This window comes from Klebsiella sp. K-3, assembly GCF_051207495.1.
GTDB lineage: Bacteria > Pseudomonadota > Gammaproteobacteria > Enterobacterales > Enterobacteriaceae > Klebsiella > Klebsiella aerogenes.
Genome location: NZ_JBPNXF010000005.1, coordinates 111,643 through 169,313 on the forward strand (window position 1 = coordinate 111,643; position 57,671 = coordinate 169,313).

At 54.5% G+C, this 57,671-nt stretch carries 54 protein-coding genes and 1 other annotated feature (2 of these 55 only partly in view); of the genes, 43 read left to right on the forward strand and 11 right to left on the reverse strand.

Going from position 1 to position 57,671, the window contains the following annotated elements; genetic code table 11:
- Window positions 1–498: the final stretch of a DNA repair protein RadA gene (gene radA / locus ACSEMK_RS09350; protein ID WP_015368375.1), read on the forward strand. The gene continues 885 nt to the left of window position 1, outside the view; 498 of the gene's 1,383 nt are visible here — the last part of the coding sequence; its start codon lies off the left edge, out of view; it ends in the stop codon at window positions 496–498.
- Window positions 499–565: 67 nt separating this feature from the next.
- Window positions 566–1,798 (forward strand): multifunctional transcriptional regulator/nicotinamide-nucleotide adenylyltransferase/ribosylnicotinamide kinase NadR, encoded by a 1,233-nt coding sequence (nadR, locus tag ACSEMK_RS09355; RefSeq protein WP_020079664.1) that lies wholly within the window; start codon window positions 566–568, stop codon window positions 1,796–1,798.
- A 93-nt stretch (window positions 1,799–1,891) separates the two neighbouring features.
- Here nadR and ettA read toward each other — a convergent pair whose 3' ends face one another.
- Window positions 1,892–3,559 carry an energy-dependent translational throttle protein EttA gene (gene ettA, locus ACSEMK_RS09360; RefSeq protein WP_113374553.1) on the reverse strand — a complete coding sequence of 556 codons (1,668 nt, stop codon included), beginning with the start codon at window positions 3,557–3,559 and terminating at the stop codon, window positions 1,892–1,894.
- A 219-nt stretch (window positions 3,560–3,778) separates the two neighbouring features.
- On the opposite strand from ettA, the gene sltY reads away from it, so the two are divergent.
- Together sltY and trpR are read left to right on the forward strand one after the other, a co-directional pair.
- The gene (sltY, locus tag ACSEMK_RS09365; RefSeq protein ID WP_087858210.1) at window positions 3,779–5,716 is read left to right on the forward strand and encodes a murein transglycosylase; all 1,938 of its coding nucleotides are present in this window, start codon (window positions 3,779–3,781) and stop codon (window positions 5,714–5,716) included.
- Between the two features lie 87 nt (window positions 5,717–5,803).
- Window positions 5,804–6,130 (forward strand): trp operon repressor, encoded by a 327-nt coding sequence (gene trpR, locus ACSEMK_RS09370; protein WP_015368371.1) that lies wholly within the window; start codon window positions 5,804–5,806, stop codon window positions 6,128–6,130.
- Here the strand turns inward: trpR and yjjX are convergent.
- The gene (gene yjjX / locus ACSEMK_RS09375; protein WP_113374555.1) at window positions 6,117–6,632 is read right to left on the reverse strand and encodes an inosine/xanthosine triphosphatase; all 516 of its coding nucleotides are present in this window, start codon (window positions 6,630–6,632) and stop codon (window positions 6,117–6,119) included. The two genes, trpR and yjjX, sit on opposite strands and share 14 nt — an antisense overlap.
- Before the next feature lie 113 nt (window positions 6,633–6,745).
- On the opposite strand from yjjX, the gene gpmB reads away from it, so the two are divergent.
- On the forward strand, window positions 6,746–7,393 hold the full coding sequence (gpmB, locus tag ACSEMK_RS09380; protein ID WP_015368369.1) for a 2,3-diphosphoglycerate-dependent phosphoglycerate mutase GpmB: 648 nt from the start codon (window positions 6,746–6,748) through the stop codon (window positions 7,391–7,393).
- Here gpmB and robA read toward each other — a convergent pair.
- Window positions 7,390–8,259, reverse strand: a complete 870-nt coding sequence (gene robA, locus ACSEMK_RS09385) for an MDR efflux pump AcrAB transcriptional activator RobA (RefSeq protein ID WP_087858208.1) — start codon at window positions 8,257–8,259, stop codon at window positions 7,390–7,392. The two genes, gpmB and robA, sit on opposite strands and share 4 nt — an antisense overlap.
- Window positions 8,260–8,467: 208 nt before the next feature.
- On the opposite strand from robA, the gene creA reads away from it, so the two are divergent.
- The 4 genes from creA to creD all read left to right on the forward strand — a co-directional run bounded on the left by creA (window position 8,468) and on the right by creD (window position 12,485).
- Entirely contained in the window at window positions 8,468–8,941 is a 474-nt protein-coding gene (gene creA / locus ACSEMK_RS09390) for a protein CreA (protein ID WP_045378970.1), read from the forward strand.
- Between the two features lie 12 nt (window positions 8,942–8,953).
- A complete protein-coding gene (gene creB, locus ACSEMK_RS09395; protein WP_113374556.1) occupies window positions 8,954–9,643 on the forward strand; it encodes a two-component system response regulator CreB in 690 nt (229 codons plus the stop codon).
- The gene (creC, locus tag ACSEMK_RS09400) at window positions 9,643–11,067 is read left to right on the forward strand and encodes a two-component system sensor histidine kinase CreC (RefSeq protein WP_213795013.1); all 1,425 of its coding nucleotides are present in this window, start codon (window positions 9,643–9,645) and stop codon (window positions 11,065–11,067) included. Before creB ends, creC begins: the two co-directional genes overlap by 1 nt.
- A 62-nt stretch (window positions 11,068–11,129) precedes the next feature.
- Complete coding sequence (creD, locus tag ACSEMK_RS09405) at window positions 11,130–12,485, forward strand: cell envelope integrity protein CreD (RefSeq protein WP_430914813.1); 1,356 nt, start codon at window positions 11,130–11,132, stop codon at window positions 12,483–12,485.
- A gap of 64 nt (window positions 12,486–12,549) precedes the next feature.
- Here creD and arcA read toward each other — a convergent pair whose 3' ends face one another.
- Window positions 12,550–13,266 (reverse strand): two-component system response regulator ArcA, encoded by a 717-nt coding sequence (gene arcA, locus ACSEMK_RS09410; RefSeq protein ID WP_435336402.1) that lies wholly within the window; start codon window positions 13,264–13,266, stop codon window positions 12,550–12,552.
- Window positions 13,267–13,361: 95 nt separating this feature from the next.
- On the opposite strand from arcA, the gene yjjY reads away from it, so the two are divergent.
- The 7 genes from yjjY (at window position 13,362) to ACSEMK_RS09445 (ending at window position 20,117) form a co-directional block, all read left to right on the forward strand.
- Window positions 13,362–13,502, forward strand: a complete 141-nt coding sequence (yjjY, locus tag ACSEMK_RS09415; RefSeq protein ID WP_001541509.1) for a protein YjjY — start codon at window positions 13,362–13,364, stop codon at window positions 13,500–13,502.
- Window positions 13,503–13,897: 395 nt separating this feature from the next.
- Window positions 13,898–14,584 carry a tRNA/rRNA methyltransferase gene (locus ACSEMK_RS09420; protein ID WP_213317877.1) on the forward strand — a complete coding sequence of 229 codons (687 nt, stop codon included), beginning with the start codon at window positions 13,898–13,900 and terminating at the stop codon, window positions 14,582–14,584.
- Between the two features lie 210 nt (window positions 14,585–14,794).
- Window positions 14,795–14,863 (forward strand): thr operon leader peptide, encoded by a 69-nt coding sequence (gene thrL / locus ACSEMK_RS09425; protein WP_004222578.1) that lies wholly within the window; start codon window positions 14,795–14,797, stop codon window positions 14,861–14,863.
- Window positions 14,802–14,920: a sequence feature (Thr leader region), on the forward strand. (Overlaps the previous gene by 62 nt.)
- A 25-nt stretch (window positions 14,921–14,945) precedes the next feature.
- Window positions 14,946–17,408, forward strand: a complete 2,463-nt coding sequence (gene thrA / locus ACSEMK_RS09430) for a bifunctional aspartate kinase/homoserine dehydrogenase I (protein WP_087858203.1) — start codon at window positions 14,946–14,948, stop codon at window positions 17,406–17,408.
- Between the two features lies 1 nt (window position 17,409).
- Complete coding sequence (gene thrB / locus ACSEMK_RS09435) at window positions 17,410–18,339, forward strand: homoserine kinase (protein WP_020079659.1); 930 nt, start codon at window positions 17,410–17,412, stop codon at window positions 18,337–18,339.
- 3 nt (window positions 18,340–18,342) lie between these two features.
- The gene (thrC, locus tag ACSEMK_RS09440) at window positions 18,343–19,623 is read left to right on the forward strand and encodes a threonine synthase (protein WP_113374560.1); all 1,281 of its coding nucleotides are present in this window, start codon (window positions 18,343–18,345) and stop codon (window positions 19,621–19,623) included.
- Window positions 19,624–19,817: 194 nt separating this feature from the next.
- Window positions 19,818–20,117, forward strand: a complete 300-nt coding sequence (locus ACSEMK_RS09445; protein ID WP_087858200.1) for a DUF2502 domain-containing protein — start codon at window positions 19,818–19,820, stop codon at window positions 20,115–20,117.
- Window positions 20,118–20,156: 39 nt separating this feature from the next.
- Here the strand turns inward: ACSEMK_RS09445 and yaaA are convergent, their stop codons facing one another.
- Together yaaA and ACSEMK_RS09455 are read right to left on the reverse strand one after the other, a co-directional pair.
- Window positions 20,157–20,930, reverse strand: a complete 774-nt coding sequence (gene yaaA, locus ACSEMK_RS09450; RefSeq protein ID WP_430914814.1) for a peroxide stress protein YaaA — start codon at window positions 20,928–20,930, stop codon at window positions 20,157–20,159.
- A gap of 77 nt (window positions 20,931–21,007) precedes the next feature.
- Window positions 21,008–22,438, reverse strand: a complete 1,431-nt coding sequence (locus ACSEMK_RS09455) for an alanine/glycine:cation symporter family protein (RefSeq protein WP_308958253.1) — start codon at window positions 22,436–22,438, stop codon at window positions 21,008–21,010.
- A gap of 202 nt (window positions 22,439–22,640) precedes the next feature.
- On the opposite strand from ACSEMK_RS09455, the gene tal reads away from it, so the two are divergent.
- The 3 genes from tal (at window position 22,641) to ACSEMK_RS09470 (ending at window position 25,710) form a co-directional block, all read left to right on the forward strand.
- A complete protein-coding gene (gene tal, locus ACSEMK_RS09460; protein ID WP_015368356.1) occupies window positions 22,641–23,594 on the forward strand; it encodes a transaldolase in 954 nt (317 codons plus the stop codon).
- A gap of 110 nt (window positions 23,595–23,704) precedes the next feature.
- Entirely contained in the window at window positions 23,705–24,292 is a 588-nt protein-coding gene (gene mog / locus ACSEMK_RS09465; protein ID WP_047078005.1) for a molybdopterin adenylyltransferase, read from the forward strand.
- Window positions 24,293–24,405: 113 nt separating this feature from the next.
- Entirely contained in the window at window positions 24,406–25,710 is a 1,305-nt protein-coding gene (locus tag ACSEMK_RS09470) for an MFS transporter (protein WP_032709847.1), read from the forward strand.
- Between the two features lie 40 nt (window positions 25,711–25,750).
- Here the strand turns inward: ACSEMK_RS09470 and satP are convergent, their stop codons facing one another.
- Window positions 25,751–26,317, reverse strand: a complete 567-nt coding sequence (satP, locus tag ACSEMK_RS09475) for an acetate uptake transporter (RefSeq protein WP_045395854.1) — start codon at window positions 26,315–26,317, stop codon at window positions 25,751–25,753.
- Between the two features lie 442 nt (window positions 26,318–26,759).
- On the opposite strand from satP, the gene dnaK reads away from it, so the two are divergent.
- The 4 genes from dnaK to ACSEMK_RS09495 all read left to right on the forward strand — a co-directional run bounded on the left by dnaK (window position 26,760) and on the right by ACSEMK_RS09495 (window position 31,477).
- A complete protein-coding gene (gene dnaK, locus ACSEMK_RS09480; protein ID WP_045395850.1) occupies window positions 26,760–28,676 on the forward strand; it encodes a molecular chaperone DnaK in 1,917 nt (638 codons plus the stop codon).
- Window positions 28,677–28,763: 87 nt separating this feature from the next.
- Window positions 28,764–29,894, forward strand: a complete 1,131-nt coding sequence (gene dnaJ, locus ACSEMK_RS09485; RefSeq protein WP_047078004.1) for a molecular chaperone DnaJ — start codon at window positions 28,764–28,766, stop codon at window positions 29,892–29,894.
- Window positions 29,895–30,062: 168 nt separating this feature from the next.
- On the forward strand, window positions 30,063–31,007 hold the full coding sequence (locus ACSEMK_RS09490; protein ID WP_087858196.1) for a LysR family transcriptional regulator: 945 nt from the start codon (window positions 30,063–30,065) through the stop codon (window positions 31,005–31,007).
- Between the two features lie 125 nt (window positions 31,008–31,132).
- Window positions 31,133–31,477, forward strand: coding sequence for a phage holin family protein (locus ACSEMK_RS09495; RefSeq protein WP_087858195.1), 345 nt, complete (start codon window positions 31,133–31,135; stop codon window positions 31,475–31,477).
- Window positions 31,478–31,537: 60 nt separating this feature from the next.
- Here ACSEMK_RS09495 and ACSEMK_RS09500 read toward each other — a convergent pair whose 3' ends face one another.
- Window positions 31,538–32,071 carry a glycoside hydrolase family 108 protein gene (locus ACSEMK_RS09500; RefSeq protein WP_087858194.1) on the reverse strand — a complete coding sequence of 178 codons (534 nt, stop codon included), beginning with the start codon at window positions 32,069–32,071 and terminating at the stop codon, window positions 31,538–31,540.
- A gap of 15 nt (window positions 32,072–32,086) precedes the next feature.
- A complete protein-coding gene (locus ACSEMK_RS09505) occupies window positions 32,087–32,530 on the reverse strand; it encodes a winged helix-turn-helix domain-containing protein (protein ID WP_087858193.1) in 444 nt (147 codons plus the stop codon).
- Window positions 32,531–32,920: 390 nt separating this feature from the next.
- On the opposite strand from ACSEMK_RS09505, the gene ACSEMK_RS09510 reads away from it, so the two are divergent.
- From ACSEMK_RS09510 to nhaR, 14 genes are all read left to right on the forward strand, one after another.
- Entirely contained in the window at window positions 32,921–35,032 is a 2,112-nt protein-coding gene (locus ACSEMK_RS09510; protein WP_435336408.1) for a glycosyl hydrolase family 18 protein, read from the forward strand.
- A gap of 90 nt (window positions 35,033–35,122) precedes the next feature.
- The gene (locus ACSEMK_RS09515; RefSeq protein ID WP_435336409.1) at window positions 35,123–38,206 is read left to right on the forward strand and encodes a chitinase; all 3,084 of its coding nucleotides are present in this window, start codon (window positions 35,123–35,125) and stop codon (window positions 38,204–38,206) included.
- A gap of 319 nt (window positions 38,207–38,525) precedes the next feature.
- Window positions 38,526–39,218, forward strand: coding sequence for a winged helix-turn-helix transcriptional regulator (locus ACSEMK_RS09520; RefSeq protein ID WP_087858190.1), 693 nt, complete (start codon window positions 38,526–38,528; stop codon window positions 39,216–39,218).
- 316 nt (window positions 39,219–39,534) lie between these two features.
- On the forward strand, window positions 39,535–40,077 hold the full coding sequence (locus ACSEMK_RS09525; RefSeq protein WP_087858189.1) for a fimbrial protein BcfA: 543 nt from the start codon (window positions 39,535–39,537) through the stop codon (window positions 40,075–40,077).
- A 71-nt stretch (window positions 40,078–40,148) separates the two neighbouring features.
- Window positions 40,149–40,835, forward strand: a complete 687-nt coding sequence (locus tag ACSEMK_RS09530; RefSeq protein ID WP_435336410.1) for a fimbria/pilus periplasmic chaperone — start codon at window positions 40,149–40,151, stop codon at window positions 40,833–40,835.
- A gap of 7 nt (window positions 40,836–40,842) precedes the next feature.
- A complete protein-coding gene (locus ACSEMK_RS09535; protein WP_430914859.1) occupies window positions 40,843–43,446 on the forward strand; it encodes a fimbrial biogenesis usher protein in 2,604 nt (867 codons plus the stop codon).
- Entirely contained in the window at window positions 43,447–44,454 is a 1,008-nt protein-coding gene (locus ACSEMK_RS09540) for a fimbrial protein BcfD (protein WP_430914817.1), read from the forward strand.
- A complete protein-coding gene (locus ACSEMK_RS09545) occupies window positions 44,454–44,990 on the forward strand; it encodes a fimbrial protein BcfE (protein ID WP_087858186.1) in 537 nt (178 codons plus the stop codon). The genes ACSEMK_RS09540 and ACSEMK_RS09545 overlap by 1 nt, the downstream gene beginning before the upstream one ends.
- Before the next feature lie 10 nt (window positions 44,991–45,000).
- Window positions 45,001–45,519: a fimbrial protein BcfF gene (locus ACSEMK_RS09550; protein ID WP_113374579.1), complete on the forward strand. Its 519-nt coding sequence runs from the start codon at window positions 45,001–45,003 to the stop codon at window positions 45,517–45,519.
- Window positions 45,512–46,213 carry a pili/flagellar-assembly chaperone gene (locus ACSEMK_RS09555; protein ID WP_411325747.1) on the forward strand — a complete coding sequence of 234 codons (702 nt, stop codon included), beginning with the start codon at window positions 45,512–45,514 and terminating at the stop codon, window positions 46,211–46,213. Before ACSEMK_RS09550 ends, ACSEMK_RS09555 begins: the two co-directional genes overlap by 8 nt.
- 55 nt (window positions 46,214–46,268) lie before the next feature.
- A complete protein-coding gene (locus tag ACSEMK_RS09560; protein WP_213317887.1) occupies window positions 46,269–47,108 on the forward strand; it encodes a DsbA family protein in 840 nt (279 codons plus the stop codon).
- Window positions 47,109–47,168: 60 nt separating this feature from the next.
- Window positions 47,169–47,459, forward strand: coding sequence for a hypothetical protein (locus ACSEMK_RS09565; RefSeq protein WP_087858183.1), 291 nt, complete (start codon window positions 47,169–47,171; stop codon window positions 47,457–47,459).
- Between the two features lie 121 nt (window positions 47,460–47,580).
- Entirely contained in the window at window positions 47,581–48,756 is a 1,176-nt protein-coding gene (gene nhaA / locus ACSEMK_RS09570) for a Na+/H+ antiporter NhaA (protein WP_087858182.1), read from the forward strand.
- A 50-nt stretch (window positions 48,757–48,806) separates the two neighbouring features.
- Window positions 48,807–49,706: a transcriptional activator NhaR gene (gene nhaR / locus ACSEMK_RS09575; protein WP_045395806.1), complete on the forward strand. Its 900-nt coding sequence runs from the start codon at window positions 48,807–48,809 to the stop codon at window positions 49,704–49,706.
- Between the two features lie 72 nt (window positions 49,707–49,778).
- Here the strand turns inward: nhaR and rpsT are convergent, their stop codons facing one another.
- A complete protein-coding gene (gene rpsT / locus ACSEMK_RS09580; RefSeq protein WP_001518655.1) occupies window positions 49,779–50,042 on the reverse strand; it encodes a 30S ribosomal protein S20 in 264 nt (87 codons plus the stop codon).
- Window positions 50,043–50,372: 330 nt separating this feature from the next.
- Between rpsT and ribF the strand changes: the two genes are divergently transcribed.
- From ribF to rihC, 6 genes are all read left to right on the forward strand, one after another.
- Window positions 50,373–51,311 (forward strand): bifunctional riboflavin kinase/FAD synthetase, encoded by a 939-nt coding sequence (ribF, locus tag ACSEMK_RS09585; protein ID WP_087858180.1) that lies wholly within the window; start codon window positions 50,373–50,375, stop codon window positions 51,309–51,311.
- A 45-nt stretch (window positions 51,312–51,356) separates the two neighbouring features.
- On the forward strand, window positions 51,357–54,173 hold the full coding sequence (gene ileS / locus ACSEMK_RS09590; protein WP_087858179.1) for an isoleucine--tRNA ligase: 2,817 nt from the start codon (window positions 51,357–51,359) through the stop codon (window positions 54,171–54,173).
- Window positions 54,173–54,670, forward strand: a complete 498-nt coding sequence (lspA, locus tag ACSEMK_RS09595) for a signal peptidase II (RefSeq protein ID WP_087858178.1) — start codon at window positions 54,173–54,175, stop codon at window positions 54,668–54,670. The genes ileS and lspA overlap by 1 nt, the downstream gene beginning before the upstream one ends.
- Window positions 54,671–54,794: 124 nt before the next feature.
- Window positions 54,795–55,244 (forward strand): FKBP-type peptidyl-prolyl cis-trans isomerase, encoded by a 450-nt coding sequence (gene fkpB / locus ACSEMK_RS09600; RefSeq protein WP_047043962.1) that lies wholly within the window; start codon window positions 54,795–54,797, stop codon window positions 55,242–55,244.
- A 1-nt stretch (window position 55,245) separates the two neighbouring features.
- On the forward strand, window positions 55,246–56,196 hold the full coding sequence (ispH, locus tag ACSEMK_RS09605; protein WP_015368325.1) for a 4-hydroxy-3-methylbut-2-enyl diphosphate reductase: 951 nt from the start codon (window positions 55,246–55,248) through the stop codon (window positions 56,194–56,196).
- Between the two features lie 67 nt (window positions 56,197–56,263).
- Window positions 56,264–57,178: a ribonucleoside hydrolase RihC gene (rihC, locus tag ACSEMK_RS09610; protein ID WP_087858177.1), complete on the forward strand. Its 915-nt coding sequence runs from the start codon at window positions 56,264–56,266 to the stop codon at window positions 57,176–57,178.
- A gap of 3 nt (window positions 57,179–57,181) precedes the next feature.
- On the opposite strand, the gene ACSEMK_RS09615 is transcribed toward rihC, so the two are convergent.
- Window positions 57,182–57,671: the 3' portion of a LysR family transcriptional regulator gene (locus ACSEMK_RS09615; RefSeq protein WP_087858176.1), read on the reverse strand. It continues 449 nt past the right edge of the window; only the last 490 of its 939 coding nucleotides appear in the window; its start codon lies off the right edge, out of view; its stop codon occupies window positions 57,182–57,184.

The window sequence follows — 57,671 nt, forward strand, 5'->3', positions numbered from 1 at the left end:
TCCGGCAGCTCGGTCATGGTGGTATGGGAAGGCACCCGCCCGCTGCTGGTTGAGATCCAGGCATTGGTCGATCACTCAATGATGTCTAATCCGCGTCGCGTAGCGGTAGGCCTGGAACAGAACCGTCTGGCGATCCTGCTGGCGGTGCTGCACCGCCATGGCGGCCTGCAGATGGCCGATCAGGACGTCTTCGTTAACGTGGTTGGCGGGGTTAAGGTCACTGAAACCAGCGCCGATCTGGCGCTGCTGCTGGCGATGGTTTCGAGCCTGCGCGATCGCCCGTTGCCGCAGGATCTGGTGGTCTTTGGCGAAGTCGGATTAGCCGGTGAAATTCGCCCGGTGCCAAGCGGCCAGGAACGTATTTCCGAGGCGGCGAAGCACGGGTTCCGTCGCGCCATCGTCCCGGCGGCCAATGTGCCCAAAAAAGCGCCGGAAGGGATGCAAATCTTTGGCGTGAAAAAACTGGCCGATGCGCTGAGCGTTTTTGACGACTTATAATGATACCCGTCATACTTCAGGGTATGACGGGTATCAAACCCGAGTTTGCAGGAGGCACGCATAAACTATGTCGTCATTCGACTATCTGAAAAACGCCATTAAGCAAAAGGGTTGTACGCTGCAGCAGGTGGCGGAAGCCAGCGGGATGACCAAAGGTTATCTCAGTCAGCTATTAAACGCGAAAATCAAAAGCCCGAGCGCCCAGAAGCTTGAAGCGTTACACCGCTTCCTCGGCCTTGAATTCCCGCGCAAACAGAAAAGCGTCGGGGTGGTTTTTGGTAAATTTTATCCGCTGCATACCGGGCATATCTACCTGATTCAGCGCGCCTGTAGCCAGGTCGATGAGCTTCATATCATCATGGGCTATGACGACACTCGCGACCGCGAGCTGTTCGAAGAGAGCGCCATGTCGCAACAGCCGACGGTTCCCGATCGTCTGCGCTGGCTGCTGCAAACCTTTAAATATCAAAAGAACATTCGCATCCACGCCTTCAACGAAGAAGGGATGGAGCCGTACCCGCACGGTTGGGACGTCTGGAGCCGCGGGATCCGCGCCTTCATGAGTGAAAAGGGAATCGAGCCAAACTGGATTTATACCTCAGAAGAGGCCGATGCGCCGCAGTATCTGGAACATCTGGGGATCGAAACCGTGCTTATCGATCCGAAGCGAACCTTCATGAGTATCAGCGGCGGCCAGATCCGCGAAAACCCGTTCCGCTATTGGGAATATATTCCGACTGAGGTCAAACCGTTCTTTGTGCGTACGGTGGCGATCCTCGGCGGCGAGTCGAGCGGTAAATCGACGCTGGTGAATAAGCTCGCCAATATCTTCAATACCACCAGCGCCTGGGAATATGGCCGCGATTACGTCTTTTCACACCTCGGCGGCGATGAAATGGCATTGCAGTATTCCGATTACGATAAAATCGCGCTGGGGCACGCACAGTACATTGATTTCGCGGTGAAATACGCCAATAAAGTGGCGTTTATCGATACTGACTTCGTCAGCACTCAGGCCTTCTGCCTGAAGTACGAAGGCCGCGAACATCCGTTCGTGCAGGCGTTAATCGATGAATACCGCTTTGATCTGGTGATCCTGCTGGAGAACAACACGCCGTGGGTGGCCGATGGGCTGCGTAGCCTCGGTAGTTCGGTAGATCGCAAAGAGTTTCAGACGCTGCTGGTATCGCTGTTGAAAGAAAACGACATTGAGTTCGTGCACGTGGAAGAGTCGGACTACGACGCCCGGTTCCTGCGCTGCGTTGAGCTGGTGAAGCAGCTGATGGGCGAGCAGGGGTAGAGGCTCTGCGGGCTGTAGCCCTCACCCCAACCCTCTCCCAATGGGAGAGGGAGCAAACACTAAAAAAGGCAACTTGCGTTGCCTTTTTGTATTTTATTTTGAGATACGTTTGTACTTGATACGCTTCGGTTCCAGCGCATCGGCGCCGAGGGTGCGTTTCTTGTACTCTTCGTACTCGGTAAAGTTACCTTCGAAGAACTCAACCTTACCTTCATCCTGGTAATCAAGAATGTGGGTCGCGATACGGTCAAGGAACCAACGGTCGTGCGAGATAACCATGGCGCAGCCCGGGAACTCCAGCAGGGCGTTTTCTAGCGCGCGCAGGGTTTCGATATCCAGGTCGTTGGTTGGTTCATCGAGCAGCAGTACGTTACCGCCGACCTGCAGCAGCTTCGCCAGGTGCAGACGCCCACGCTCACCGCCGGACAGCTCGCCAACGCGTTTGCCCTGGTCGACGCCTTTGAAGTTAAAGCGGCCAACGTAGGCGCGGCTCGGCATCTCGGTGTTGCCGATCTTCATGATATCCAGGCCGCCGGACACTTCTTCCCAAACGGTCTTGCTGTTGTCCATCGCGTCGCGGAACTGATCGACGGAAGCCAGTTTAACGGTTTCACCCAGCGTGATGGTGCCGGAATCAGGCTGTTCCTGGCCTGACATCATGCGGAACAGGGTGGATTTACCCGCGCCGTTCGGACCGATGATACCAACGATAGCGCCTTTCGGTACGGAGAAGCTCAGATCGTCAATCAGTACGCGGTCGCCGTAAGATTTGCGCAGATTGCTGACTTCCAGAACTTTATCGCCCAGACGCGCTCCTGGCGGAATGAACAGTTCGTTGGTCTCGTTACGTTTCTGGTATTCGACGTTGTTAAGCTCTTCAAAGCGCGCCAGACGGGCTTTGCCTTTAGACTGACGGCCTTTCGCGCCCTGACGAACCCACTCGAGTTCTTTCTCGATAGATTTGCGGCGTGCTGCTTCCTGAGAAGCTTCCTGCGCCAGACGCTGATCTTTTTGCTCCAGCCAGGAGGAGTAGTTGCCTTCCCACGGAATACCTTCACCGCGGTCAAGTTCGAGGATCCAACCAGCGACGTTATCGAGGAAGTAACGGTCGTGGGTAATCGCCACCACGGTGCCTTCGAAATCGTGCAGGAAGCGTTCCAGCCAGGCGACGGATTCGGCGTCGAGGTGGTTAGTCGGTTCGTCGAGCAGCAGCATGTCTGGTTTTTCCAGCAGCAGGCGGCATAGCGCGACGCGGCGGCGTTCACCACCGGAAAGAGTGGCGATTTTCGCATCCCAGTCCGGCAGGCGCAGGGCATCGGCCGCACGCTCCAGCTGTACGTTCAGGTTATGGCCGTCGTGCGCCTGGATGATCTCTTCGAACTTGCCCTGTTGCGCGGCAAGCTTATCGAAGTCGGCATCCGGCTCGGCGTATTTGGCATAAACTTCGTCCAGGCCTTTCAGCGCGTTAACCACTTCGGCGACCGCTTCTTCAACGGATTCGCGCACGGTGTGCTCCGGATTCAGCTGCGGCTCCTGCGGCAGGTAGCCAATTTTGATACCGGGCTGCGGGCGCGCTTCACCTTCGATCTCGGTGTCGATACCGGCCATGATGCGCAGCAGGGTAGATTTACCGGCGCCGTTCAGACCGAGAACACCGATTTTCGCGCCAGGGAAGAAACTGAGGGAGATATTTTTCAAAATATGACGTTTCGGCGGAACCACTTTGCCGACACGATGCATGGTATAAACGAATTGAGCCACGTTGGACTTCGCCTCTTTCTATTCTGATAGATAGTTCAAAGGCGAAGTGTAGCCTTTTTCGCGCGGTAATCCCAGCGAGGCGACAGGATTCACAGAAGCGTAAAAAAATGTTCAGGACATGGCATGTTTTCAGTTGTCTGATTAGCATAACTAAGCAATACCTGATTTTTTTGAAGCGGCACGATGCCGCGGTGATGCACCAAACTAGAGGAAGAGCTTGTGGAAAAAGCCAAAACTACGGCATGGCGTCTTCTGGCTGCCGGCGTGAGTCTGCTGACGCTAAGCCAGCTGGCACATGCGGATTCACTGGATGAACAGCGCAGCCGCTATGCTCAAATTAAACAAGCGTGGGACAACCGCCAGATGGATGTCGTCAATCAGTTGATGCCTACGCTCAGCAGCTATCCGCTGTATCCCTACCTGCAATATCGACAAATCACCGATGACCTGATGAACCAGCCGCCGCTGGTGGTCACTAATTTCATTGCGGCGAATCCGACGCTACCGGCGGCGCGTTCGTTGAAATCCCGCTTTGTTAATGAGCTGGCGCGGCGCACCGACTGGCGCGGCTTGCTGGCGTTCAGCCCGGATAAACCGACGACAACCGAAGCGCAGTGTAACTACTACTACGCCAAACTTAGCGTCGGCCAATCGCAGGAAGCCTGGAGCGGGGCGAAAGAGCTGTGGCTGACCGGCAAGAGCCAGCCAAATGCCTGCGATCCGCTGTTCAGCGCGTGGCGCGATTCCGGGCAGCAGGATCCGCTGGCCTATCTCGAACGAATCCGCCTGGCGATGAAGGCCGGTAATACCAGCCTGGTCCGCGTGCTTGCTCAACAGATGCCCTCAAACTATCAGAGCATCGCTTCGGCGGTGGTGGCGTTAGCCAACGATCCCAATAGCGTGATGACCTTTGCCCGTACCACCGGGGCCACTGACTTTACCCGCCAGATGGCGGCGGTCGCTTTTGCCAGCGTCGCGCGTCAGGATGTGGAAAATGCCCGTCTGATGATCCCGTCGCTGGTGCAGGCGCAGCAGTTGAATGAGGATCAAACCCAGGAGCTGCGCGATATTGTCGCCTGGCGCCTGATGGGCACCGATGTGACCGAAGCGCAGGCGGAGTGGCGCGATGACGCAATCATGCGTTCACAATCGACTTCGCTGGTGGAACGCCGGGTTCGTATGGCGCTGGGTAGCGGCGATCGTCATGGGCTGAACACCTGGCTGGCGCGTCTGCCGATGGAGGCGAAAGAGAAAGACGAGTGGCGCTACTGGCAGGCGGATCTGCTGCTGGAGCGCGGACGCGATGACGAAGCGAAAACGATCCTGCATTCGCTGATGCAGCAACGCGGCTTCTATCCGATGGTTGCCGCTCAACGTCTGGGCGAAGAGTACACCTTCCGCATTGATAAAGCCTCCGGCACTATCGACCCGGCTCTGGCCTCCGGCCCTGAGATGGCGCGCGTTCGCGAGCTGATGTACTGGAACATGGACAACACCGCGCGCAGCGAATGGGCGAATCTGGTAAGCAGCCGGACCAAATCGCAGCAGGCGCAGCTGGCGCGTTACGCTTTTGATCAACACTGGTGGGATCTCAGCGTACAGGCGACGATCGCCGGTAAATTGTGGGATCAGCTGGAAGAGCGCTTCCCGCTGGCGTACAACGATCTATTCGCGCGTTACATTAGCGGCAAAGATATTCCGCAGAGCTACGCGATGGCGATTGCGCGTCAGGAGAGCGCCTGGAACCCGAAAGTGCGTTCACCGGTCGGCGCCAGCGGCTTGATGCAGATTATGCCAGGCACCGCGACGCATACCGTTAGCATGTTCAGCATTCCTGGTTATAGCAGCCCATCGCAACTGCTGGATCCGGAAACCAATATCAACATCGGTACCAGCTACCTGCAGTACGTCTACCAGCAGTTTGGTAATAACCGTATTTACGCTTCCGCCGCCTATAACGCCGGGCCAGGACGCGTACGCACCTGGCAGGGCAATAGCGCCGGGCGCATCGATGCGGTGGCATTTATCGAGAGTATTCCGTTCTCGGAAACCCGCGGGTACGTAAAAAACGTCCTCTCTTACGATGCCTATTACCGCTACTTTATGGGCAAGCAGGATAACTTGCTGAGCGACGCCGAATGGCAACAGCGTTACTGATCGTCCGGAAGTATGTTATTCTTTGTACTCGTTGAAGAGTACATTCGACGGGCAGCCTGGCTGCCCGTCTCAACATGGCGACGTAACATGACCCAACAATCTCCCTATTCAGCGGCCGTGGCCGAACAACGTCATCAGGAGTGGCTGCGCTTCGTGGCGTTGTTGCAGCAGGCCTACGCCGAGGATCTTCACCTGCCGTTACTGCAGCTGATGCTGACGCCCGACGAGCGCGAAGCGCTGGGTACCCGGGTGCGCATTATTGAAGAGCTGCTGCGCGGCGAGATGAGCCAGCGCGAACTGAAAAACGAACTCGGCGCCGGTATCGCTACGATTACTCGCGGCTCAAATAGCCTGAAATCGGCGCCGGTAGAGCTACGGCAGTGGCTGGAACAGACGCTGCTTAACGATAAATAGCGTTATGGAATGGGCTTAGCGCCAGCACTACCGCCTGATGGTAAACGCTGCTGCGCGTCAGTTTACCGCCGGTAAAGACGCCGATAGCGCCCTCTTTGCGGCCGATCTGGTCGATCCCGGTATGCTGCGACATGACCGGCCCCAGCGCTTCCCCGGCGCGAACCTGCGCAAGGATCGCCTCCGGCAGCGGCAGGGTTGCCGAGCGCGCTTCGCCGCGCTGCTGGCGGCTCTCAATCACTACCCAACTGAAGGTGCTGCCTTCATCGATCCCGGCTTCTATCGCCACCCAAAAATCAGCCTCCGGCTGCGCGAGCCTGGCATTAGCGACGCGATTTCGTGCGCCAGCCCGCGTTTCCTCGCTGCCGAAGGGTTGTTCCGGCACGCCGCTCTCGACGGCGACGGACTCAATATGGCAGGATCCTTCGCCGAAGATCTCGTTAAAAGCCTGCAGAATTGCCTGAATTTTGGCGGGATTAGTGGTAGCTGAGACAACATGGTGCATAATCAAAACAACTCAGAATTAATTAACGTCATCGCAGTATACTCTAAATCACTCTGGCGGCAGCCGATCGCGCAGCTCGTCGAATGATGAAGGGTTCAGAACGGAAAATAAGCATGTTACAGGTATACCTTGTTCGCCACGGTGAAACGCAGTGGAACGCCGAGCGACGTATTCAAGGCCAGTCCGATAGTCCGCTGACCGCTCACGGCGAGCGCCAGGCATGGCAGGTGGGTGAGCGCGCCAGAACGCTGGGGATTACCCATATTATCGCCAGCGACCTCGGCCGTACCCGCCGCACCGCAGAAATTATCGCTGAAGCCTGCGGCTGCGGCGTGGTTACCGATCCGCGCCTGCGCGAGCTGGATATGGGGGTGCTTGAAAAGCGCCATATCGACTCGCTTAGCGAAGAAGAAGAGGGCTGGCGTCGCCAGCTGGTCAACGGTACGCCGGATGGCCGCATTCCGCAGGGCGAATCCATGCAGGAGCTGAGCGAGCGTATGCGCGCGGCGCTATCATCCTGCCTGGAATTACCGCCAGGAAGCCGACCGTTGCTGGTGAGTCATGGGATGGCGCTGGGCTGTCTGGTGAGCACGATCCTCGGGCTGCCTGCCTATGCCGAGCGCCGTCTGCGCCTGCGCAACTGTTCGATTTCACGCGTTGATTACCAGCAGAGCCCGTGGCTGGCGTCAGGGTGGGTCGTGGAGACCGCGGGGGACGTTTCGCATCTCGATGCCCCCGCGATGGATGAACTGCAGCGTTAACGACGAATCGGAATCAGGTACTCGCAGCGCAGCTGAATTGGCGTAGCCTGGTTCCGGCTTTCATCTTCCGGATAGAAGCGCTCGATATCGAGCCCTTTGCGGCGGGTGAGGTTCAGCATCGGCATACAGGTGCCGTACACCGTCAGGATAAACTCCTGTAGCCCGGTGCCTAATCCTTCGTAAGTGAACATCACATACTCGCCGCCTTCCAGAATCACCGGATGAGAGTTATGCAGGTGCCCGTTCGCCATCTCCGGCGTCAGCGCGGTGGTGTAGAACACCTCCTGTTCGTCATCTTTTTCCAGACTTGGACGCGGTTCATGCAGGCCGTACAGCGTCGGCGGAATGCTGGGCGCGTTGCCGAGGAATTCACGCCAAAACTGAACGCGCATCTGGTTACGGAATTCAGAAATCTCTTCCAGCTTACAGGTATAGCTTTGAGTCACGCCGACCAGTTGCGTGGTACTCAGGGTGACAAACTCATGCTTCGGCATCGTAAACTCACCGAGGCGCAGCGGCGGACGCATACCAAACGAGCTCCAGTCGGGAGAACGGCGATAGAGCGCTGGGGTCAAATTAAACTGTTTTTTAAAGGCGCGGGTGAACGTCTGTTGGGAATCGAAGCGATACTGCAGCGCGATGTCGAGGATCGGACGTGCGGTCAGCCGTAGCGCAACAGCGGATTTGGAAAGACGGCGTGCGCGAATATAGGCACCGATAGCTTGACCCGTGACGTCTTTAAACATACGTTGCAAATGCCACTTGGAATAACCTGCCTTCGCCGCCACATTATCCAACGAGAGGGGCTGATCCAGGTGACCTTCCAGCCAGCTCAGGAGATCGCGAATAATCCCAGCTTGATCCATAAAATGTCCCCATCCTTTAAACTCAGGTACCTATATTAAGGTAGCGGATAATAGCATTTTTTGATGTTTTAGCATTCAGTGTTTTTTTTGCTTATAAATGCGATTATCTGGTGGATATCGTTGGTAATTTTGTAAAGCTGTGATCTTTAAACCTTTTCCATAGCGTTTGTGATTATCACGCAGCGGAATTTTAAGAAATGGTAACAATATGAAATACAAGAAGTTAGTGGCAGGTTTGTTCTTACTGGCCGCAGGCCAACTGGCGCACGCCGAGCAAATCGGTTCCGTCGATACGGTATTTAAATGGCTGGGACCGGATCATAAAATCGTGGTCGAAGCCTTCGACGACCCCGATGTACAAAACGTCACCTGCTATATCAGCCGGGCAAAAACCGGCGGCATTAAAGGCGGGTTAGGGCTGGCGGAAGATACCTCTGACGCCGCCATCTCCTGTCAGCAGGTCGGGCCGATTGAGCTGACGGACAAAATCAAAAACGGCAAAAGCCAGGGCGATGTCGTGTTCCAGAAACGTACCTCGCTGGTGTTCAAAAAACTGCAGGTCGTTCGCTTCTACGACGCTAAACGCAATGCGCTGGTGTATCTGACCTATTCGGATAAAGTGGTCGACGGCTCGCCGAAGAATGCCATCAGCGCCGTGCCGATCATGCCGTGGAGTAAATAAACGGGAGTCACAATGCAACAGCCACGGATTTGGTTAGTTGAGGATGAACGGAGTATCGCCGATACCCTTGTTTACATGCTGCAACAGGAAGGATTTGACGTGACCGTCTTCGAGCGCGGGTTGCCCGCGCTTGATGCGGCGCTGCATCAGAGCCCGGATTTAGCGATCCTCGACGTCGGCTTGCCGGATATTAGCGGCTTTGAACTATGCCGACGACTGCTGGCGCGCCATCCGGCATTGCCGTTACTGTTTCTGACCGCACGCAGCGAAGAGGTTGATAAGCTGCTGGGGCTGGAAATTGGCGCTGACGACTACATCGCCAAACCGTTTTCGCCGCGCGAAGTCTGCGCGCGGGTGAGAACCGTGCTGCGGCGACTGCAGAAGTTTGCCGTGCCTTCGCCGGTGGTGCGCGTAGGCGAGTTTGTGTTGGATGAGCTGGCGATGGCAATTAGCTGGTGTGGCCAACCGCTGAACCTGACGCGTTACGAATTCCTGCTGTTGAAAACCCTAATCAACGCCCCCGGCCGCGTGTTCTCCCGCCAGCAGTTGATGGAGCGAGTGTGGAGCGATGCTTACGAGAGTATCGATCGCACCGTCGATACTCATATCAAGACCCTGCGCGCCAAGCTACGGGCGGTGAACCCCGATATTAACCCAATTAATACGCATCGCGGTCTGGGCTATAGCCTGGGAGGCTGTTGATGCGTATCGGGATGCGCCTGCTGCTGGGGTATTTCTTGATTGTCGCCATTGCCGCGTGGTTTGTGCTCTCTATCTTCGTACAGGAAGTCAAACCGGGCGTACGTCGGGCAACGGAAGGCACGCTTAACGATACCGCAACGCTACTGGCGGCTCTGGCCCGTGAGGATCTGCTTTCGGTAAATCCACAGCAGGGGAGACTGGCGCAGGCCTTTCAGTCGCTTAATCAGCAGCCCATCAACGCCAACATCAGCGGCATTAGGAAAATGCGCAATGAGTATCGCGTCTATCTGACGGATGCGCAGGGGAAAGTGGTGTTCGATTCCAGCGGGCAGGCGGTGGGCCAGGATTATTCACGCTGGAATGACGTCTGGTTAACCCTGCGAGGCCAGTACGGCGCCCGTAGCTCGCGCAGCGACCCCGAGGATGATAATAGCTCAGTCATGTACATTGCCGCGCCGGTGATGGATAACGGCCGTATCATCGGCGTGGTGAGCGTCGGTAAACCTAATCTGGCGATGACGCCGGTGATAAAACGCAGCGAACGGCGGATCCTGTGGGCCGGTGGCGCGCTGCTGGGGATTGCTTTACTGATTGGCGGCGGGATTGTCTGGTGGATTAACTTCTCCATTGGCAAACTGGTACGTTACGCCGATTCGGTGACTGCCGATCGTCCCCTACCTCTGCCGAACGTCGGCAGTAGCGAGTTAAGCAAGCTGGCGCAGGCACTGGAGAGCATGCGCGTGAAGCTAGAAGGTAAAAACGCGATCGAAAACTATGTTTACGATCTCACCCATGAACTCAAAAGCCCGCTGGCGGCAATTCGCGGCGCGGCGGAGATCCTGCGCGAGGGGCCGCCGCCTGAGATCGCTGCGCGTTTCACCGCAAATATTCTTGCGCAGAATACGCGCATGCAGCTGTTGGTGGAAAAGTTGCTGCTGCAGGCGCGGCTGGAGAATCGGCTGGAGATAACGCCGCAGTTGGTTTCGGTTGATGCGCTTTTCCAACGTCTGGCGGAAGACCGGGACATTGCGCTGGCGGCGAAAGCCATCACCCTGCGCTGGCAGAAGAGCGGAGTAACGGTGAATGGCGATGGCGAACTACTGGCGCAGGCGTTGGGCAATCTTATCGACAATGCGATTGACTTTACCCCTCATGGCGGTGAAATCGCTCTGGCGGTGGAGATGTGCCACGAAGAAGCGCTGCTAAGCGTGACGGACAACGGTCGCGGTATTCCTGACTTTGCGCTGACGCGCGTCTTTGAACGCTTTTACTCGCTGCCGCGGGAAGACGGCCACAAGAGCAGCGGTCTGGGACTGGCGTTTGTTCGTGAGGTGGCGCGCCTGCATCAGGGCGATATCAGCCTGCGTAATCGCCCTGAAGGCGGCGTTGTCGCGACGCTACAACTTCACCGTCCCTTCACATAGCTTCAAATACACTGCACATAGCCACCCTACAGTGAACCCATCACCATTGGGAGAAGAAGGCTATGATGAAATCACCGTTATTCTGGAAAATTAGTACGCTGTTGGGCTGTATTTTGCTGTTGTCCGTGCCGCTGATGATGGTCAGAGTGCTTATCGCCGAGCGCGCGGACTATCGCAGCGATGTAGTGGATGCGATAGAGCGCAGCACCAGCGGTTCACAAAAGCTGACCGGGCCGCTGGTTGCCATCCCGGTGACCGAGACGCTGACCCGCATGGAGAATCAAAAAGAGGTCGAATATCAGCGTAGTTGGATCTACTACTGGCTACCGGAATCGCTGGCGGTCAACGGCGTGCAAAATGTGGAGTCGAGAAAAGTCGGCATATACAGTGGGCAGGTCTGGCATAACGCTCTGCAAATTCAGGCGCAGTTCGATCCCGCGCGGCTTAAGGAACTGAAAAAGGCGAATACCGCTTTAGGGAAACCTTTTTTAGTGCTTAGCGTGAGCGATGCCCGCGGCATAGGCGTCATCAACGCGCCGGTAATTGATGGTACGACGCTGACCGTTGAACCAGGGGTGGGGTTGAACGGCGGCGGTATGGGCATTCATATGCCGATGCCCGCGTTAACCGCAGACAATAAACCGCTGAATATTGCATTTTCCCTCGGCCTTAACGGTACCGGCGACTTCTCCGTTGTACCGCTGGGACGTAACAGCGAGCTGCAGTTAACCAGTAACTGGCCGCATCCTGGTTTCCTTGGCAACTTCCTGCCTACGAAACGCGAAGTGAGCGCTTCGGGTTATATCGCCCACTGGCAAAGCAGTTGGTTTGCCAACAATATGGGCAACTATTTCACCGATGACACCGATATTGAGTGGTCGCGTTTACCCGCCTTTAGCGTGGAGGTGATGTCGCAGGCCGATCAATATCAGCTGACTGACCGGGCGACCAAATATGCCATCCTGCTAATCGCATTGACTTTTATGGCCTTTTTCGTCTTCGAAAGCCTGACGCATCGTCGTCTGCATCCGATGCAGTATCTGCTGATAGGGTTATCGCTGGTGATGTTCTACCTGGTGTTGCTGGCGCTCTCTGAGCATATTGGCTTTACCCAAGCCTGGACAGTGGCCAGCTTGATTGGCGCGGTGATTAACGGTGTTTATTTACAGGCGGTATTGAAAGGGTGGCGTAATAGCCTGCTGTTCGTAATGGCGTTACTGCTGCTTGACGGCGTGATGTGGCTGCTACTGCGCTCAGAAGATAGCGCGCTGCTGCTTGGCTCCGGGGTGTTACTGCTGGCGTTGTGCGCGCTAATGTTCCTGACTCGCCGCGTGGACTGGTACGCCTTATCACTACCGCACAGCAAGCCGGAAAAGCCGCAAAGCAAGGATGACGACACGTTTCGTATCTGGAAGTAAAATAGCTATAAAAAAACGGCGCCAGAAGGCGCCGTTTTGCATTATGACAGCAGGAAAAACGAAATTATTCCTGCAGATCGCCACAGAAACGGTAACCTTCACCGTGAATTGTAGCGATGATTTCCGGGGTATCCGGCGTGGATTCGAAATGCTTACGAATGCGACGAATGGTCACGTCCACGGTACGGTCATGCGGCTTCAGCTCGCGACCGGTCATTTTCTTCAGCAGCTCTGCGCGTGACTGGATTTTGCCCGGGTTTTCGCAGAAGTGCAGCATCGCGCGGAATTCACTGCGCGGCAGCTTGTACTGCTCGCCGTTTGGGCTCACCAGCGAACGGCTGTTGATATCCAGTTCCCAACCGTTGAACTTGTAGCTCCCAACGCTGCGACGCTCTTCGCTCACGGTACCGAGGTTCATGGTACGGGAGAGCAGGTTGCGCGCGCGGATAGTCAGTTCACGCGGGTTAAACGGTTTAGTGATATAGTCATCGGCGCCGATTTCGAGGCCAAGAATTTTATCAACTTCGTTGTCGCGGCCGGTAAGGAACATCAGCGCGACGTCAGCCTGTTCACGCAGTTCACGCGCGAGCAGAAGACCATTTTTACCTGGCAGGTTGATATCCATGATCACCAGGTTGATATCATTTTCAGACAGGATCTGATGCATTTCCGCGCCATCGGTCGCTTCGAATACATCATAACCTTCTGCTTCGAAAATACTTTTTAACGTGTTGCGTGTTACCAACTCGTCTTCAACGATAAGAATGTGCGGGGTCTGCATGTTTGCTACCTAAATTGCCAACTAAATCGAAACAGGAAGTACCAAAGTCCCTGACCTGCCTGGTACATGCCACAAATTAACATGTCCGGCGTAACATGACTAAAGTACGTAATTGCGTTCTTGATGCACTTTCCATCAACGTCAACAACATCATTAGCTTGGTCGTGGGTACTTTCCCTCTGGACCCGACGGTGTCAAAAACGGCTGTCATCCTAACCATTTTAACAGCAACATAACAGGCTAAGAGAGGCCGAACACCCAATAAAACTACGCTTCGTTGACATATATCAAGTTCAATTGTAGCACGTTAACAGTCTTGTGAAATCATTGCATCGATTTGCGAATTATCGTCACATTTCTTACACAGCTCAATTAGTTGCAGCTATGAATTAATAAATGCAATGAATCCAAAGTCTGTGGACGAATGAAAACTGAAATATCATTGCCAAACATATGGATAAATGCGTTCTGTTAACATACTCCGTATTGGTGTCCAATGTGAACAGTTTAGTTTTTTTTAAGAGTAATAAAGCCCATTTTTAGTGATTTTTGTTGCAAATTTGTAAATTTTCGCCGCGTAAAATGAGGGCGACCGCAGATTAGCGCCGCGTAAGAGGATAAGAGAAGCACAATGCGTTTATCGATTATTTTGGTGGCCCCCGCGAGGGCGGAAAACGTCGGCGCAGCGGCGCGGGCGATGAAAACCATGGGATTCAGCGAATTGCGGATTGTCGATAGCGAGGCGCATCTGCAGCCCGCCGCGCGCTGGGTGGCGCATGGTTCGGGAGATATTTTAGATAATATAAAAACCTACCCGACGCTTGAGCAGGCTTTGCACGATGTCGACTTTACCATCGCTACCACCGCCCGTAACCGCGCGCGTTTTCACTACTACGCCACGCCGCAGGAGTTACTGCCGCTGCTGGAAGAAAAAGCACAATGGATGAAGCATACGGCGCTGGTCTTTGGCCGTGAGGATTCCGGATTAACTAACGATGAACTGGCGCTGGCCGATGTGCTTACCGGCGTGCCGATGGTTGCCGATTATCCCTCCCTGAATCTTGGGCAATCGGTGATGGTGTATTGCTATCAACTGAGCTCACTACAGCAGCAGAGTGCTGTTCAGGCGCCTGAAACCGACGAAAAACAATTGCAGGCGCTACGCCAGCGGACGCTTTCGCTACTTGGACGGTTGGGGGTGGAGGACGACATCAAACTGGCCGACTGGCTACAGCAGCGTATTGGCCTTTTACAGCAGCGCGACACCGCCATGTTGCATCGATTGCTGCATGATATTGAAAAAAATCTACCTGAATAAAATCCTGCGATAAGTTTTTTTTATAGTTAAATATACTAATTTCAACGGCAACCGTCCGGCAATGCGGCGGAATTATCGGGGCGTTGTGGCGTAATGACGGTGTTGGCTAAAAAGTCGCCATTTTAGAAATTCGTTGACTTAAGCAGGCAGATACTTTAACCAATATAGACAGGACACAAGACAGATAAAAATACAGAGTACACAACATCCATGAATCGCATCGGCATGATTACCACCATTATCACCACCACCATTACCACAGGTAACGGTGCGGGCTGACGCGTACAGGAAACAACAGAAAAAAGCCCGCACCTGAACAGTGCGGGCTTTTTTTTTGACAAGAGATCAAGGGGTAAGAACCATGCGAGTGTTGAAGTTCGGCGGTACATCAGTGGCAAATGCAGAACGTTTTCTGCGGGTTGCCGATATCCTGGAGAGCAATGCCAGGCAGGGGCAGGTTGCGACCGTGCTGTCTGCCCCGGCGAAAATCACCAACCATCTGGTCGCGATGATTGAAAAAACCATCAGCGGTCAGGACGCTCTGACCAATATCGCCGACGCCGAACGTATCTTTGCCGACCTGCTGCAGGGGCTGGCCGACATTCAGCCTGGCTTTCCGCTCGCACAACTGAAAACTTTCGTAGACCAGGAATTCGCGCAGATTAAACACGTGCTGCACGGTATCAGTCTGTTGGGCCAGTGCCCGGACGGCGTTAACGCCTCGCTGATCTGCCGCGGTGAAAAGCTCTCTATCGCTATCATGGCGGCGCTGCTGGAAGCGCGCGGTCACAAGGTCAGCGTCATTAACCCGGTCGAAAAACTGCTGGCCGTCGGCCACTACCTTGAATCCACTGTCGATATTGCTGAATCCACTCGCCGTATCGCCGCCAGCCAAATCCCGGCAGACCACATGGTGCTGATGGCCGGCTTTACCGCCGGCAACGAAAAGGGTGAACTGGTGGTGCTGGGGCGTAATGGCTCTGATTACTCCGCTGCCGTGCTGGCCGCCTGTATGCGCGCCGACTGCTGCGAAATCTGGACCGACGTCGATGGCGTCTATACCTGCGACCCGCGTCAGGTACCGGATGCGCGGCTGCTGAAATCCATGTCGTATCAGGAAGCGATGGAACTCTCCTATTTCGGCGCGAAGGTGCTGCATCCGCGCACTATCGCCCCCATCGCCCAGTTCCAGATCCCATGCCTGATTAAAAATACCGGTAATCCGCAGGCGCCGGGGACGCTCATCGGCGCCAGCCTTGATGAAGACGGCCTGCCGGTAAAAGGGATCTCGAATCTCAACAATATGGCTATGTTCAACGTTTCCGGACCGGGAATGAAAGGCATGGTCGGCATGGCGGCGCGCGTTTTCGCCACCATGTCCCGTGCCGGTATCTCTGTGGTGCTGATTACCCAATCCTCTTCGGAATACAGCATCAGCTTCTGCGTGCCGCAAAGTGATTGCGCGCGGGCGAAGCGGGTGATGGAAGAGGAATTCTATCTCGAATTGAAAGAAGGACTGCTGGAGCCGCTGTCAATCATGGAGCGCCTGGCAATCATTTCCGTCGTGGGAGATGGGATGCGCACGCTGCGCGGCATCTCGGCGAAATTTTTCGCCGCGCTGGCGCGCGCCAATATTAATATCGTGGCGATTGCCCAGGGTTCTTCCGAGCGTTCAATCTCGGTGGTCGTCAGCAATGATGACGCGACCACTGGCGTGCGCGTCACGCATCAAATGCTGTTTAACACCGACCAGGTCATTGAAGTCTTCGTGATCGGCGTCGGCGGCGTGGGCGGCGCGTTAATCGAACAGATTAAACGCCAGCAGAGCTGGTTAAAGGGCAAGCATATCGATCTGCGCGTATGCGGCGTCGCCAATTCGCAGGCGCTGCTGACCAACGTCCATGGCTTGAATCTGGAAAACTGGCGTAGCGAACTCGCGGAAGCGAAAGAGCCCTTTAATCTGGGCCGTTTAATCCGCCTGGTGAAAGAGTATCACCTGCTGAACCCGGTTATCGTCGATTGTACCTCCAGCCAGGCGGTGGCCGATCAGTACGCTGACTTCCTGCGTGAAGGTTTCCACGTGGTGACGCCGAATAAAAAGGCCAACACCTCTTCGCTGGATTACTACCACCAGTTACGCCACGCCGCCAGCAGCTCACGACGTAAGTTTCTCTATGACACCAACGTTGGCGCGGGTTTGCCGGTCATTGAAAACCTGCAGAACCTGCTGAATGCCGGCGATGAACTGCTGCACTTCTCCGGTATCCTGTCTGGTTCGCTTTCATTCATTTTTGGTAAGCTGGATGAGGGTATGAGCCTCTCCGAAGCCACTAAACTGGCGCGCGAGATGGGCTATACCGAACCGGATCCGCGCGACGATCTTTCCGGCGTGGATGTGGCGCGCAAGCTGCTGATCCTTGCCCGCGAAACCGGGCGCGAGCTGGAGCTCTCGGATATTATCGTTGAGCCTGCGCTGCCTGCCGACTTCGACGCCAGCGGCGATGTCGAAAGCTTTATGGCGCGCCTGCCGACGCTTGACGATCAATTCGCCTCACGGGTTGCTAAAGCGCGCGACGAGGGTAAAGTCTTACGTTACGTCGGCAATATTGAAGAAGATGGCGTCTGCCGGGTGAAAATCGCTGAAGTGGACGGTAACGATCCGCTGTATAAGGTGAAAAACGGCGAGAACGCGCTGGCGTTTTACAGCCACTATTATCAGCCGCTGCCGCTGGTGCTGCGCGGCTATGGCGCGGGTAACGACGTCACCGCGGCTGGCGTGTTCGCCGACCTGTTGCGTACCCTGTCATGGAAGTTAGGAGTTTAAGATGGTCAAAGTATACGCCCCGGCTTCCAGTGCCAATATGAGCGTCGGGTTTGATGTGCTGGGAGCCGCGGTGACGCCGGTCGACGGCACGTTGCTTGGGGATAACGTCTCGGTAGAGGCGGCGGCAGAGTTCAGCCTGCGTAACGTAGGCCGCTTCGCCGGCAAATTACCCTCGGCGCCGCAGGAAAATATCGTTTATCAATGCTGGGAAGCCTTTTGCCGCGAGATCGGTAAAACGGTTCCGGTGGCGATGACCCTGGAAAAAAATATGCCGATTGGCTCGGGTCTTGGCTCCAGCGCCTGTTCGGTGGTCGCCGCGCTGGTGGCGATGAACGAACACTGCGGTAAGCCGCTGAATGAAAATCGGATGCTGGCGCTGATGGGCGAGATGGAAGGGCGCATTTCCGGCAGCGTTCACTATGATAACGTGGCGCCATGCTATCTTGGCGGTATGCAACTGATGATTGAAGAGCAAGGCATCATCAGCCAGCAGATCCCGGGCTTTGATGAATGGTTGTGGGTGCTGGCCTATCCGGGCATTAAGGTCTCTACCGCCGAAGCGCGCGCGATTCTTCCGGCGCAGTATCGCCGTCAGGATTGCATCGCCCACGGTCGCCATCTGGCAGGGTTTATTCACGCCTGCTATAGCCGTCAGCCGCAGCTGGCGGCAAAGTTAATGAAAGATGTTATTGCCGAACCGTACCGTACCAAACTGCTGCCGGGCTTCAGCGAAGCGCGTCAGGCGGCGATGGAAATCGGCGCGCAGGCTTGCGGTATTTCCGGCTCCGGCCCGACGCTGTTCGCGTTGTGCGATAAACCGGACACCGCGCAGCGCGTCGCCGACTGGCTGGCCGCGCACTATCTGCAAAATCAGGAAGGCTTCGTTCATATTTGCCGGCTGGACACGGCGGGCGCTCGAGTAGTGGGATAAGTGATGAAACTGTATAACTTAAAAGATCATAACGAACAGGTCAGCTTTGCGCAGGCCGTGACGCAAGGGCTTGGCAAACAACAGGGGCTGTTCTTTCCGCACGATCTGCCGGAATTCAACCTGACCGAAATCGACGAAATGCTGGAACAGGATTTCGTGACCCGCAGCGCGAAAATCCTGTCGGCCTTTATTGGCGACGAGATCCCGCAGAATGAACTGCAATCCCGCGTTGCCGCGGCGTTCGCCTTCCCGGCGCCGGTCACTCAAGTACAGGATGATATCGGCTGTCTGGAGCTGTTCCACGGCCCTACGCTGGCGTTTAAAGACTTTGGCGGCCGTTTTATGGCCCAGATGCTGACGCATATTGCGGGCGATAAGCCGGTGACGATTCTGACCGCTACCTCCGGCGACACCGGCGCTGCCGTGGCGCACGCCTTCTACGGTCTGCCAAACGTCAAAGTGGTGATTCTCTACCCGCGCGGTAAGATCAGCCCGCTGCAGGAGAAGCTGTTCTGTACCCTGGGCGGCAACATTGAAACCGTGGCGATTGACGGCGATTTCGACGCCTGTCAGGCGCTGGTTAAGCAGGCGTTTGATGATGAAGAGCTGAAGGTTGCACTCGGTCTCAACTCCGCCAACTCTATTAACATCAGCCGCTTGTTGGCGCAGATCTGCTACTACTTCGAGGCGGTCGCGCAGCTGCCGCAGGAAGCCCGTAATCAGCTGGTGGTGTCGGTGCCAAGCGGCAACTTCGGCGATCTTACCGCCGGCCTGCTGGCGAAATCGCTGGGGCTGCCGATTAAGCGTTTTATTGCCGCTACCAACGCCAATGACACCGTGCCGCGCTTCCTGCAGGATGGCAACTGGGCGCCGAAGGCGACGCAGGCGACCCTGTCTAACGCGATGGACGTCAGCCAACCGAACAACTGGCCGCGCGTGGAAGAGCTGTTCCGCCGCAAAATCTGGCGTCTTAATGAGCTGGGATACGCCGCGGTTGATGATGAAACCACCAAAGCAACCATGCGTGAACTGAAGTCCATCGGCTACACCTCTGAACCGCATGCGGCAATTGCTTATCGCGCGCTGCGCGACCAGCTGCAGCCGGGCGAGTACGGGTTGTTCCTTGGTACCGCGCATCCGGCTAAATTCAAAGAGAGCGTAGAAGAGATTCTGCAGGAGACGCTGCCGTTGCCGAAAGAACTGGCCGACCGCGCCGACCTGCCGCTGCTGTCGCATAATCTACCGGCCGATTTCGCCGCGCTGCGTAAGCTGATGATGGGCTAGTATTGCTATTCTACCGTTCGTTGAACCGGGCTCCGCGCCCGGTTTTTTTACGCCCGAAAATGGAGAAATTGTGTATAACCGACCAATAAATGCGGAAGAGAATAAATTCGGATTGCGGAGAATAAACAGGATAGTTTTGCGGGGTTAATATTTCGTTATCGACCCATAATGGGGGCGAATAGAAGAGGTTACTTATGACGATGCTGAAACCTGTTTTGCTGGCGCTTTCTCTGCTGCTGGTCGCTCCTGCGTTGGTTCATGCAGATGAAATTACCCTGATCCCGGCGGTGAAGCTGCAAATCGGCGACCGGGATGATTATGGCCGCTACTGGGACGGCGATCGCTGGCGCGATCATGGCTGGTGGGCGAGCCATTATGACTGGCGCGACGATCGCTGGCGCCCGCATGATGATTATCGCCGCCACGATCGTGATGACGATGACGATCAAGGCCATCATGGTCATGGCCACGAGCGGCATCACCACGACGACTGATCGTTCTTGCCCCCGGCGCCAGGCTGGGGGCATTCAGGCTTACTGCTCGTGGCGTTTAAACACCAGTTCACCTTTCTCCGATGCCTGCGCATCACAGAAATAGCCTTCGCTATCAAACTTCTGCAGCTGTTCCGGACGGGTTAAACGATTTTCTATGATGTAGCGGCTCATCAGGCCGCGCGCTTTTTTGGCATAGAAGCTGATCACCTTGAATTTGCCGTTTTTCTCATCGAGGAATACCGGCTTAATCAACTGTCCCTGCAATTTCTTCGGTTTTACCGATTTAAAATACTCATCGGATGCCAGATTGATAATGATATCGTCGCCCTGCGCCTGCAGCGCCTGATTGATCTTATCGGTAATGACATCGCCCCAGAAATGATACAAATCCTTGCCCTGCGAATTTTCCAGCTTAATGCCCATCTCCAGACGGTAGGGCTGCATCAGATCCAGCGGGCGCAATACGCCGTAAAGTCCGGAAAGCATACGCAGATGCTGCTGGGCGAAATCGAAATCCGCTTCGCTAAAGGTTTCGGCCTGCAGGCCGGTATAAACGTCGCCTTTGAACGCCAGTATCGCCTGACGGGCATTCTGCGGGGTAAAGTCCGGATGCCAGTCGTGAAAACGGGTAGCATTGAGGTCGGCCAGCTTATCGCTGATGCTCATCAGCTTACCGATTTGTGGCGCTGTCAGCTGACGGGTGATACCGATAAGCTGTTGAGAATACTCCAGGAGTTCGGGCTGGGTATAGCGAGTCGTTGCCAGCGGGCTTTGATAATCGAGCGTTTTTGCAGGTGAAATCAGAATCAGCATATCCAGTCCTTGCAGGGAATTTCGACGAATTTTAACAAAAAAAGCGCATGGTGGGATCGATTGCTGCGATTACCGCGCTATTCGCGCGGTATCTCATCCCAGGCGCCGGGCGCCAGATGTTGCTGAATTTCCGGATAGCGAGCGGGGTCGAAGACCGGCTGCACGCCGAGTTTACGCTGGCGCAGATAATCGCTGGCGAGGATGCGTACCGTTGGCGAAAGCAGCAAAATCGCCGTTAAGTTAGTGATGGCCATTAACGCCATAATAATATCCGCCAGCTGCCAGACCACCGGCAAACTCACCAGGGTGCCTGCCATCACCATTAATACGGTGATAACCCGGAGCGTCCAGATATGCAGCGGCTTATTGAGCCGCAGGAAGATCAGATTATTTTCGGCATAAATATAATTGGCGACAATCGAACTGAAAGCGAAAAGCAGCAGCACCGTGGCGACCAGACCCGGCCCCCAGCTACCAATGAGATCGCCCATCGCGTGCTGCATGGTTTGAATACCGCTGACCACATTATCGCGGTTTTCGCGCGGCGCCAGCAGGATAATTACCGCGCTGGCCGTACAGATAACAATGGTATCTATAAAGACGCCAATCATCTGTACGATGCCCTGCGCCGCCGGATGCGGAGGCCATGAGGCCGCGGCTGCGGCGGCGTTTGGCGTTGAACCCATCCCCGCTTCGTTGGAAAACATCCCGCGCTGAAACCCGCCGGTAAGCGCCTGGCTAATGGTATAGCCCACCGCGCCCGCCGCCGCTTCCTGCCAGCCGAAAGCGCAGCGGAAGATGGTTTCAAAAACCGCCGGCAGGGCAGCGAAGTGCCAGAGGCCAATCAACAGGCTGGTGCCGACCCACAGCAGGGCCATCAGCGGGACAAACCACTGCATCAATCGCGCCACGCCGCGTAAACCGCGGACGATAATCAACAGCGTCGCGGCTGCCAGCGCGGCGCCGACGGCGACCATCGGTAAATCGAAAGCATAGGCCATGGCGTGCGCCACCGAGTTAGCCTGCACGGTATTGAAGATAACCCCATAGGCCAGCAGCAGCAGGATCGAGAAGACCACGCCCATCCAGCGCATCTCAAGTCCGCGGGCCATATACCACGCCGGGCCGCCGCGGAACTGGCCTGCGCTATCGCGCTCTTTGTACAGCTGGGCAAGCGAGCATTCGGCGAAGCTACTGGCCATTCCGAGTAGTGCGGAGACCCACATCCAGAACACGGCGCCGGGGCCGCCAGCGGCAATCGCTAACGCCACGCCCGCCAGGTTACCGCTGCCGACGCGAGCCGCCAGGCTGGTGCACAGCGCCTGAAAAGACGTTAATCCGCCGGGCTGCGGACGAAGGCTTTTTTTAAGACTTTTGCCAAACTGGCGAATATAACGGAACTGAATAAACTCCGTTCGCCAGGTAAACCAAATACCGGCGCCCAGTAACAGATAAATCATTACCGAGCCCCAGAGTATTTCATTGATAAACGAGAGAAAATCAGGCATTAAACGTCCTCTTGTCCATGCCGGCGCGCGGTGTAAGCGCTACCACTCCGGTGACAATCCTTTAGCATTCAGATAATTAATATGTCGAGTTTATCACACTCTGCGCTCTTGCATTGTCGGCGGTTGCGCTGACCCTATGGCGTGTTATCATCTTGGCAGACCGGTTACATCCCCTTAACTGCTGTTTAAGAGAAACACTATCATGACGGATAAATTGACTTCTCTGCGTCAGTACACCACTGTCGTAGCTGACACCGGAGATATCGCGGCAATGAAGCTGTATCAGCCTCAGGATGCCACCACCAACCCTTCTTTGATCCTCGGCGCGGCTCAGATCCCTGAGTACCGTAAGCTGATTGACGACGCTGTTGCCTGGGCTCGCGGCCAGAGCAGCGATCGCGCGCAGCAGATTATCGATGCTTCCGACAAACTGGCGGTGAACATCGGTCTCGAAATCCTTAAACTGATCCCGGGCCGTATTTCTACCGAAGTTGATGCCCGTCTGTCCTACGACACCGACGCCTCTATCGCGAAAGCGAAACGCCTGATCAAACTGTATAACGATGCCGGTATCGGCAACGATCGTATCCTGATCAAACTGGCTTCGACCTGGCAGGGCATTCGCGCCGCTGAGCAGCTGGAAAAAGAAGGCATCAACTGTAACCTGACCCTGCTGTTCTCCTTCGCTCAGGCTCGCGCTTGCGCTGAAGCGGGCGTCTTCCTGATTTCTCCGTTCGTTGGTCGTATCCTCGACTGGTACAAAGCGAACACGGATAAGAAAGAGTACGCGCCGGCAGAAGATCCGGGCGTGGTTTCCGTTAGCGAAATCTACGAGTACTACAAGCAGCACGGCTATGAAACCGTCGTGATGGGCGCAAGCTTCCGTAACGTTGGCGAAATCCTTGAGCTGGCCGGTTGCGACCGTCTGACCATCGCCCCTGCGCTGCTGAAAGAGCTGGCGGAAAGCGAAGGCGCTGTCGAACGTAAACTGGCGTTCAGCGGCGAAGTGAAAGCGCGTCCGGAACGCATTACTGAATCCCAGTTCCTGTGGCAGCACAACCAGGATCCGATGGCGGTAGACAAACTGGCGGAAGGTATCCGTAAGTTTGCCATCGACCAGGAAAAACTGGAAAAAATGATCGGCGACCTGCTGTAATCATCCCAGCGTGACCGGGCTACCGGTCACGCTACTTCTTTTGAATCCTGTCTGTAATTCTCTCCAGCGTGTATCATTCCGCTTAATTGCACTATTTGAACGGAATGAATATGAATAAATTACGCATCGGCTTAGTTTCTATTTCTGACCGCGCCTCCAGCGGCGTTTACCAGGACAAAGGTATTCCTGCGTTGGAAGAGTGGCTGTCGCGTGCGCTGACAACGCCCTTTGAACTACAGACACGCCTGATCCCTGATGAACAGCCCATCATTGAACAAACGCTGTGCGAGCTGGTTGATGAGATGGGCTGTCATCTGGTGTTAACCACCGGCGGCACCGGCCCGGCGCGCCGTGATGTGACTCCGGACGCAACTTTAGCGATTGCCGATCGCGTCATGCCCGGTTTCGGCGAGCAAATGCGTCAGGTTAGCCTACACTTTGTGCCGACGGCTATCCTATCCCGGCAGGTTGGCGTCATCCGCAAGCAGGCGCTGATCCTTAACCTGCCTGGCCAACCGAAAGCGATTCAGGAGACTCTTGAAGGAGTCAAAGACGCGGAAGGTAAGGTGCTGGTGCATGGTGTTTTTGCAAGTGTACCTTATTGTGTACAGTTGCTTGAGGGGCCGTATGTGGAGACGGAAGCCAGCGTTGTAGCAGCTTTTCGCCCGAAAAGCGCACGACGTGAAACTTTATCCTGAATTTAATGCATTGCTGATATAACCTGCATTGCCGGTGGTGTGCTGTTTTATTTACGGTATAGTGTTTTTTACTTTACACATTGCGTAATATTACTGCGGACGAAGCGCCAGTTATGTCACAACACACCCGAGCACTGAATCGACAGGATTATAAAACTCTGACGCTGGCCGCCCTCGGCGGGGCGCTGGAGTTTTATGACTTCATTATCTTTGTCTTCTTCGCCGCCGTCGTCGGCGAACTGTTCTTCCCCGCCGATATTCCGGAATGGCTACGTCAGGTACAGACCTTCGGTATTTTCGCCGCGGGTTATCTGGCGCGTCCTCTTGGCGGCATTATCATGGCCCATTTTGGCGACCTGGTCGGCCGCAAGAAAATGTTTACGCTTAGCATTCTGCTCATGGCGCTGCCGACGCTGGCGATCGGTCTGCTGCCGACTTATGCCTCGATGGGCATCGTTGCGCCGCTGCTATTACTGCTCATGCGTATTTTACAAGGGGCGGCGATTGGCGGCGAAGTGCCGGGCGCCTGGGTCTTTGTAGCCGAACATGTCCCGGAAAAACGCATCGGTATCGCCTGCGGCACCCTGACCGCGGGGTTGACCGTTGGGATCCTGTTAGGTTCGGTGGTGGCGACGCTTATCAACACCAGCATGACGCCGCAGGGTATCCACGACGGCGGCTGGCGTATTCCTTTCCTGCTGGGCGGCGTTTTTGGCCTGGTGGCGATGTATCTGCGTCGCTGGCTGCAGGAGACGCCGATATTTCTTGAGATGCAGAAGCGCAAAGCGCTGGCGCAGGAGTTGCCGGTGAAGGCGGTGGCGCTTAAGCACCAGAAGGCCGTCATCGTTTCGATGTTGCTCACCTGGCTGCTTTCCGCCGGCGTGGTGGTGGTGATCCTGATGTCGCCGGTCTGGCTGCAAAAACATTATGGCTTTGCGCCGGCGATTACCCTGCAGGCCAATAGCATCGCCACGATTATGCTGTGTATCGGCTGTTTACTCGCCGGTCTGGCGGCAGACCGATTCGGCGCCAGCCGCACTTTTATTGTCGGTAGTCTGCTGTTGGCGGCCGCCAGTTGGGCCTTTTACCACCTTTCCGGCGCCAGCCCGCAACGGCTGTTCCTGCTGTATGGCACGGTTGGATTGTGCGTCGGCGTGGTGGGGGCGGTACCTTACGTAATGGTGCGCGCCTTCCCGGCGGAAGTGCGTTTCACCGGCATCTCGTTTTCCTACAATCTGTCATACGCCATTTTCGGCGGCCTGACGCCGATTGCCGTCACCATGTTGATGGGGGTTTCGCCGATGGCGCCGGCCTGGTACGTACTGGCGCTGTCTCTGATGGGGCTGGGTTTAGGTATCTGGCTGCGTCAGGGGTTGACGACGCAGGCGGTTTTACCGCAAGGAGAACTGCAGCGTTAAATTTAACGCCGCCGCCCGGTTTGCGGGCGGCGGCAGGCCATTAGCGTGGTTCGCCAATCGGCAGAACGGTGCGCCCGAATTGCTCGTTCAACACTTCACCCATCGCCAGGTAAATAGCGCTCGCGCCGCATACCAGGCCAATCCAGCCGGCAATTTTAACAATGCCTTCGTTATCGACCAGGTGGCCAATCGCCAGCAGCGCGAACAGCACCGTCAGGCTCAGGAAGACGAACTGCAGCATGCGCGCGGCTTTCAGCGTGCCGAAGAACATGAACAACGTAAAGATACCCCACAGGCCAAGATACATGCCCAGGAAATGCGGGTTCGGCGCATCAGCCAGACCCATTTTCGGCATCAGGAGGATCGCGACCAACGTCAGCCAGAAGGAGCCGTAGGACGTAAAAGCGGTTAAACCAAAGGTGTTGCCTTTTTTATACTCGAGCAGGCCGGCAAAAATTTGCGCAATGCCGCCGTAAAAAATGCCCATCGCCAGGATAGCTACATCGAATGCGAAAAGGCCGCTATTCGCCAGGTTAAGCAGAATAGTGGTCATGCCAAAGCCCATAAGGCCCAGCGGTGCCGGATTAGCCAACTTAGTGTTGCCCATAATTCCTCAAAATAATGATTAGAAAGGGAAGCATTACCCCGCCGCTTGCGGTGGGGCGCGGCATAATAATGAGGCGCGTGGTTACTGTCTATGATCTGGCGGGGTATTTTTCAGCAATTTACCTTACGCCGCGATAATTGCGAACTCTTCGCCGAACATGTGCGATATCCGATGAATATGTTCTTATTTACTATTTATGTTTTGTATGAGTTATGGCGACTATTTTGCCCGGCTGGCGTGTTGTTTACTCTCGCGTCTGTGTTTTGCCATAAAAATTTTTTTTGGCTTGCCCCTTGATGAAAACCAGGGCGACCCCATCTTGTAGTCAACCGCAGTGAAGAACCTGAAAAAAAATGATGTCAGGGCAGTTGAAACCGCACGTTTCGCCCTTATTACAGGTTCACAACCACATGTTGATCGAATTTTTAGTGGAGACGTTTAGATGGGTAAAATTATTGGTATCGACCTGGGTACTACCAACTCTTGTGTAGCGATTATGGATGGCACTACCGCTCGCGTGCTGGAGAACGCCGAAGGCGATCGCACCACGCCTTCTATTATTGCCTATACCCAGGATGGTGAAACTCTGGTTGGTCAGCCGGCTAAACGTCAGGCAGTGACAAACCCGCAAAACACCCTGTTTGCGATTAAACGCCTGATTGGTCGCCGCTTCCAGGATGAAGAAGTTCAGCGTGACGTTTCCATCATGCCGTACAAAATCGTTGCCGCAGATAATGGCGACGCCTGGCTTGATGTGAAAGGCACCAAAACCGCACCGCCGCAGATTTCTGCTGAAGTGCTGAAGAAAATGAAGAAAACCGCTGAAGATTACCTGGGTGAGCCGGTAACTGAAGCTGTTATCACCGTACCTGCGTATTTCAACGATGCTCAGCGTCAGGCAACCAAAGATGCCGGCCGTATCGCGGGTCTGGAAGTCAAACGTATCATCAACGAACCGACTGCCGCTGCGCTGGCTTACGGTCTGGATAAAGAAGTCGGCAACCGTACTATCGCGGTATACGACCTCGGTGGCGGTACCTTCGATATCTCTATTATCGAAATCGACGAAGTTGACGGCGAAAAAACCTTCGAAGTTCTGGCAACCAACGGTGATACCCACCTGGGTGGTGAAGACTTCGATACTCGTCTGATCAACTACCTCGTTGACGAGTTTAAGAAAGAGCAGGGCATTGACCTGCGCAACGACCCGCTGGCGATGCAGCGTCTGAAAGAAGCCGCAGAAAAAGCGAAAATTGAGCTGTCTTCCGCTCAGCAGACCGACGTTAACCTGCCGTATATCACCGCAGACGCGACCGGTCCGAAACACATGAACATTAAAGTGACTCGCGCGAAACTGGAAAGCCTGGTTGAAGATCTGGTTAACCGTTCCATCGAGCCGCTGAAAGTTGCCCTGCAGGATGCCGGTCTGTCCGTTTCCGATATCAACGACGTGATCCTCGTTGGTGGTCAGACTCGTATGCCGATGGTGCAGAAGAAAGTTGCTGAGTTCTTTGGTAAAGAACCGCGTAAAGACGTTAACCCGGATGAAGCTGTGGCTATCGGCGCAGCGGTTCAGGGTGGTGTACTGACTGGTGAAGTTAAAGACGTTCTGCTGCTGGACGTTACCCCGCTGTCGCTGGGTATCGAAACCATGGGCGGCGTGATGACCGCGCTTATCAGCAAAAACACCACGATCCCGACCAAGCACAGCCAGGTGTTCTCTACTGCGGAAGACAACCAGTCCGCGGTAACCATCCATGTGCTGCAGGGTGAGCGTAAACGCGCTTCTGATAACAAATCTCTGGGTCAGTTCAACCTGGATGGTATTAACCCAGCGCCGCGCGGTATGCCGCAGATCGAAGTAACCTTCGATATCGATGCTGACGGTATCCTGCACGTTTCCGCGAAAGATAAAAACAGCGGTAAAGAGCAGAAGATCACCATCAAGGCTTCTTCCGGTCTGAATGAAGAAGAAATTCAGAAAATGGTTCGCGAAGCGGAAGCTAACGCTGAATCTGACCGTAAGTTCGAAGAGCTGGTTCAGACCCGTAACCAGGGCGACCATCTGCTGCACAGCACTCGTAAGCAGGTTGAAGAAGCAGGCGACAAACTGCCGGCTGATGACAAAACTGCAATCGAGTCTGCGCTGACCGCACTGGAAGCTTCCCTGAAAGGTGAAGACAAAGCGGACATCGAAGCGAAGATGCAGGCGCTGGCCCAGGCTTCCCAGAAGCTGATGGAAATCGCTCAGCAGCAGCACGCTCAGCAGCAGGCTGGCGGCGCTGACGCTCAAGAGAACAGCGCGAAGGACGACGATGTTGTCGACGCTGAGTTCGAAGAAGTGAAAGACAAAAAATAATCGCCCTTTGAACGGGTAAAACACTGGCACGGGCGAAGAGGTTTCCTCTCCGCCCGTGCACGCATGTTAAGGGGCTGAAAAACACCAATGGCAAAGCAAGATTATTACGAGATTTTGGGCGTTTCCAAAACAGCGGAAGAGCGTGAAATCAAAAAGGCGTATAAGCGCCTGGCCATGAAGTATCACCCGGACCGTAACCAGGGTGACAAAGAGGCCGAAGCCAAATTTAAAGAAATCAAAGAAGCGTATGAAGTCCTGACTGATGCCCAGAAACGTGCAGCCTACGATCAGTACGGCCACGCCGCGTTCGAACAAGGCGGCATGGGCGGCGGCGGTTTCGGCGGCGGCGCGGATTTCAGCGATATCTTTGGCGACGTGTTCGGCGATATCTTCGGCGGCGGTCGTGGTCGTCAGCGCGCGGCGCGCGGCGCAGATCTACGTTACAACATGGAATTAACGCTGGAAGAAGCGGTCCGTGGCGTCACCAAGGAAATCCGCATCCCGACGCTGGAAGAGTGCGATGTCTGCCACGGCAGCGGCGCCAAGTCCGGTACTCAGCCGCAGACCTGTCCGACCTGTCATGGTTCCGGTCAGGTTCAGATGCGTCAGGGATTCTTTGCCGTTCAGCAAACCTGTCCGCACTGTCAGGGGCGCGGTACGCTTATCAAAGATCCATGCAACAAGTGTCACGGTCACGGTCGCGTTGAAAAAACCAAAACACTGTCGGTGAAAATCCCGGCTGGCGTCGATACCGGCGATCGCATTCGTCTGGCTGGCGAAGGTGAAGCCGGCGAGCATGGCGCTCCGGCGGGCGATCTGTACGTTCAGGTTCAGGTCAAACAGCACGCGATCTTCGAGCGTGAAGGGAATAATCTGTACTGCGAAGTACCGATCAACTTCACCATGGCTGCGCTTGGCGGCGAGATTGAAGTACCGACGCTGGATGGCCGCGTTAACCTGAAAGTGCCTGGCGAAACGCAAACCGGCAAACTGTTCCGCATGCGCGGCAAGGGCGTGAAGTCCGTACGCGGCGGCGCTCAGGGCGATCTGCTGTGTCGCGTGGTGGTGGAAACGCCGGTGGGTCTTAACGATAAGCAGAAGCAATTGTTGAAAGAGCTGCAGGAAACTTTCGGTGGTCCGACGGGTGAGAAAAACAGCCCGCGTTCCAAAAGCTTCTTCGATGGCGTAAAAAAATTCTTCGATGATTTAACGCGTTAATTGCGTTAAATTACGTTATTAGCACAAGCCTGAACATCCTGTTCAGGCTTTTTTCTGCCCTAGCCTCAGCCTTGAATAGAGACGCTATACTTTGTTTAGCATGTCCGGGTTTGATTTATTTTGAGTATTATCTATATTGCTTTTTTCGATAAAAGAGGCTGACAGTGGATGGGATCGAAAGGTGCCAATAAGGGCTTTGATTATAATTTAATCAAGGTTCTTGACGCTGTCATTTCGGCAGGTAATGCCGCGAAGGCGGCGAAAAAATTGGCCATTACTCCTGCCGCGGTCTCTCTGGCATTAAGACGACTACAAAACTTCTATCATCAGGAGCTGTTTGTCAGAAGTAAAGATGGTTTACTGCCAACAGCGAAAGCACTCGAGATCCACCATAGTTTTCGCCAGGCCATGTTGCTTGTCGATAATACCTTTCTGACAGAAAACAAGGATGATGATACCCGGATTACGATCCTTGGTAGCGACTTCATCGAAAGTTATTACCTTTCCCAACTGTACGGCAGCGCGCTTTTTGAACAGGGCGTGATCAATCATTTTTCATCCCGCAATATTAGCCGCGATAAAGCTAAAGAGCTTCTACTGACGGCACAATGCGATTTATCGATTGGTTCTGAGCCGTTGGTTGAACCTGGGCTCGATAATCAAATGATTGATAGCTTCAGAAATTTCGTCTGTATTTGTGCCAAGGGTCATTTGTTCAGCGAACTGTCGCAGCTTTCTTTACATCAGTTCTACTCTTCCCGCCATGCCATGTATCAACCCGGCATTTCTTCTCCTTCCATCATCACTGATAACGGATTATTTAAAGATGATGTTTATTATGACGGTTCACGTACCATGGGCTATTGCAGCGATTCTATCACCGGACTGGTTGGCATGGTAGAAAGAACCGCGTTGATTGCATTATTGCCTTTAAAGCTGGCGCTATTTTATAAAAATCAGCGTAAATACGATATAAATTTTATCCAACCACCACCTGAATTGATGTTTAAGTCCGTGCAGGTTTATGCTTCATGGAACAAAAATAGTAGAAATATATCAGCGATAAATGAAACAGTTTCCATGTTACATACGCTGTCATCATTCAGACGGTAAGTTCCATCATCTTACCGTCATTAATATGATGTGGTTGGTCTTGATATTCTTTGATTACCTTTCCCCAGTTACGCCACTTACACTCCTGATGAATCTTTTTTTACTTTAGTTATGCAGGAGCGATTATGTCTATACCTAATCATTTAGAAACAACGGAAGTTGTATTACTGGAAGTAGAGATACTTCTGACCATTATTTCTATCGGCGCCTGGGGGGGATTCGTCAGTTTCCTTCTCCGTAAAAATAAGGAAGACAGTGGCGAAGCACATCAGGGAATTATGAACTGCCTGACCCAGGTGGTGATATCTTGTTTTACCAGTTTTCTCCTTAGCGCTATCGCTATCGAAAAAGGATTTAGCTTTAATATGGTGCTGTTAGCCGCAGGGTTAGGCGGTGTTTTTGCCGGTCCAATTTTAAAAATACTGGGTGAGAAAGTAAAAAATACGCTTGGCGGTACTAAGCTCAAGTAGTATTACTACGTAATAAAAGGCTCATCCTTGAGTCTTTTATTACAGATTAGTGCGCCTCAACTATGTCACCCGGTTTTTAAGCCAGCCGTAAATGAACTCTTCATTTTGTCGATGATTCTCGCTGATCTCCAGGTAATAAGCCCCCTGGCTGCAGTTTAGCGCTTTGACTAACACCTGTTCTCCTTCTTTACCTCGTCGCGTTAAATAGCAATTCAGCGCATTCAGGGTTCGCGGGCCAATGTTGCCATCTGTTTTTATATCCGGGTAGTATTGCTGCTCGCGATTCATCACGTTAAGCCAGCGCTGTAGCCACATACAGGGGTGGTGAGGACCAATATTCACTGCCGCGTCGCACAGCTCAAATGCTACTGACCAGGAGAGTTGCGATACCTGCTCAAAGCCGGGTTTGATCCAGTAATCGGTCTCCAGAATCGCATAGGCCTCATTGTGAGAAAGTTCGCTCATCTTTCCCTGGTAACCGTGCGCTCGCGCCGTTGCTTCTGTGATGCCCCAGTTAGTCTCGCCGCCTTTATCCTTAGGATTGGCGCTATAGCCGCCTTCCAGTCCGAGGATTCCATCAATAATTGGATTCATTTTATTCTCCCTGAATTAATGAATGTGCATGTACATCATTGTACCCAGCGTGACGGAAAAGACGGTGGTTAGCGCCGCCAGCGTTTTACGGAAAAACTGCTTTCTGACTTTTGGTTTCCTGGGCTCGACTTTTTCAATGGTAATGTCTTTGTTGACCTGCAGCCCCTGGCGCGGGATGGTAATGAAAAGATCGTTTATACCGAGTGCTTTGAGATCTCGTCTGATTAAATACAGTATCTGCGTTAGATTGGCATCATTCACAAAATGACTTCTGCTACCCCATAACTCATTGGTGATTTTCTGCCGTTCGATAATCTCCAGATGAGCGTTTTCAATAATGAAACTAAGACATTTAGAACGCATTGCCGTCATTCGAATAACTTGCGAATTTGAGCTCGTTCTTAGTTCATATTTCTGTTCGTTGTAGATGCAGTTGTTATTGATGAGATAAGTTTTCATAACGTCTTCCTTTAGATTTGCACATCCTGATTGTCGTCGATGAATATATTGCACAAGAAATGGCTTAATCCATTTTTTGTCATCGGTTTTATTGTAGTGTTGTTTGTTGGGGAGACCTCTGTCACATAATCTCATGTAAGTTAAATGACAATTAATTACTACCTAAATTATATTTAATATGCTGTTTGTTTTTTATCCTTCAGGTAGGTTTGATGGCCTCTCTGACCCGATGATGTCGTGCTGATGTTCCTCATTGAGGTCTCAGTGAAATAATTATGTGGCGTTGATTAATTGCTGATGCTTTGTGATTAGCCAATTTTTCATGAGTCATGGATTATTGGTCTCGCAGAACGAACTGCGATAATTTTTAAACTTAAAAGGAAATTTAAAATGGCTACCAGCAAACTGATTAAAGGCGATACTCTTACCGAAACCAGCAACGCCGCTGATGGTTTTAATCCAGCAACTGAAGTGAGCAACTATAGCTATACTTCAGCGCGTGTCGCAAAGCCGGTCTATAACAAATATAAAGCAGCAACCACGAAGCCGAAGGTATTTGGCTATTATACCGACTGGTCTCAGTATGATGGTCGTCTGGAAGGGGATGACTCTAAAGATAACCGCGGTCGCGGCTATGACCTGACCAATATCTCACCGACCGCTTACGATAAAATTATTGTCGGCTTCGTTGGCGTGACTGGTTTCCATAAAATTGATGGCCAGTATCGCGACGTGGTGGCCGAAGGCGCTGAGAAGTGCGGCAAAGTCAAATATGAACCAACCTTCCTAGATCCGTGGGGTGACTTCCAGTCCTACATTAACGTTGGTCACAGCGTCAGCGGCTGGGACGTCGATCCGAAAACCGTAACCCAGGAGAATACCAAAGGCCTGCTCGGCGGTCTGCGTGACCTGCAGGCGAAAGCCAAACAGCAGGGCCACAACCTGGTGCTGTCCATGAGCATCGGCGGCTGGACCATGAGTAACGGCTTCCATGAAACCGCGGCATCTGATTCCGCACGTAAAACCTTCGCTAAAGGCGTGGTGAAGCAGTTCAAACAGTTCCCGATGTTCAGCGAAGTGGATATCGACTGGGAATACCCGAATGCCGAAGGCGCGGGCAACCCTTGCGGCCCGGAAGATGGCGAAAACTACGCCCTGCTGATTGGCGAACTGCGTAAGCAGCTGGATTCCGCCAACCTGAGCAACGTGAAAATCTCCATTGCCAGCTCCGCGGTGGTGAAGACTTTCGATTATTCCAACGTCAAAGCGCTGATTAAAGCTGGCCTGTACGGCATCAACCTGATGACCTATGACTTCTTCGGCACCCCGTGGGCGGAAACCGTTGCTCATCACACTAACCTGAAGGCGCTGGAAGAGGGCGGCTGGGGTGTAAACACTATTGTGGAACATCTGCTGTCTGAAGGTTTCCCGGCCGAAAATATCAACATTGGTTATGCCGGCTATACCCGTAACGGCCGTAACGTTGAGCTGGAGTCGCTGTCTCCGCTGAAAGGTACCTATAACCCGGGTAACGGGGATACCACGGGTACTTTCGAGTCCGGCACTAATGAATGGTATGACGTGATCTACAACTACCTGGATCTGGAAAACCAGAAGGGCCGTAACGGCTTCAACGTTTATACCGATCAGGTTGCTGACGCTGACTATCTCTACAACCCGGAATCCAAACTGTTTATGTCGCTGGATACGCCGCGCACCGTGAAAGCCAAAGGCGAATACGCGGCGAAGCTGGGTCTGGGCGGCATGTTCACCTGGACTATCGACCAGGACAACGGCGTGTTGGTCAATGCGGCGCGTGAAGGGCTGGGTTATGAAATTGAGTCAGAAACTATCGATATGGACCCGTTCTACTTCGACGGCATCAACGTTGAAAAAGATGAATCTGCTGAAGACGATAAGAAAACGGACGTCAACCATGCGCCGAAAGTGGCTATTGAGCTGCTGGTAGTGGGCGGTTCTACCGTTCAGCTGTCCGGCGCCGGTTCTTCCGATGAAGATAAAGACGAGTTGACCTTTAGCTGGGGCGTACCGTCTGAAATTAACGTCGCGGATAAAACGGCGGAAGTGATTGAGTTCGTCGTGCCTGAGGTAAGTGCGAAGACGGCGTTCCAGTTCACTCTTTTCGTACGTGACTGCTACAACGAACCTTCAACTCAACAGCGTTTTGTACTGACTGTGGTTCCGGCTGCTGCCCAGGTTGAACCAACACCGGCTGATGAAGAAGATGAAACCGACGTGATTCCGGTTCCCGACGAGGATACCAAACCGGCTGAAGATGACTCCTCTTCCGATGAGGCGGCTGAGCATGATGCTCCATATGCGCTGTGGGATGCTAACGCTGTTTATGGCGCAATCTGGGGTACCTTCGAAATTGTTAGCTGGAATGGTCACAACTACCAGGTGAAATGGTGGTCCCAGGGCGAACAGCCTGACCTGAACTGCGGTCAGAGCGGCACATGGACTGACTTAGGCGCCTACTAATACATCTCTCTTTTAATGGCGTATTGGGCTCTATAGCAAAGCCCCGGTTTACCGGGGCTTTTTTCCACCAGGGAATGAGGAATCGAGTTGATGACCGTTGTAATTAAAAATAGCCAGATTGATGTGAATAGTTGGTACCAGAAAGTCACGTTAACCTTCACAAACGAAAGTAATCGAACTGTTGATCTGAACCAGGCGGCGATTAGCTTTACCGCTTCCGGACATCCGGATCCGTGGGGGAATACGGGAGGCACGCTGAAAGGGGATCGTTCATTAACGTTGCGTGACACCGCCCAGGGAACCCTGGAATTCAATGAAATCATTATAAACAACAGCAGCGAGCTGCTACTGCCGGCTGGGGAAAGCGGTACTCTATTCTTTAGCCTGGCGGCCACCCAGGTACCGGTAAAATTATCTACCTTCGCTCTGACTCTGGCGGCTTCCGATAGCGATGACGCCGCTGATGAGCTTGAACCAGTCCCTGAAGCGCCCGCCGATGATTCAGCTGATGAGCTTGAACCAGTCCCTGAAGCGCCCGCCGATGATTCAGCTGATGAGGCTGAACCAGAATCTGAAACGTCTGCGGATGATTCAGCTGATGAGGTTGAACCAGAACCTGAAACGCCCGCCGCCGACGCGATTACCGGTACAGGACTGACCCTGGTTTCCGGAGAGGTGAACGCGTCCAGCTGGTATCAACGCATGGCCCTGACGTTGACGAATCAGTATTCGCAGTCTGTCGATATTAATCAGCTGAAATTAGGCTTCACCGCGACAGCGCATCCCGATCCGTACAGCCCATTTAGCGGTACCATGCTGGGTAACCAGGCGGTAACGCTGGCCAGCGACGGTGGCTGGCCGACAGAAAAAAATACCATCACCATCAATAACGACGGCGAGTATCTGTTGGCTGCTGGCAAATCGGCGGTACTGGAGTTTTATCTTTCGGCCACACAAACGCCTGTCGTGCTGAGTGACCTGACGGCGACGCTGGCGCATGACCCGGGACGCCAGGGACAAATTATTGTTCAATTCCCGGCGCAGGCGCAGAGCACCTCGCTGAAGCCGGAAATTGAGCTGCGGTACTCTGATGGCCGTCAGCAGCGCTTCGCCGGGGAATGGGGCGCGACGCTAACCATCGGCGATCTGAGCGCCGGAAGCTACGGTATTACGGCACTGGAACTGTGTAACGACGAGATGAGAATTTCGCCCGTGACAGAAAGCTATACGCTGGAACTTGCTTCAGGTAACGCCGTTGAGCGCTGTCAGATTGCTTATCAGCCAGCGGTGACCTTTGCCGCGATCGAGTTGCTGCTGGCGGACGATGAACTGGAAGGCGCGGAAGTCGTTGTTGAGCTATGGTCGGAGGCGGGCGTGTGCGAAAGAACACTGACGCTGATGGCGAATCAACCGCAGCGCGTTACCCAGCTCCTGGCGAATCATCAATATGCTATCTGCCTGCAGCCGACGACCATGAACAACCAGTTGCTCACGACCGCAGCGCAGCCTGCAACCATTGTGCCGAAGGTCGGCATGACGATGCAGGTGAACGTAGCATTACAAAAAACGCCCGTTGCGAGCGACGTCTTTGTTGAGGTTGCGGTAACGGTATTAGGCTTACCACAGGGGACGGCCGCGCAGCGCTATCGTTTCTGCTGCGGCGGCTATCAGTATAGTTTCGTGCTGGAAAGCGATACTCGCCAGCAGAAGCTGCCGCTGCGTTTATCTGCCGGGGAATATAGCGTACAGGTAGCGGATGTATATATCGCCGGTACGCCTTGGCGTTGCGACGTCAGCGCGCCATTGCGTTTACTACAAAGCGTCAATAACGTCGCGCTTGAGTTTATCCAGGGCGTTCCGCTGCAGGTAAAAGGCTGGCCGAATTATCTGGCGCACGGCGGCGTGACGGTGAATGCGGCAGAGACGACCGATCTGTATCGCAATGTGCCTTGCAGCGCGCTGTTTAAATACGATGGTTTTGATGGCGGCGGCGATCCGATTCCGGCGGCGGAAGTGGACAGCAATGGCGATGGTTTCCTGGATTATGCTTCGCTACCGATCCACAAAACCGTGCCGCTGGTTCGCGAGATAGAAGCCGAAGCGGGTCGCGCGGTGATGCCGGTGATGGTGGTCTATACCGCCAATGCCAGCGGCGGCAGCGCGGTATCGGATCTGCAGGATGAGCAGCGTTTACGCAACCACTTTGGTAACTTCATTACCCAGTGTCTGGCGGCACAATCCTGGAAAGATGACCAGCATCCGGTTCCGGCAACCTTCGTCCTGAATCCGGATTTCCTGGGCGCTATGCAGCAGGAGCCTTATGGCTATACCGCGTTGCGTAAAGCCAATAGCGTGCAGGTGAATGTACAACTGGCGGCGGCGATCAATGCGCTCCCTGCGATTCCAGGTTTCAGCGCGCCGGCGCTGCCGACCTTCAGCAACGATTTGTATGGCTACGTACAGGCGATTAACTATATCGTTCGCCAGTTCGCGCCTGATATCGCTTTTGGCTGGCAGACCAACGTTTGGGCGACGGGCACGGCAGATTGGCTGCTACGCGCCAACGCCGCACCGCGTGAACAAGGGGCGGCGATTGCTGAATTCATTAATGAATTGGGCATATACAGCGGCGATTATGCGCCAGACTTTATCGCATTTGATAAATTCGAACGCGACTGCTTCAGCCCGGATGCCCTGGCCCACTACGGCTGGAACGCCAGCTGCTGGTTTAACTATCTGGGCATGGTGAAGGAGGCCGCCAGAGCGTTGCAAAAACCGGCGATGCTGTGGCAGATACCCGGCGGCCATATGCCGACGGTTGCGGAAGGGACCAGTAAAATCGCTGCGGCGCATTTTGCATCCGGCGGTACGTTCTTCATGGGGGACTCGCGCATTGGCAGCGATATCAACGCCATTACCCCGGCGCTGTTAAATACCGCAGTGAACAGCACGACGTATGGTGTTGCGACGGTGGGGGATTTTCTGCGCCAGGATGAGGGATACGATTGGAGCCAGGTGCAGGCGCTAAATCTGCCGGACTATAACGTTTTTGCCGTGCTGTGGGGCGGCGGTTCGACGGTCAGTATCACCACTATTCATTCCAACGGTGAAGATGGCGGTTGGCTGGCGGAGAAAATGGCGGAGTACTACGCGGCCCCGCGATATTTTAGTTAATTGATCTTTATTTCATGTAGCGTAAAGGCGGTGATTCAGTGGAGGTACTATTCTGGATCGCTGCCTTTTCTCTTTCTTGTTATATCATAAGAAATAATTTCATTTGTTATAGTGTGTAATGTTAAAAATGCTTAATAACATTTTGAGATCTTTGTTGGTTATTTGTTTGAGGATTATCTTATTTGATTAATGATTGATTATTTGTGCTTTCATTATACATTTATTCTATATTTAGTATTTATTTATTATTAATTGCAGGCTAACTAATGTGCGTATATCTTTATTTCTCATATGATTATGGATTTTTAATGAAGATATAATGAAATTAAATGGTTTCGAAAATGATAATGAGAATGCCTTGCACTCATATATTTTCTCCCAGCAGGCTAAACCTCATGCGGCGATTGATGCTTTATTTTCTGCACTCTTGCCCTTCGGCAAGCCTTTCGTCGTGCAACCGGGTGAAGAGTTTTCGCTGTATACGAAACAAAGTAGCCGCATTGTGTTGCTGGAGTCCGGTATCTTCTCAATTTGCCGCAGCGACAGGGGGCTGAATGTGTTGTCGGTTTTTGCCCCGTCAATCGCAGGACTGATTGATAGCTACGGTCTGACTTATGATGTTCCCACTCGCCCGGAACATTTTTTGATTGCGGAAACAGAATGCTGTGGTCGCGCGGTTTCGCTAGCGGATTTTATTAAGGTGACGGACGAATGCAATCTTTGGCACGATGTGGCTCGTTTTCTCGCCTATCGTCTGATGGTGATGAACGTTCGCGATCGGGAACTGGTTGGCGTTGACTCTTATCTCAAGGTTCGTGCGTTATTAATCGAAATTGCCGCCTATAGCGACGAATATCGCCAGAGCATTAATGTCCTGAATTTTATTCAACGACGAACCGGAATATCACGAAGCCGTACCATGAAGTTACTTTCTGAATTGAGGAAGGGCGGTTATATCAATATAGATGGTGGGCGTTTGTTAGGGGTTAAGAAACTACCGTTGGCTTACTAATTGCCGCTTTAAATAACAAAGCAAATAAATTATTTGCTGCAAAAACATGTAGTTAAGATGAGTCCTATAAAAACAGCCATTGTAGATTGCAACTCCCTGGCCAATTTATAATAATTAAATAACGGCAGAAATTTACTTCCCATTAGCGCTTATAAATCAGTGCAGGGCTTGCTATTCATTGAATATAGTATTTCTGTACGCTACAACTTTTAACGTTTTTTGCGCCCGGTACCAATAAGAGATCTCTGTGAAGAGGGCTCGGTACTAAAATTCGTTATTAATTCTATTTTCGACTTGTGTATTTAAAAGGTTATTTATGAAAAAACATCTTTTAGCGATGGCAATAACCGCCATGGCGGCGGGCGGTATGACCTGCGCAGCTAATGCGGATACTTCGACGGTTTCCGGCGGTACGGTGAATTTTACGGGGCAGGTTGTGAATGCTGCATGCTCCGTTTCTGCTGACTCTATCGATCAGACCGTAATCCTGAGCCAGGTTCGCACCAGCAAACTGACGGCATCTGGAATGGTTGCCAATCAGAAAGAAGATTTCTCAATCAAACTGGAGGACTGCGACACCACGGTCAGCCAGAACGCGGCGGTTATTTTTAATGGTCAGCAGGACAGTACGCTCGCGGGTTCGCTGGCGAATACCGCTGGCGCGGGTGCGGCGACTAACGTTGCGCTGCAGTTATACGGCCCGGATGGACAGGTTCTGAATATCGGCGATACCTCCGGCACCATCACCCTGATTGATGGTGAAAACACCGTACCGCTGAGCGTGGATTATGTCGCTACCGGCGCGGCCACTGCAGGTAACGTTGCGGCGACCGCGACCTTCAGCATGGTCTATTCCTGATTGGTATCCGCATCTCCTCCGTTGCTGGCAGCGGAGGGATGCATTTCATCTCCTCCCTGGTTATCAAAAGAATGAGTACGCGAATTACCCCGATTTTATTTTCGTTATTGCTGCTGGCGGCGCTGGGAATGACTCAGTTGGCTCATGCTGGCGGTATCGCGCTGGGTTCGACCCGGGTTATTTATCCGCAGGGTGATAAGCAGGTCTCTCTGCCGGTAATTAACTCATCCAGCAATAATGTATTTTTAATTCAGTCGTGGGTGTCGAACGCCGATGGCGGCAGAAGCGCCGATTTTGTCGTGACGCCGCCGCTGTTCGTCATTCAGCCGGGAAAAGAAAACCTGCTGCGTATTATGTACGTTGGCCCTTCGTTGCCGGAAGATCGCGAAAGCGTGTTTTATCTCAACAGCAAAGCCATTCCCTCGGTTAATAAAAGCAAGTTGGCGGCGAATTCGCTGCAAATCGCCACGCAAAGCGTTATTAAACTGTTTATTCGCCCTAAACATTTGCCCATTGCCTCGGTGGACGCGCCGGCGATGTTACGCTGTCAGCGTGCCGGCGAGCGTCTGAGCATCGCCAATCCTTCACCGTATTATGTTTCGCTGGTTGATATTCATGTTGGCGGGCAGAAATTGGCCAATGCGATGGTGCCGCCGAAAAGCGAGATAACCTTGCACGGCGGGGCAGGACAGGTGACTTTCCAGTCGATTAACAATTTCGGCGCCACAACGCCGCAGCAAACCTGTCTGAGCCAGTAAGATTGTGTTGAAACTCGATGTCGCCGCTCGCCAGTTGACGGTGGGTAGACTGCCTGCGCTTATCAGCCTGGCTCTAATCTCGGTAAATGCGTTTATGCTGCCGCGCGGCTGGGCCGAAAACTATTTTAACCCTGCCTTTTTATCTGACGATCCGTCGAAAATCGCTGACCTTTCGCATTTTGAGGGTAACGGTCAGGCGCCGGGGGTTTATCGGGTCGATGTCTACCTTAATGGCGCATTATTGACGACGCGCGATATCGCTTTTCGCGCCAACAACCAGGCCGCCGATGGCTCAGGTCTGCGCGCCTGCGTAACGCCTGAAATGCTCAACGGCATGAACGTGAATCTCAGCGCCTTTCCACCGTTGGCGAAGGCCAGTGCCGGCGACTGCGTCGATCTTGCGGCGGCTATCCCGGCAGCCTCTACCGCTTTTGACTTTAGTCAGCAGCGGCTAAATATCAGCATTCCGCAGGCGGCGCTGAACAACCAGGCTCGAGGCTATATTCCGCCACAAAACTGGGATGAAGGTATTAATGCATTGTTGCTCAACTATACGTTTACCGGCGCGAATAGCCGGGACCGTAGCGCTGGCGGCACCAATAGCGACAACGACTTCCTCGGCCTCAATAGCGGATTAAATCTCGGCGCCTGGCGTTTGCGTGATTACTCGACATGGAACTACAACAGCGATAATCAGCAACATAAAAGCGACTGGCAGCACATCAGTACCTATGTGGAGCGTGATGTGGCGGCGCTAAAAGGCGAATTGACGGCGGGCGATAGTTATACCCCTTCTGGCGTTTTCGATAGCCTGCCGTTTCGTGGGCTCCAGTTGGCGTCTGATGACAATATGCTACCGGACAGCATGAAAGGCTTCGCGCCGACTATCCACGGCATCGCCAAAAGCAATGCCCAGGTGACGATTCGCCAGAATGGCTACACCATCGACCAGCGCTATGTATCGCCTGGCGCCTTCACCATTGACGACCTCTATCCGACCTCCTCCAGCGGCGATCTCAACGTTGAGATCAAGGAGTCCGACGGCAGCGTCTCCAGCTATAGCGTGCCCTATGCCGCCGTACCGGTTCTGCAACGCGAGGGGCGGGTGAAATATGCCGCCACCGCGGCGAGCTATCGCGGCGATAGCAGCCAGAAGCGGGAGATGAGTTTCGGCCAGGCGACCCTGATGTGGGGGGTGCCGCACGGCTTTACGCTGTACGGCGGAACGCAGTTTTCCTCCGATTACCGCGCGCTGGCGCTGGGAACTGGAGCTAACTTCGGTGACTGGGGGGCGATTTCCGTCGATCTTACGCAAGCCTACAGTACGCTGGCGGATGACAGCGAACACCAGGGGCAATCGCTGCGCTTTTTATATGCTAAATCGTTAAACGACCTGGGCACCCATTTTCAACTGTTGGGCTATCGCTACTCGACCTCTGGTTTTTATACGCTCGATGATACCGCGTGGAAGCAGATGTCCGGCAATAGCGGCCAGCAGGAGGATGACAGCGATCGCGATGTCGGCGATGACTACAACCTGTATTACACCAAACGCGGCAAGGTACAGATCAACCTCTCTCAGCAGTTCGGTCATTTTGGCTCACTGTACGTCACCGGTAGCCAACAGAGCTATTGGCACACCGATGAAACCAATAAATTACTGCAAATTGGCTACAGCGACACGCTGGCCGGGGTCTCGTGGAGCCTTTCATATAGCAGCAGCCGCGCCCCCGGCGAGGAGGAACGCGATCGGACGCTGGCGCTCAATATCTCACTACCGCTCAGCCAGTGGCTTAGCCACGGCGACGACATTACCCAACGGCGTCATAACGTTTATGCGACGTTCTCCACCAGTAGCGACGGGCACGGCGGCGTGACGCAGAATAGCGGTATCAGCGGCACGTTGTTGGATCAAAACAACCTGAGCTACAGCGTGCAGCAGGGCTATCAGAATCAGGGGGTTGGTGCGAGCGGCTCCGCCAGCCTCGAATACGACGGGGCAAAGGGCAACCTGAATGTCGGCTACAACAACAGCAACCATGGCGATTATCGGCAACTGAACTATGGCCTCAGCGGCGGCATGGTCGCGCATGCCCATGGTCTCACCCTCAGCCAGCCGTTGGGCGATACCAATGTCCTTATCGCCGTGCCGGGGGCTGGCGACGTCAATATTGAAGATCAGCCGGGGATCCACACCGATGGCCGCGGCTACGCGGTGGTGCCGTACGCCACTACTTACCGCCAGAACCGCATGGCGTTGGACGTCAATTCGCTAAAAGAAGATGTCGATATTGATGATGCGGTGATCAATGTGGTTCCCACCCAAGGAGCAATGGTGCTGGCGAACTTTACCGCACGGGTCGGCGAGCGCGCGCTGTTGACGCTAAACCATGACGGAAAACCGCTACCGTTCGGCGCCACGGTCTCTATTGCAGGCGTGGCTGAAGAAGGCATCGTTGGCGACGACGGCGAAGTATATCTCTCCGGTCTTAGCCCGCAGGGCACGCTGAAAGCGCAGTGGGGGCCACGGCCAGGCCAACAATGCCTCACCCATTATCATCTCCCTGACGTGAGCCAACCGCTGGCGCGTCAGCATCTGGAATGTCGCTAAATGAAGCTTGTCTCTTTTCTTTTTCTGTTAATGGGGTTGTTGCTGGCACGCGGTGGTCTGGCGGCCGTTTGCCAGAATACCAATGGCTCGCCTGCGACGGTCGATTATGACCTGACGACGACGCTGACGGCGGCGCAGAATCAGGCCGGTTCGACCACGCAGCTCAGCAAAAACCAGGATGTAAACGTACAGGCGATTTGTCCCGCCGGTTCTTCGGATTCCGGGCGGACGTATCGTTCGTATGTCGCTTCTTCATCGATAGTGGAAACCAACGGCGACTGGAAATATATGCAGCTGGATGGCACCTATCTTGAAGGGGCGATGCGCATCGAAGACTCGGCGGCCGGGGTGTTTTATCCTCCAATGGATTATGTCTATATGGGCTATGACGCCAACGTCAACAATGGCTCACCGTTTCCGGTACATGATTCAAATCTGGTTTTTCAACTTAAGGTTGTGAAGCCATTTATTGGCACGGTAAATATCGAGCCGAAGACCATGTTTAACGTCTATGTCACCACCACCGGGAACGATCCGCTGAGTACCGTGGTATACAGCATTGTCTACAGCGGCAGCGTGACCGTGCCGCAAAGCTGCGAGATTAATGCCGGGCAAACTATCCTCGTTGATTTTGGCTCGCTGTACAGCGGCGGTTTCAATCGCGCCGGAGAAAAACCAACCGGCGTCCGCAATAAAAGATTCACCGTGCCGGTGAAGTGCAGTGGGGTGGATTCACAGGTTAACCTGAGCCTGCGGCTGATAGCCACCGCCGATAGTCACTTAAGCCAGGCTATCGCCACCGATAATCCTGATGTTGGCGTGATGGTCGAAAGCAGCGATGGCACGGTATTAACGCCCAATGACGCCAGCAGCGTCGAGCCTTTTACTACCGATCAAAACGGACAGGCGACCCTTTCCCTGCAAGCGTATCCGGTCAGCACCACCGGCCAGACGCCAGCTGAGGGCGCTTTTACCGCGCTGGCTAACTTACGGGTGGATTTCGATTAATGCGCCTGTTTCAGTACTTCATCTTACTTATCCTGCTGTGCGGTAACGGCTGCTACGCCGACGATAGCGGTTACAATCTGGAATTTACCGGCACGATTGTCGCGCAAACCTGCGATGTCGAAATTTCCAGCCTTAGCCAGAGTATCGATTTAGGTCAGTTCTCGGTGGCAGATTTTCCCGCCACCGGTACGACGACGAAGTTTAAACCGTTCAACATCAACCTGAAGAACTGCTCGCGCGGCATTACCGGCAGCAAAATCTGGTTTACCGGCACTGCCGACAGCGACAATCCGGCGCTGCTGGCGCTGAGCGACACCGGGATGGGTAGCGAAAAAATGCTGGCAGGCGGCGTTGGCGTGGAGATCCTTGATGAGGATCAGGATGCCGTCAGCATCAATAACACCAGTTCGGTGGTCTATCCGCTGAAAACGGGCCGCAACACCTTATCGTTTTATATTCGCTACAAATCTACCCGGCCAACCGTGACCTCCGGAAATGCGACGGCGGTGATGTATTTCGATCTGCAATATGAATAGGCGCGCGGCAATGATCAAACCACTGTTTTTCTGCTGTGGACTCCTTCTGGCGGTGAACGGCGCGCTGGCCCATGACGGTAGGGTCTATGTGACGGGCACGATTACCGACAACACCTGCACGCTATCGCCGGATTCCGAGAATATTCAGGTCGATATGGGAACCGTCAGCAACCGCCAGTTTTATCAAGCGGGGGCCGGCGCGGAGTGGCAGCCATTTTCGATCACCCTACAAAATTGCGGCAGCACCGCCAGCGGCGTGACGGTGAGCTTTAGCGGTACCAGCGACTCGCAAAGCGGCGATCTTTTCGCTTTGGATAGCGGGGCGAACGCGGCCTCCGGTATCGGGATTGCGTTATACGACAAGAACAAACAACAGGTAGCGCCGGGGGCGCAAAGCGATGTGCTCGCGCTAACCGCGGGCGCCGCGTCCGAACGTTTACAGTTTTATGCCCGCTATGTGGCTGATGGCGCTCCGGTGGCGCCGGGTGTAGCCGATGCTTCCGCGACTTTTGTGCTGAGTTATGAATAGACGACTTTTCTGCTGGTTTTGGCTCTGGCTGTTGCCCTTTGGGATAGGCCATGCGGGCGTGGTGATTGGCGGCACGCGTTTTATTTTTCACGCTGAGCGGACGACGCTGAGCGTTCCGCTGCGCAATACCTCGGAGAGTGACTGGCTGGTGGACAGCCACGTGCTGAGCGGTGGACGCTGGCCAGGCGCCGATGATTTGTCGACCCGTAAAACACCATTCGTGGTCACGCCGCCGCTCTTCTTATTACGCGCGAGCCAGGAGAACACGCTGCGCGTCGCGTGGAGCGGCGAGGCGCTGGCGCAGGATCGTGAAAGTTTGTTCACCCTGAGTATTGCCGCTATTCCATCGGGAAAAACCGGCGCCAATAGCGTGCAGATGGCTTTTCGCTCGGCGTTAAAGCTGATTTATCGGCCTGTAGGGCTAACCGGCGATCCCCAGCAGGCTTATCGCCAACTGGCCTGGAACTTAACGGCGGATGGGCTGACGGTACGCAATGCTGGACCCTACTACATCACCCTCTTTTCCACCCGCGTCAACGGTAAGCCTATAGACGCCGCGGGGGTGGTCGCGCCGTTTTCTACCCGCCGTACATCGTGGTGTCGACAGGCGAAAAGCTGCGCCGTGCGCTGGCAAAGCCTCAACGATGCCGGGGGCGTAATGCCGCCTGTCACGGTAACGGCGCAACGGCGATGACGATTTTACTCTGCCCCTGCGGGCATCCCCTGAACTTAATAATGAGAACTCAATAATGCGCAAACTTTCCTGTAAATCGGCGGTGTGTATGGCGGTTGGCGGCGTCATCTCTTTTTCCGCGTTGGCCGTGGATACACAACCCGTTGCCAGCGATATTGGACCGGCCGCGGAAGCCTATATCGCCAGCCATCCGGATAAAGTCGGCGAAGCGGTGGCGACGTATCTGGCGGATCATCCGGAATTCCTTATCGCCGCCAGCGAAACGCTACATCAGCGTCAGCAGGTGGCCCAGAAGCAGGCTTATGCGCAGCTGGCGCTGCAGTACCGCTCTGAGTTGCTGAGCGATAGCTCTCCCTCTGTTGGCCCGGCGGATGCTAAAGCGGCGGTGGTGATGTTTTTTGACTACCAGTGTTCCTGGTGCAGCAAGATGTCGCCCGTGGTGGAAGAGCTGGTGAAATCGAATCCTGATACGCGTTTTATCTTTAAAGAGTTTCCTATCTTTTCATCCCGCTGGCCGGTGTCAGGTTTGGCGGCGAGGATCGGCGAACAGGTGTGGTTGAACGATGGCGGCGCGAAGTATTTGGCTTGGCATAATGCCCTGTACGCCACCGGCAAAGTGGAGGGGCAGCTAACCGAGAAGGAGGTTTACGCGCTGGCGTCGCATTATCTCACCCAGCCGCAAATGACGGCGGTAAAAACCGCCCAGCAGAGCGGGGCAGTGCATGACGCGCTGCTAAGTAATCAGGCGTTGGCTCAACATATGAATTTTTCCGGTACTCCGGCTTTTGTGGTGATGCCACAGGCTGCCGCCCCGGATGCCGGGCGTATCTCGGTCGTGCCGGGCAGTACGTCGCAGGATGCGTTGCAGATGGCGATTCAGAAAGCTAAAGGTTAAGTCTCAGCGACCGGGGCGCGGACCCCGGTTACCTGCTTCCTCCGAACGAGGGTTTCGCGTATGCAGTCCAGGCACAGATGGTTAGTGTTGGCGGCCGTTCCACTGTTCGCCATCGGCGGCGTTCAGGCGCACTCTGCCGGTAATATCCAATTTTTTGGCAATGTTGTTACTGAAAGCTGCTGGAACGAAACGGAAAGTAGCGAGATTTTGTGCCAGCGCGCCGATCGTATCGAACGCCATGTGATCGTGGAAAATATCACGACATCGCTGGCCTCGGCATACGCAACGGTAGAGAAAAGCTATCTCGATGCTGACAAGCAGCTCACCCTGCTACGGGTGGTCTATGATTAATGAGAGGATAAGATAGCTCGGAAAAAATGAGTGTAATGGCAATTTAAATCTGATTTTTTCGATGTATTGTCGGCTGTATCATACTTTTATCGAGTTATTGACCAACAAGGTGAGAGTAAAAGTGAAACATCTGCAACGATTTTTCAGTAGCGATGCTTCCGGGGGCATTATCTTAATCTGCGCCGCCGCGCTGGCGATGATTATGGCCAATAGCGGCGTCACCAGCGGTCTGTATCATGCCTTTTTGGAGACGCCGGTACAGCTGCGCGTTGGCGCGCTGGAAATTAACAAAAACATGCTGTTGTGGATCAACGATGCGCTAATGGCGGTGTTTTTCCTGTTAATTGGCCTGGAAGTGAAGCGTGAGATGATCCAGGGGGCGCTTGCCAGCCGCCGTCAGGCGGTGTTCCCGGTGGTCGCCGCGATTGGCGGCATGGTGGTGCCGGCGCTTATCTATTTAGCTTTCAATGCCCAGGATCCCGTTGCGCGGGAAGGGTGGGCGATCCCGGCGGCGACTGATATCGCCTTTGCGCTTGGCGTTTTGGCGCTATTAGGCAACCGTGTACCAACAGCGCTGAAAATTTTCCTGATGGCGCTGGCTATCATTGATGACCTCGGGGCGATCGTGATTATCGCGCTCTTTTATACCAACGATCTGTCGGTGCTATCGCTGGCGGTCGCCGCTGGCGCGATTGTGGTACTGGCGGCGCTCAATCTCAGCGGCGTACGGCGCACCGGTATCTATATCCTGGTTGGCGCGGTGCTATGGACGGCGGTACTGAAATCCGGCGTACATGCGACCCTGGCGGGGGTTATCGTCGGTTTTATGATTCCTTTGAAGGAGCAGAATGGCAAATCGCCGGCGAAACAGCTTGAGCATGTGCTGCATCCGTGGGTCGCGTTTCTTATCCTACCGCTGTTTGCTTTTGCCAATGCCGGGGTTTCGCTGCAGGGCGTTACCTTCGCGGGGCTGACCTCGCTGCTGCCGCTTGGGATCATTGCCGGACTGTTTATCGGTAAGCCGCTCGGAATTAGCCTGTTCTGCTGGCTGGCGCTGAAGTTTAAGTGGGCCTCGTTGCCGCCGGGAACCCGCTTCCCGCAGATTATGGCGGTCGGCGTACTGTGCGGAATCGGCTTCACCATGTCGATTTTCATCGCCACGCTCGCTTTTAGCAGCGTGGATCCCGGATTGATCAACTGGGCTAAGCTGGGCATTCTGATAGGGTCTATCCTGTCTGCCGTCATCGGCTACATGATTCTGCGTAAGCGCGTAACGGATCTTACTCACAGCGTGTAACTTCATCGGGAGGGCCTGTGGGCCCTTCCGGACATATCAGGGAGGGATGTATGTCACACATCAATTACAACCATCTGTACTATTTCTGGCACGTCTACCGTGAGGGCTCGGTCGTCGGCGCCGCCGAGGCGCTCTATTTGACGCCGCAGACGATCACCGGGCAGATAAAAGCGCTGGAAGAGCGCTTACAGGGGAAGCTCTTTAAACGCAAAGGACGCGGCCTGGAACCCAGCGAGCTGGGAGAGTTGGTGTTTCGCTACGCGGATCGCATGTTCACCCTGAGCCAGGAGATGCTCGATATCGTCAACTACCGCAAAGAGTCGAACCTGCTATTTGATGTCGGCGTCGCCGACGCGCTTTCCAAGCGATTAGTGAGCGGCGTTCTGGATGCGGCGGTAGTGGAAGATGAGCAAATTCACCTGCGCTGCTTTGAATCCACCCACGAGATGCTGCTGGAGCAACTGAGCCAGCATAAGCTGGATATGATTATCTCGGATTGCCCGATTGACTCGACCCAGCAAGAGGGGCTGTTTTCGGTGAAAATCGGCGAGTGCGGGGTGAGCTTCTGGTGTATGAATCCGCCGCCGGAAAAAGCGTTTCCCGCCTGTCTTGAGGAGCGTCGCCTGCTCATTCCCGGTCGCCGTTCAATGCTCGGGCGCAAGCTGCTGAACTGGTTTAATTCGCAGGGGCTGCAGGTGGAAATTCTCGGCGAGTTCGACGATGCGGCGCTTATGAAAGCCTTCGGCGCGGCGCATAATGCCATTTTTGTGGCGCCAACCCTCTATGCTCACGATTTCTATGCCGATGAGTCGATTGTCGAAATTGGCCGCATGGAGAACGTCATGGAGGAGTATCACGCTATTTTTGCCGAGCGAATGATTCAGCATCCAGCGGTACAGCGTATCTGCAATCGCGATTATTCATCGCTGTTTGCGCAACCGCAAAGTTAAGTATCGGCAAACAACAGACATAAAAAAACCCGCTTTCGCGGGTTTCTTTAACAAAGTTCAGCAAGCGGGCGATTAAGCCAGTTTGTTGATCTGTGCAGTCAGGTTTGCTTTATGACGCGCAGCTTTGTTTTTGTGGATCAGACCTTTAGCAGCCTGACGGTCCACGATTGGTTGCATTTCGTTAAATGCTTTCAGTGCAGCAGCTTTGTCGCCAGCTTCGATAGCTGCGTATACTTTCTTGATGAAAGTACGCATCATAGAGCGACGGCTTGCGTTGTGCTTGCGAGCCTTTTCAGACTGAACGGCGCGCTTCTTAGCTGATTTGATATTAGCCAAGGTCCAACTCCCAAATGTGTTCTATATGGACAATTCAAAGGCCGAGGAATATGCCCGTTTAGCCTTCTTTTGTCAATGGATTTGTGCAAATAAGCGCCGTTTAAGATAACGAGGCTTCATTACGTAGTGATGGCGCAAGATTCTACCAGCTTGTTGTAGTCGAATACAGTCTTTCCACCATAAAAATCGACGGCCGCGTATAGTTTTTCCTGCATTCTTACGCTGAGTGAATGAATTAGCAGGATCTTTCGTAATCGAGGTGCAATCGCTGGTTAACGTCGCCTGTTGTACAAGGTATACTCGGACGATTTTCACTGTTTTGAGCCAGACATGAAGCTGATACGCGGCATACATAATCTCAGTCAGGCCCCGCACGGGTGCGTGCTGACCATTGGAAATTTCGACGGCGTGCATCGCGGGCATCAGGCGCTGCTGCAGCGCCTGCGCGCAGAGGGCCGCCGGCTCGGTCTGCCGGTTGTGGTGATGATTTTTGAGCCGCAGCCGCTGGAGCTGTTTGCCGCCGATAAAGCGCCGGCGCGGATCACGCGTCTGCGTGAAAAACTGGGCTATCTGGCGGAAAGCGGCGTCGACTACGTGCTGTGTGTTCGTTTTGACCGGCGTTTCGCAGCGCTGACGGCGCAAGATTTTATTAGCGAGCTGCTGGTGCGCCAGCTGGGCGTACAGTTCCTTGCCGTGGGTGATGATTTCCGCTTTGGCGCTGGTCGTCAGGGGGATTTCTTGTTATTACAGAAGGCCGGGGCGGAGTACGGTTTTGACGTCACCAGCACCCAAACCTTCTGCGAAGGCGGCGTACGTATCAGCAGCACCGCGGTGCGTCAGGCGCTGGCGGACGATGACCTCGCGCAGGCGGAAAACCTGCTGGGGCATCCGTTTACCATTTCTGGCCGCGTCGTGCACGGCGATGAGCTGGGGCGCACCATAGGTTTCCCGACGGCGAACTTACCGCTGCGTCGTCAGGTTTCCCCGGTTAAAGGGGTCTTTGCGGTAGAAGTGGCAGGGCTCGGCGATAAGCCATTACCCGGCGTCGCCAACATTGGCACGCGTCCAACGGTCTCCGGCGTGCGACAGCAGCTGGAAGTTCACCTCCTGGACGTTGTAATGGACCTCTACGGTCGCCATATAGATGTAATACTGCGTAAAAAAATACGTAACGAGCAGCGTTTTGCGTCGCTGGATGAGCTAAAAGCGCAAATCGCACGAGATGAGTTAACGGCCCGCGAGTTCTTTGGGCTCACCAGGCAGGGATAATCCTACTGGTATTTATCAAACCGAAATAACGGAACCGAGAATCTGATGAGTGACTATAAATCCACCCTGAATTTGCCGGAAACAGGGTTCCCGATGCGTGGCGATCTCGCCAAACGCGAACCGGGAATGCTGGCGCGTTGGACCGATGATGACCTGTACGGCATCATCCGTGCGGCGAAAAAAGGCAAAAAAACCTTCATTCTGCATGATGGCCCTCCTTATGCGAATGGCAGCATTCATATTGGTCACTCGGTTAACAAGATTCTGAAAGACATTATCGTTAAGTCCAAAGGACTGACGGGCTTTGACTCGCCGTACGTTCCGGGTTGGGACTGCCACGGTTTGCCGATCGAACTGAAAGTCGAGCAACAATACGGTAAGCCGGGTGAGAAATTCACCGCTGCAGAATTCCGCGCCAAGTGCCGTGAATATGCCGCCGAGCAGATCGACGGCCAGCGTAAAGACTTTATCCGCCTGGGCGTACTGGGCGACTGGTCACGTCCGTACCTGACCATGGACTTCAAAACTGAAGCCAATATCATCCGCGCGCTGGGTAAAATCATCGGCAACGGTCACCTGCATAAAGGCGCTAAGCCGGTGCACTGGTGCGTGGACTGCCGTTCCGCGCTGGCGGAAGCGGAAGTTGAGTATTATGACAAAACGTCTCCGTCTATCGATGTGGCGTTCCACGCGGTAGATAAAGCCGCGGTACTGGCCAAATTCGGCGTAGCCGACGTCACTGGCCCGGTTTCGCTGGTTATCTGGACCACGACGCCGTGGACCCTGCCGGCTAACCGCGCCATCTCTCTGTCGCCTGAGTTCGACTATGCGCTGGTGCAGGTTGACGGCCAGGCGCTGATCCTGGCGAAAGACCTGGTGGAAAGCGTGATGCAGCGCATTGGCGTGGCGGATTACACCATCCTGGCGGCGGTGCAGGGTTCCGAGCTTGAACTGATGCGCTTTAAGCATCCGTTCCTCGATTTTGACGTGCCGGCTATCCTTGGCGACCACGTGACGCTGGACGCGGGTACCGGTGCGGTGCATACCGCCGGCGGCCACGGTCCGGACGACTACACGATCAGCCAGAAATACGGTCTGGAAATCGCCAACCCGGTTGGCCCGGACGGCTCTTACCTGCCAGGTACTTATCCGTCTCTGGACGGTATTAACGTCTTCAAAGCCAACGACATCATCGTTGAGATGCTGCGCGATAGCGGCGCGCTGCTGCACGTGGAAAAAATGCAGCACAGCTATCCGTGCTGCTGGCGCCACAAATCGCCGATCATCTTCCGCGCTACTCCGCAGTGGTTCGTCAGCATGGATCAGAAAGGCCTGCGTGCCCAGTCTCTGAAAGAGATCAAAGGCGTGCAGTGGATCCCGGACTGGGGCCAGGCGCGTATCGAATCGATGGTGGCCAACCGTCCTGACTGGTGTATCTCCCGTCAGCGTACCTGGGGCGTGCCGATGTCGCTGTTCGTGCATAAAGAAACCCACGAGCTGCACCCGCGTACCCTCGAACTGATGGAAGAAGTGGCGAAACGCGTTGAAGTCGACGGCATCCAGGCGTGGTGGGATCTCGATTCCCGCGACATCCTTGGCGATGACGCTGACAGCTACGAAAAAGTGCCGGATACCCTCGACGTGTGGTTTGACTCCGGGTCTACCCACTCTTCTGTGGTTGATGTGCGTCCGGAATTCGCCGGTCACGCCGCGGATATGTATCTGGAAGGCTCCGATCAGCATCGCGGCTGGTTCATGTCTTCACTGATGATCTCCACGGCGATGAAAGGCAAAGCGCCATATCGTCAGGTACTGACCCACGGCTTCACCGTCGACGGCCAGGGCCGCAAAATGTCCAAGTCTATCGGTAACACCGTTAGCCCGCAGGACGTGATGAACAAACTGGGCGCCGATATTCTGCGCCTGTGGGTGGCTTCCACCGACTATACCGGCGAAATGGCGGTCTCCGATGAGATCCTCAAACGCGCCGCGGACAGCTATCGTCGTATCCGTAATACCGCGCGCTTCCTGCTGGCGAACCTTAACGGTTTCGATCCGGCAAAAGATATGGTTAAACCGGAAGAGATGGTCGTTCTGGACCGCTGGGCGGTCGGCTGCGCGCAGGCGGCTCAGGAAGATATTCTCAAAGCCTACGAATCCTACGACTTCCACGAAGTGGTGCAGCGCCTGATGCGCTTCTGCTCCATCGAAATGGGCTCGTTCTATCTCGACATCATCAAAGACCGCCAGTACACCGCGAAAGCGGACAGCGTGGCGCGTCGCAGCTGCCAGACCGCGCTGTTCCATATCGTGGAAGCGCTGGTGCGCTGGATGGCGCCGATCATGTCCTTCACCGCGGACGAAATCTGGGGCTATCTGCCGGGCGAGCGTGAAAAATACGTCTTCACCGGCGAGTGGTATGAAGGCCTGTTCGGCCTGGCCGACGACGAAGCGATGAACGACGGTTTCTGGGATGAACTGCTGAAAGTGCGCGGCGAAGTCAACAAGGTGATTGAGCAGGCGCGTGCGGATAAGAAAGTCGGCGGTTCTCTGGAAGCGGCGGTTACGCTGTATGCCGATGCTGACCTGGCGGCCAAGCTCAACGCGCTGGGCGAAGAATTACGATTTGTCCTGTTGACCTCCGGCGCTAACGTTGCCGATTATGCACAGGCGCCGGCTGATGCCTGGCAGAGCGATCTGCTGAAAGGGCTGAAAGTAGTCCTGAGCAAAGCCGAGGGCGAGAAGTGCCCACGCTGCTGGCATTACACCAGCGATGTCGGCAAGGTAGCGGAACACGCGGAAATCTGCGGTCGCTGTGTCAGTAACGTCGCCGGTGACGGCGAGCAACGTAAATTCGCCTGATGAGTAAATCGATCTGTTCAACGGGGCTACGCTGGCTGTGGGTCGTCGTAGCCGTGCTGATTATCGATCTGGGCAGCAAATTCCTGATCCTCCAGAACTTCGCTCTGGGGGAGACGGTTTCGCTGTTCCCGTCGCTTAATCTGCATTATGCGCGCAACTACGGCGCGGCCTTTAGCTTCCTCGCCGACAGCGGCGGCTGGCAGCGCTGGTTCTTCGCCGGGATTGCCGTCGGCATCTGCGTGGTGCTGGCGGTGCTGATGTACCGTTCGAAGGCGACGCAAAAGCTGAACAATATTGCCTACGCGCTGATTATTGGCGGCGCGCTGGGTAACCTGTTCGATCGTCTGTGGCACGGCTTTGTCGTCGATATGATCGACTTCTACGTCGGCGACTGGCATTTCGCCACCTTCAACCTTGCCGATAGCGCTATCTGCATCGGCGCGGCGCTGATCGTGCTGGAAGGCTTCTTGCCATCCAGCGATAAAAAAGCATCATAAAAAATTGCCGGATAAGACGCTAAAGCGTCTTATCCGGCCTACAGTATACATCGGCCTTTGTAGGCCCGGTAAGCGCAGCGCCACCGGGCAAACAAGCGGCGGTAATGTAAAAGAGCAAACCTGCATGTCTAACTCTGTACAGAGCAACAGCGCGGTGCTGGTGCACTTCACGCTGAAACTGGATGACGGCTCCACCGCCGAATCCACGCGCGGTAACGGTAAACCGGCGCTGTTTCGTCTTGGCGATGCCTCGCTTTCCGAAGGGCTGGAGCAGCATCTGCTGGGGCTGAAAGCCGGCGATAAAACCACGTTCTCGCTGGAACCTGATGCCGCGTTCGGGGTACCGACGCCGGACCTGATCCAGTATTTCTCTCGCCGCGAGTTTATCGACGCCGGCGAGCCGGAAATTGGCGCAATTATGCTCTTTACCGCAATGGATGGCAGCGAAATGCCCGGCGTGATCCGCGAAGTGAACGGCGATTCCATCACCGTAGACTTCAACCATCCGCTGGCCGGGCGCACCGTTCATTTTGATATTGAAGTGCTGGAAGTCGATCCGGCGCTGGAGGGGTAAGATGCAGATCCTGTTGGCTAACCCGCGCGGTTTTTGCGCCGGCGTTGACCGCGCTATCAGCATTGTAGAAAACGCGCTGACGTTGTACGGCGCGCCAATCTACGTTCGTCACGAAGTCGTCCATAACCGCTACGTCGTCGATAGCCTGCGCCAGCGTGGGGCGATTTTTATCGAACAGATTAGCGAAGTGCCGGACGGCGCGATCCTGATTTTCTCCGCCCACGGCGTTTCGCAGGCGGTACGCAACGAAGCGAAGAGTCGTGACCTGACGGTTTTCGACGCCACCTGTCCGCTGGTGACCAAAGTCCATATGGAAGTCGCCCGCGCCAGCCGCCGCGGCGAAGAGTCGATTCTGATTGGCCACGCCGGGCACCCGGAAGTTGAAGGCACCATGGGCCAGTACAATAACCCGGAAGGGGGTATGTACCTGGTGGAGTCGCCGGAAGACGTGCTGACGCTGGAAGTGAAAAACGATGCCCGACTGTCGTTCATGACCCAGACCACGCTCTCGGTCGATGATACTTCTGACGTTATCGACGCGCTGCGCGAGCGCTTCCCGAAAATCGTCGGCCCGCGTAAAGACGATATCTGCTACGCCACCACCAACCGTCAGGAAGCCGTACGCGCGCTGGCGGAGCAGGCTGACGTGGTGCTGGTGGTCGGTTCGAAAAACTCCTCTAACTCCAATCGCCTGGCTGAACTGGCGCAGCGGATGGGGAAAGCGGCCTATCTCATCGACGATGCCACCGATATCCAGGAACAATGGGTTAAGTCTGCGGCCTGCGTTGGCGTAACGGCGGGCGCGTCGGCCCCGGATATCCTGGTGCAGAACGTGATTGCCCGCCTGCAGGAGCTGGGCGGCGGCGAAGCGGTGCCGTTGGAAGGCCGTGAAGAGAATATCGTTTTCGAAGTGCCGAAAGAGCTGCGTGTGGATGTCCGTGAAGTAGAGTAAGTTCTTTCCCCCAGCAGTATGAGAAGATGCCAGACTTAACGTCTGGCATTTTTTTTGGGAGAAAACCATGCGCTTACCGATTATTCTCGACACCGATCCGGGTATTGACGACGCGGCGGCGATTGCTGCCGCGCTCTTCTCGCCGCAGCTGGATCTGCAACTAATGACGACGGTCGCGGGCAATGTCTCGGTAGAGAAGACGACCCGCAACGCGCTGCAGTTACTGCATTTCTGGAATGCAGATGTCCCGCTGGCGCAAGGGGCATCGATGCCGCTGGTGCGTCCGCTGCGCGATGCCGCCTCGGTGCATGGCGAATCCGGCATGGAGGGCTATGATTTCGTCGAACATAACCGCCAGCCGCTGGCTAAACCGGCTTTTCAGGCGATTCGCGATGCGCTGATGCACGCAGCGGAACCCGTGACCCTAGTGGCCATTGGCCCGCTAACCAATATTGCCCTACTGATTACGCAGTATCCTGAGTGCCTGTTTAATATTCGTCGACTGGTGCTGATGGGCGGCTCGGCCGGGCGCGGTAACTTCACCCCCAACGCCGAGTTCAATATCGCCATCGATCCGGAAGCTGCCGCGAAAGTCTTCCAGAGTGGGTTGGACATTGTGATGTGCGGGCTGGATGTCACCAATAAGGCGATGCTGAGCGCGGACTATCTGGCAACCCTACCGACGCTCAATCAAACCGGTAAAATGCTTCATGCGCTATTTAGCCACTATCGCAGCGGCAGCATGAGTAGCGGCCTGAGAATGCACGATCTCTGCGCTATCGCGTGGTTGGTTCGCCCGGATCTATTTACGCTCAAACCCTGCTTTGTGGCGGTGGAGACGCAGGGGAGCTGGACGGCTGGCACCACCGTGGTGGATATTGAAGGACGTCTGGGACAGCCGGCCAACGCGCAGGTCGCGCTGGATTTAGATGTCGCGGGTTTTCAACGTTGGGCGGCGGAAGTTTTCGCTCTCGCGCCGTGACCGTTATAGCTGCTGGTGTGAATCGACCACATTGCACCATAACTCGCTCGCTTCATCCGTCCACATGAGTAGCAATAATGAAGCGAAGCGTTCAGCCGCAGCGGAAAGCGGGCGGTTTTTAACGCGAATCATGCCAAGCGTGCGTCTGATGACCGGTTCAACCAGCGGCACGCTGACGACTGCGCTGTTGGCGTGATGCGGCATGGCCAGGCAGGGCAGAGCCGATATGCCAAGCCCCGCCTCGACCAGCCCCAGAGAGGTGGATAAATGTCTGACTTCGTAAAACCAATCCAATTTCCATGGTTTATCCTGCAGGCAACTTTCAATAAGTTGCCGATTACCGCTTGAGCGTCTGACGCCAATTAATCTCTGCGAGACGAGCTCGCGCCATTCCACTAATTTTTTACCGGCCAGCGGATGATCCTGTCGGCAAGCCAGGACGAAGGGTTCGTTGACCAGCGGGCTAAATTCGATATCGGGATGTGTGATGAAG

Excerpts from the sequence above, each read along its gene's own strand:
- nadR (WP_020079664.1), top strand. The coding sequence starts at position 566 with ATGTCGTCATTCGACTATCTGAAAAACGCCATTAAGCAAAAGGGTTGT.
- trpR (WP_015368371.1), top strand. The coding sequence starts at position 5,804 with ATGACCCAACAATCTCCCTATTCAGCGGCCGTGGCCGAACAACGTCAT.
- yjjX (WP_113374555.1), bottom strand. The coding sequence starts at position 6,632 with ATGCACCATGTTGTCTCAGCTACCACTAATCCCGCCAAAATTCAGGCA.
- gpmB (WP_015368369.1), top strand. The coding sequence starts at position 6,746 with ATGTTACAGGTATACCTTGTTCGCCACGGTGAAACGCAGTGGAACGCC.
- robA (WP_087858208.1), bottom strand. The coding sequence starts at position 8,259 with ATGGATCAAGCTGGGATTATTCGCGATCTCCTGAGCTGGCTGGAAGGT.
- creA (WP_045378970.1), top strand. The coding sequence starts at position 8,468 with ATGAAATACAAGAAGTTAGTGGCAGGTTTGTTCTTACTGGCCGCAGGC.
- creB (WP_113374556.1), top strand. The coding sequence starts at position 8,954 with ATGCAACAGCCACGGATTTGGTTAGTTGAGGATGAACGGAGTATCGCC.
- creC (WP_213795013.1), top strand. The coding sequence starts at position 9,643 with ATGCGTATCGGGATGCGCCTGCTGCTGGGGTATTTCTTGATTGTCGCC.
- creD (WP_430914813.1), top strand. The coding sequence starts at position 11,130 with ATGATGAAATCACCGTTATTCTGGAAAATTAGTACGCTGTTGGGCTGT.
- arcA (WP_435336402.1), bottom strand. The coding sequence starts at position 13,266 with ATGCAGACCCCGCACATTCTTATCGTTGAAGACGAGTTGGTAACACGC.
- yjjY (WP_001541509.1), top strand. The coding sequence starts at position 13,362 with ATGACTAAAGTACGTAATTGCGTTCTTGATGCACTTTCCATCAACGTC.
- ACSEMK_RS09420 (WP_213317877.1), top strand. The coding sequence starts at position 13,898 with ATGCGTTTATCGATTATTTTGGTGGCCCCCGCGAGGGCGGAAAACGTC.
- thrA (WP_087858203.1), top strand. The coding sequence starts at position 14,946 with ATGCGAGTGTTGAAGTTCGGCGGTACATCAGTGGCAAATGCAGAACGT.
- thrB (WP_020079659.1), top strand. The coding sequence starts at position 17,410 with ATGGTCAAAGTATACGCCCCGGCTTCCAGTGCCAATATGAGCGTCGGG.
- thrC (WP_113374560.1), top strand. The coding sequence starts at position 18,343 with ATGAAACTGTATAACTTAAAAGATCATAACGAACAGGTCAGCTTTGCG.
- ACSEMK_RS09445 (WP_087858200.1), top strand. The coding sequence starts at position 19,818 with ATGACGATGCTGAAACCTGTTTTGCTGGCGCTTTCTCTGCTGCTGGTC.
- yaaA (WP_430914814.1), bottom strand. The coding sequence starts at position 20,930 with ATGCTGATTCTGATTTCACCTGCAAAAACGCTCGATTATCAAAGCCCG.
- ACSEMK_RS09455 (WP_308958253.1), bottom strand. The coding sequence starts at position 22,438 with ATGCCTGATTTTCTCTCGTTTATCAATGAAATACTCTGGGGCTCGGTA.
- tal (WP_015368356.1), top strand. The coding sequence starts at position 22,641 with ATGACGGATAAATTGACTTCTCTGCGTCAGTACACCACTGTCGTAGCT.
- mog (WP_047078005.1), top strand. The coding sequence starts at position 23,705 with ATGAATAAATTACGCATCGGCTTAGTTTCTATTTCTGACCGCGCCTCC.
- ACSEMK_RS09470 (WP_032709847.1), top strand. The coding sequence starts at position 24,406 with ATGTCACAACACACCCGAGCACTGAATCGACAGGATTATAAAACTCTG.
- satP (WP_045395854.1), bottom strand. The coding sequence starts at position 26,317 with ATGGGCAACACTAAGTTGGCTAATCCGGCACCGCTGGGCCTTATGGGC.
- dnaK (WP_045395850.1), top strand. The coding sequence starts at position 26,760 with ATGGGTAAAATTATTGGTATCGACCTGGGTACTACCAACTCTTGTGTA.
- dnaJ (WP_047078004.1), top strand. The coding sequence starts at position 28,764 with ATGGCAAAGCAAGATTATTACGAGATTTTGGGCGTTTCCAAAACAGCG.
- ACSEMK_RS09490 (WP_087858196.1), top strand. The coding sequence starts at position 30,063 with ATGGGATCGAAAGGTGCCAATAAGGGCTTTGATTATAATTTAATCAAG.
- ACSEMK_RS09495 (WP_087858195.1), top strand. The coding sequence starts at position 31,133 with ATGTCTATACCTAATCATTTAGAAACAACGGAAGTTGTATTACTGGAA.
- ACSEMK_RS09500 (WP_087858194.1), bottom strand. The coding sequence starts at position 32,071 with ATGAATCCAATTATTGATGGAATCCTCGGACTGGAAGGCGGCTATAGC.
- ACSEMK_RS09505 (WP_087858193.1), bottom strand. The coding sequence starts at position 32,530 with ATGAAAACTTATCTCATCAATAACAACTGCATCTACAACGAACAGAAA.
- ACSEMK_RS09510 (WP_435336408.1), top strand. The coding sequence starts at position 32,921 with ATGGCTACCAGCAAACTGATTAAAGGCGATACTCTTACCGAAACCAGC.
- ACSEMK_RS09515 (WP_435336409.1), top strand. The coding sequence starts at position 35,123 with ATGACCGTTGTAATTAAAAATAGCCAGATTGATGTGAATAGTTGGTAC.
- ACSEMK_RS09520 (WP_087858190.1), top strand. The coding sequence starts at position 38,526 with ATGAAATTAAATGGTTTCGAAAATGATAATGAGAATGCCTTGCACTCA.
- ACSEMK_RS09525 (WP_087858189.1), top strand. The coding sequence starts at position 39,535 with ATGAAAAAACATCTTTTAGCGATGGCAATAACCGCCATGGCGGCGGGC.
- ACSEMK_RS09530 (WP_435336410.1), top strand. The coding sequence starts at position 40,149 with ATGAGTACGCGAATTACCCCGATTTTATTTTCGTTATTGCTGCTGGCG.
- ACSEMK_RS09540 (WP_430914817.1), top strand. The coding sequence starts at position 43,447 with ATGAAGCTTGTCTCTTTTCTTTTTCTGTTAATGGGGTTGTTGCTGGCA.
- ACSEMK_RS09545 (WP_087858186.1), top strand. The coding sequence starts at position 44,454 with ATGCGCCTGTTTCAGTACTTCATCTTACTTATCCTGCTGTGCGGTAAC.
- ACSEMK_RS09550 (WP_113374579.1), top strand. The coding sequence starts at position 45,001 with ATGATCAAACCACTGTTTTTCTGCTGTGGACTCCTTCTGGCGGTGAAC.
- ACSEMK_RS09555 (WP_411325747.1), top strand. The coding sequence starts at position 45,512 with ATGAATAGACGACTTTTCTGCTGGTTTTGGCTCTGGCTGTTGCCCTTT.
- ACSEMK_RS09560 (WP_213317887.1), top strand. The coding sequence starts at position 46,269 with ATGCGCAAACTTTCCTGTAAATCGGCGGTGTGTATGGCGGTTGGCGGC.
- ACSEMK_RS09565 (WP_087858183.1), top strand. The coding sequence starts at position 47,169 with ATGCAGTCCAGGCACAGATGGTTAGTGTTGGCGGCCGTTCCACTGTTC.
- nhaR (WP_045395806.1), top strand. The coding sequence starts at position 48,807 with ATGTCACACATCAATTACAACCATCTGTACTATTTCTGGCACGTCTAC.
- ribF (WP_087858180.1), top strand. The coding sequence starts at position 50,373 with ATGAAGCTGATACGCGGCATACATAATCTCAGTCAGGCCCCGCACGGG.
- ileS (WP_087858179.1), top strand. The coding sequence starts at position 51,357 with ATGAGTGACTATAAATCCACCCTGAATTTGCCGGAAACAGGGTTCCCG.
- lspA (WP_087858178.1), top strand. The coding sequence starts at position 54,173 with ATGAGTAAATCGATCTGTTCAACGGGGCTACGCTGGCTGTGGGTCGTC.
- fkpB (WP_047043962.1), top strand. The coding sequence starts at position 54,795 with ATGTCTAACTCTGTACAGAGCAACAGCGCGGTGCTGGTGCACTTCACG.
- ispH (WP_015368325.1), top strand. The coding sequence starts at position 55,246 with ATGCAGATCCTGTTGGCTAACCCGCGCGGTTTTTGCGCCGGCGTTGAC.
- rihC (WP_087858177.1), top strand. The coding sequence starts at position 56,264 with ATGCGCTTACCGATTATTCTCGACACCGATCCGGGTATTGACGACGCG.